At 69.2% G+C, this 57,242-nt stretch carries 54 protein-coding genes and 1 pseudogene (2 of these 55 only partly in view); 16 read left to right on the top strand and 39 right to left on the bottom strand.

The features are described 5' to 3' along the window. Positions 1–1,728: the 5' portion of a DNA primase gene (gene dnaG / locus ACXYX3_RS16405; protein ID WP_458608235.1), read on the bottom strand. Its footprint begins 231 nt before the window's first position; only the first 1,728 of its 1,959 coding nucleotides appear in the window; it begins with the start codon at positions 1,726–1,728; its stop codon lies off the left edge, out of view. Between the two features lie 4 nt (positions 1,729–1,732). Beyond that, positions 1,733–3,001 carry a deoxyguanosinetriphosphate triphosphohydrolase gene (locus ACXYX3_RS16410; RefSeq protein ID WP_458608236.1) on the bottom strand — a complete coding sequence of 423 codons (1,269 nt, stop codon included), beginning with the start codon at positions 2,999–3,001 and terminating at the stop codon, positions 1,733–1,735. A 42-nt stretch (positions 3,002–3,043) separates the two neighbouring features. Between ACXYX3_RS16410 and ACXYX3_RS16415 the strand changes: the two genes are divergently transcribed. Further along, positions 3,044–5,056, top strand: a complete 2,013-nt coding sequence (locus tag ACXYX3_RS16415; RefSeq protein WP_458608237.1) for a TPM domain-containing protein — start codon at positions 3,044–3,046, stop codon at positions 5,054–5,056. Between the two features lie 84 nt (positions 5,057–5,140). On the opposite strand, the gene ACXYX3_RS16420 is transcribed toward ACXYX3_RS16415, so the two are convergent. Then, positions 5,141–6,556: a glycine--tRNA ligase gene (locus tag ACXYX3_RS16420; RefSeq protein ID WP_458608238.1), complete on the bottom strand. Its 1,416-nt coding sequence runs from the start codon at positions 6,554–6,556 to the stop codon at positions 5,141–5,143. 108 nt (positions 6,557–6,664) lie between these two features. On the opposite strand from ACXYX3_RS16420, the gene ACXYX3_RS16425 reads away from it, so the two are divergent. Both ACXYX3_RS16425 and ACXYX3_RS16430 read left to right on the top strand, forming a co-directional pair. Next, positions 6,665–6,982, top strand: a complete 318-nt coding sequence (locus tag ACXYX3_RS16425) for an ArsR/SmtB family transcription factor (RefSeq protein WP_374238395.1) — start codon at positions 6,665–6,667, stop codon at positions 6,980–6,982. Continuing rightward, entirely contained in the window at positions 6,979–7,377 is a 399-nt protein-coding gene (locus tag ACXYX3_RS16430) for a Fur family transcriptional regulator (protein ID WP_458608239.1), read from the top strand. The genes ACXYX3_RS16425 and ACXYX3_RS16430 overlap by 4 nt, the downstream gene beginning before the upstream one ends. On the opposite strand, the gene ACXYX3_RS16435 is transcribed toward ACXYX3_RS16430, so the two are convergent. The 9 genes from ACXYX3_RS16435 to ACXYX3_RS16475 form a co-directional block, all read right to left on the bottom strand. Continuing rightward, the gene (locus tag ACXYX3_RS16435; protein WP_458608240.1) at positions 7,374–9,314 is read right to left on the bottom strand and encodes a hypothetical protein; all 1,941 of its coding nucleotides are present in this window, start codon (positions 9,312–9,314) and stop codon (positions 7,374–7,376) included. The two genes, ACXYX3_RS16430 and ACXYX3_RS16435, sit on opposite strands and share 4 nt — an antisense overlap. A 143-nt stretch (positions 9,315–9,457) precedes the next feature. Continuing rightward, on the bottom strand, positions 9,458–11,254 hold the full coding sequence (locus ACXYX3_RS16440; protein WP_458608241.1) for a carbohydrate-binding domain-containing protein: 1,797 nt from the start codon (positions 11,252–11,254) through the stop codon (positions 9,458–9,460). Positions 11,255–11,501: 247 nt separating this feature from the next. Further along, positions 11,502–12,734 (bottom strand): glycosyltransferase, encoded by a 1,233-nt coding sequence (locus ACXYX3_RS16445; RefSeq protein ID WP_458608242.1) that lies wholly within the window; start codon positions 12,732–12,734, stop codon positions 11,502–11,504. After that, on the bottom strand, positions 12,731–13,903 hold the full coding sequence (locus tag ACXYX3_RS16450; RefSeq protein WP_458608243.1) for a glycosyltransferase: 1,173 nt from the start codon (positions 13,901–13,903) through the stop codon (positions 12,731–12,733). Before ACXYX3_RS16450 ends, ACXYX3_RS16445 begins: the two co-directional genes overlap by 4 nt. Next, a complete protein-coding gene (locus ACXYX3_RS16455; protein WP_458608244.1) occupies positions 13,876–14,796 on the bottom strand; it encodes a hypothetical protein in 921 nt (306 codons plus the stop codon). Before ACXYX3_RS16455 ends, ACXYX3_RS16450 begins: the two co-directional genes overlap by 28 nt. A 9-nt stretch (positions 14,797–14,805) precedes the next feature. Beyond that, positions 14,806–15,987, bottom strand: a complete 1,182-nt coding sequence (locus tag ACXYX3_RS16460; protein ID WP_458608245.1) for a glycosyltransferase family 4 protein — start codon at positions 15,985–15,987, stop codon at positions 14,806–14,808. After that, entirely contained in the window at positions 15,984–17,978 is a 1,995-nt protein-coding gene (locus ACXYX3_RS16465; protein ID WP_458608246.1) for an O-antigen ligase family protein, read from the bottom strand. Before ACXYX3_RS16465 ends, ACXYX3_RS16460 begins: the two co-directional genes overlap by 4 nt. Then, positions 17,975–18,625 carry a YveK family protein gene (locus ACXYX3_RS16470; protein ID WP_458608247.1) on the bottom strand — a complete coding sequence of 217 codons (651 nt, stop codon included), beginning with the start codon at positions 18,623–18,625 and terminating at the stop codon, positions 17,975–17,977. The genes ACXYX3_RS16465 and ACXYX3_RS16470 overlap by 4 nt, the downstream gene beginning before the upstream one ends. Then, a complete protein-coding gene (locus ACXYX3_RS16475; RefSeq protein ID WP_458608248.1) occupies positions 18,622–20,094 on the bottom strand; it encodes a lipopolysaccharide biosynthesis protein in 1,473 nt (490 codons plus the stop codon). Before ACXYX3_RS16475 ends, ACXYX3_RS16470 begins: the two co-directional genes overlap by 4 nt. Positions 20,095–20,287: 193 nt before the next feature. On the opposite strand from ACXYX3_RS16475, the gene ACXYX3_RS16480 reads away from it, so the two are divergent. Then, positions 20,288–21,553, top strand: a complete 1,266-nt coding sequence (locus ACXYX3_RS16480; protein WP_458608249.1) for a glycosyltransferase — start codon at positions 20,288–20,290, stop codon at positions 21,551–21,553. On the opposite strand, the gene ACXYX3_RS16485 is transcribed toward ACXYX3_RS16480, so the two are convergent. Genes ACXYX3_RS16485 through recO form a run of 4 tightly spaced genes read right to left on the bottom strand, consistent with a single transcriptional unit; the run spans position 21,550 to position 23,821 of the window. After that, on the bottom strand, positions 21,550–21,771 hold the full coding sequence (locus ACXYX3_RS16485; RefSeq protein WP_458608250.1) for a hypothetical protein: 222 nt from the start codon (positions 21,769–21,771) through the stop codon (positions 21,550–21,552). The two genes, ACXYX3_RS16480 and ACXYX3_RS16485, sit on opposite strands and share 4 nt — an antisense overlap. Next, positions 21,746–22,156, bottom strand: a complete 411-nt coding sequence (locus tag ACXYX3_RS16490; RefSeq protein WP_241206244.1) for a hypothetical protein — start codon at positions 22,154–22,156, stop codon at positions 21,746–21,748. Before ACXYX3_RS16490 ends, ACXYX3_RS16485 begins: the two co-directional genes overlap by 26 nt. Further along, the gene (locus tag ACXYX3_RS16495) at positions 22,156–23,052 is read right to left on the bottom strand and encodes a decaprenyl diphosphate synthase (protein WP_458608251.1); all 897 of its coding nucleotides are present in this window, start codon (positions 23,050–23,052) and stop codon (positions 22,156–22,158) included. The genes ACXYX3_RS16490 and ACXYX3_RS16495 overlap by 1 nt, the downstream gene beginning before the upstream one ends. Beyond that, entirely contained in the window at positions 22,985–23,821 is an 837-nt protein-coding gene (recO, locus tag ACXYX3_RS16500; RefSeq protein ID WP_458608252.1) for a DNA repair protein RecO, read from the bottom strand. Before recO ends, ACXYX3_RS16495 begins: the two co-directional genes overlap by 68 nt. 63 nt (positions 23,822–23,884) lie before the next feature. Between recO and ACXYX3_RS16505 the strand changes: the two genes are divergently transcribed. Beyond that, on the top strand, positions 23,885–25,384 hold the full coding sequence (locus ACXYX3_RS16505; RefSeq protein WP_458608253.1) for an amidase: 1,500 nt from the start codon (positions 23,885–23,887) through the stop codon (positions 25,382–25,384). 11 nt (positions 25,385–25,395) lie between these two features. Further along, positions 25,396–25,881: a CAP domain-containing protein gene (locus ACXYX3_RS16510; protein ID WP_374238393.1), complete on the top strand. Its 486-nt coding sequence runs from the start codon at positions 25,396–25,398 to the stop codon at positions 25,879–25,881. A gap of 13 nt (positions 25,882–25,894) precedes the next feature. On the opposite strand, the gene ACXYX3_RS16515 is transcribed toward ACXYX3_RS16510, so the two are convergent. From ACXYX3_RS16515 to hrcA, 11 genes are read right to left on the bottom strand one after another with little or no spacing between them, the layout of a single operon-like run. Next, positions 25,895–26,533, bottom strand: coding sequence for a YoaK family protein (locus ACXYX3_RS16515; RefSeq protein ID WP_255730688.1), 639 nt, complete (start codon positions 26,531–26,533; stop codon positions 25,895–25,897). A 23-nt stretch (positions 26,534–26,556) separates the two neighbouring features. Next, a complete protein-coding gene (locus tag ACXYX3_RS16520) occupies positions 26,557–28,152 on the bottom strand; it encodes a gamma-glutamyltransferase family protein (protein ID WP_458608254.1) in 1,596 nt (531 codons plus the stop codon). A gap of 50 nt (positions 28,153–28,202) precedes the next feature. Continuing rightward, entirely contained in the window at positions 28,203–28,892 is a 690-nt protein-coding gene (locus tag ACXYX3_RS16525) for a TetR/AcrR family transcriptional regulator (RefSeq protein WP_241206238.1), read from the bottom strand. A 36-nt stretch (positions 28,893–28,928) separates the two neighbouring features. Further along, positions 28,929–29,840 carry a GTPase Era gene (gene era, locus ACXYX3_RS16530; protein ID WP_241206237.1) on the bottom strand — a complete coding sequence of 304 codons (912 nt, stop codon included), beginning with the start codon at positions 29,838–29,840 and terminating at the stop codon, positions 28,929–28,931. Further along, on the bottom strand, positions 29,837–30,157 hold the full coding sequence (locus ACXYX3_RS16535) for a cytidine deaminase (protein ID WP_241206236.1): 321 nt from the start codon (positions 30,155–30,157) through the stop codon (positions 29,837–29,839). The genes era and ACXYX3_RS16535 overlap by 4 nt, the downstream gene beginning before the upstream one ends. Continuing rightward, positions 30,147–31,451: a hemolysin family protein gene (locus tag ACXYX3_RS16540; protein WP_458608255.1), complete on the bottom strand. Its 1,305-nt coding sequence runs from the start codon at positions 31,449–31,451 to the stop codon at positions 30,147–30,149. The genes ACXYX3_RS16535 and ACXYX3_RS16540 overlap by 11 nt, the downstream gene beginning before the upstream one ends. Then, complete coding sequence (ybeY, locus tag ACXYX3_RS16545; protein WP_241206234.1) at positions 31,448–32,002, bottom strand: rRNA maturation RNase YbeY; 555 nt, start codon at positions 32,000–32,002, stop codon at positions 31,448–31,450. The genes ACXYX3_RS16540 and ybeY overlap by 4 nt, the downstream gene beginning before the upstream one ends. Before the next feature lie 8 nt (positions 32,003–32,010). Beyond that, entirely contained in the window at positions 32,011–33,048 is a 1,038-nt protein-coding gene (locus ACXYX3_RS16550) for a PhoH family protein (RefSeq protein ID WP_241206233.1), read from the bottom strand. A gap of 51 nt (positions 33,049–33,099) precedes the next feature. Continuing rightward, positions 33,100–33,837 (bottom strand): 16S rRNA (uracil(1498)-N(3))-methyltransferase, encoded by a 738-nt coding sequence (locus ACXYX3_RS16555; RefSeq protein ID WP_458608256.1) that lies wholly within the window; start codon positions 33,835–33,837, stop codon positions 33,100–33,102. 6 nt (positions 33,838–33,843) lie between these two features. Beyond that, complete coding sequence (gene dnaJ, locus ACXYX3_RS16560; RefSeq protein WP_458608257.1) at positions 33,844–34,989, bottom strand: molecular chaperone DnaJ; 1,146 nt, start codon at positions 34,987–34,989, stop codon at positions 33,844–33,846. A 52-nt stretch (positions 34,990–35,041) separates the two neighbouring features. Next, the gene (gene hrcA / locus ACXYX3_RS16565; protein WP_241206230.1) at positions 35,042–36,073 is read right to left on the bottom strand and encodes a heat-inducible transcriptional repressor HrcA; all 1,032 of its coding nucleotides are present in this window, start codon (positions 36,071–36,073) and stop codon (positions 35,042–35,044) included. Between the two features lie 155 nt (positions 36,074–36,228). On the opposite strand from hrcA, the gene ACXYX3_RS16570 reads away from it, so the two are divergent. Further along, positions 36,229–36,543 (top strand): type II toxin-antitoxin system VapB family antitoxin, encoded by a 315-nt coding sequence (locus tag ACXYX3_RS16570; RefSeq protein WP_111509409.1) that lies wholly within the window; start codon positions 36,229–36,231, stop codon positions 36,541–36,543. Positions 36,544–36,547: 4 nt separating this feature from the next. On the opposite strand, the gene ACXYX3_RS16575 is transcribed toward ACXYX3_RS16570, so the two are convergent. Then, entirely contained in the window at positions 36,548–37,417 is an 870-nt protein-coding gene (locus ACXYX3_RS16575) for a 1-acyl-sn-glycerol-3-phosphate acyltransferase (RefSeq protein WP_458608258.1), read from the bottom strand. A gap of 94 nt (positions 37,418–37,511) precedes the next feature. Between ACXYX3_RS16575 and ACXYX3_RS16580 the strand changes: the two genes are divergently transcribed. Next, positions 37,512–38,372, top strand: a complete 861-nt coding sequence (locus ACXYX3_RS16580; RefSeq protein WP_458608259.1) for an LLM class F420-dependent oxidoreductase — start codon at positions 37,512–37,514, stop codon at positions 38,370–38,372. 13 nt (positions 38,373–38,385) lie between these two features. On the opposite strand, the gene hemW is transcribed toward ACXYX3_RS16580, so the two are convergent. Next, positions 38,386–39,576, bottom strand: coding sequence for a radical SAM family heme chaperone HemW (hemW, locus tag ACXYX3_RS16585; protein ID WP_458608260.1), 1,191 nt, complete (start codon positions 39,574–39,576; stop codon positions 38,386–38,388). A 308-nt stretch (positions 39,577–39,884) separates the two neighbouring features. Here hemW and ACXYX3_RS16590 point away from each other — a divergent pair, with 308 nt between their 5' ends. From ACXYX3_RS16590 to ACXYX3_RS16620, 7 genes and pseudogenes are all read left to right on the top strand, one after another. Beyond that, entirely contained in the window at positions 39,885–41,561 is a 1,677-nt protein-coding gene (locus ACXYX3_RS16590) for a nitrite/sulfite reductase (protein ID WP_458608261.1), read from the top strand. Positions 41,562–41,579: 18 nt separating this feature from the next. Next, on the top strand, positions 41,580–42,275 hold the full coding sequence (locus tag ACXYX3_RS16595; RefSeq protein ID WP_458612116.1) for a phosphoadenylyl-sulfate reductase: 696 nt from the start codon (positions 41,580–41,582) through the stop codon (positions 42,273–42,275). Further along, on the top strand, positions 42,254–42,991 hold the full coding sequence (locus tag ACXYX3_RS16600) for a sirohydrochlorin chelatase (RefSeq protein WP_458608262.1): 738 nt from the start codon (positions 42,254–42,256) through the stop codon (positions 42,989–42,991). Before ACXYX3_RS16595 ends, ACXYX3_RS16600 begins: the two co-directional genes overlap by 22 nt. 92 nt (positions 42,992–43,083) lie before the next feature. After that, positions 43,084–44,465 (top strand): annotated as a pseudogene (locus tag ACXYX3_RS16605) (hemolysin family protein). Continuing rightward, entirely contained in the window at positions 44,458–45,462 is a 1,005-nt protein-coding gene (locus tag ACXYX3_RS16610; RefSeq protein WP_458608263.1) for a hemolysin family protein, read from the top strand. Before ACXYX3_RS16605 ends, ACXYX3_RS16610 begins: the two are co-directional and overlap by 8 nt. 92 nt (positions 45,463–45,554) lie before the next feature. Continuing rightward, the gene (locus tag ACXYX3_RS16615) at positions 45,555–46,943 is read left to right on the top strand and encodes an MBL fold metallo-hydrolase (protein WP_458608264.1); all 1,389 of its coding nucleotides are present in this window, start codon (positions 45,555–45,557) and stop codon (positions 46,941–46,943) included. A gap of 92 nt (positions 46,944–47,035) precedes the next feature. Next, positions 47,036–47,311 (top strand): metal-sensitive transcriptional regulator, encoded by a 276-nt coding sequence (locus ACXYX3_RS16620; RefSeq protein WP_241206221.1) that lies wholly within the window; start codon positions 47,036–47,038, stop codon positions 47,309–47,311. Here ACXYX3_RS16620 and ACXYX3_RS16625 read toward each other — a convergent pair whose 3' ends face one another. The 6 genes from ACXYX3_RS16625 to ACXYX3_RS16650 all read right to left on the bottom strand — a co-directional run bounded on the left by ACXYX3_RS16625 (position 47,312) and on the right by ACXYX3_RS16650 (position 51,644). Continuing rightward, positions 47,312–48,364, bottom strand: coding sequence for a sulfate/molybdate ABC transporter ATP-binding protein (locus ACXYX3_RS16625; RefSeq protein ID WP_241206220.1), 1,053 nt, complete (start codon positions 48,362–48,364; stop codon positions 47,312–47,314). Positions 48,365–48,395: 31 nt separating this feature from the next. After that, positions 48,396–49,208 (bottom strand): sulfate ABC transporter permease subunit CysW, encoded by an 813-nt coding sequence (gene cysW / locus ACXYX3_RS16630; protein ID WP_458608265.1) that lies wholly within the window; start codon positions 49,206–49,208, stop codon positions 48,396–48,398. Continuing rightward, complete coding sequence (gene cysT, locus ACXYX3_RS16635) at positions 49,205–50,053, bottom strand: sulfate ABC transporter permease subunit CysT (protein ID WP_458608266.1); 849 nt, start codon at positions 50,051–50,053, stop codon at positions 49,205–49,207. The genes cysW and cysT overlap by 4 nt, the downstream gene beginning before the upstream one ends. Beyond that, a complete protein-coding gene (locus ACXYX3_RS16640; protein WP_458608267.1) occupies positions 50,050–51,075 on the bottom strand; it encodes a sulfate ABC transporter substrate-binding protein in 1,026 nt (341 codons plus the stop codon). Before ACXYX3_RS16640 ends, cysT begins: the two co-directional genes overlap by 4 nt. A gap of 128 nt (positions 51,076–51,203) precedes the next feature. Next, positions 51,204–51,296 (bottom strand): Ms4533A family Cys-rich leader peptide, encoded by a 93-nt coding sequence (locus ACXYX3_RS16645; protein WP_374238392.1) that lies wholly within the window; start codon positions 51,294–51,296, stop codon positions 51,204–51,206. Between the two features lie 120 nt (positions 51,297–51,416). After that, a complete protein-coding gene (locus tag ACXYX3_RS16650; RefSeq protein WP_458608268.1) occupies positions 51,417–51,644 on the bottom strand; it encodes a hypothetical protein in 228 nt (75 codons plus the stop codon). A gap of 77 nt (positions 51,645–51,721) precedes the next feature. On the opposite strand from ACXYX3_RS16650, the gene ACXYX3_RS16655 reads away from it, so the two are divergent. Beyond that, entirely contained in the window at positions 51,722–53,728 is a 2,007-nt protein-coding gene (locus ACXYX3_RS16655; RefSeq protein WP_241206214.1) for a glycoside hydrolase family 15 protein, read from the top strand. Between the two features lie 19 nt (positions 53,729–53,747). On the opposite strand, the gene ACXYX3_RS16660 is transcribed toward ACXYX3_RS16655, so the two are convergent. The 4 genes from ACXYX3_RS16660 to lepA all read right to left on the bottom strand — a co-directional run. Beyond that, the gene (locus ACXYX3_RS16660; protein ID WP_458608269.1) at positions 53,748–54,455 is read right to left on the bottom strand and encodes a sensor domain-containing protein; all 708 of its coding nucleotides are present in this window, start codon (positions 54,453–54,455) and stop codon (positions 53,748–53,750) included. A gap of 18 nt (positions 54,456–54,473) precedes the next feature. Beyond that, positions 54,474–55,199 carry a sensor domain-containing protein gene (locus ACXYX3_RS16665; protein WP_458608270.1) on the bottom strand — a complete coding sequence of 242 codons (726 nt, stop codon included), beginning with the start codon at positions 55,197–55,199 and terminating at the stop codon, positions 54,474–54,476. Positions 55,200–55,322: 123 nt separating this feature from the next. After that, entirely contained in the window at positions 55,323–55,961 is a 639-nt protein-coding gene (locus tag ACXYX3_RS16670; protein ID WP_458608271.1) for a sensor domain-containing protein, read from the bottom strand. Between the two features lie 9 nt (positions 55,962–55,970). Then, positions 55,971–57,242 carry the 3' portion of a translation elongation factor 4 gene (lepA, locus tag ACXYX3_RS16675; protein ID WP_458612117.1) on the bottom strand. Its footprint extends 615 nt past the window's final position, so only the last 1,272 of its 1,887 coding nucleotides appear in the window; its start codon lies beyond the right edge, outside the window; it ends in the stop codon at positions 55,971–55,973.

Here is a 57,242-nt window from a genome sequence, read left to right on the forward strand (position 1 = left end):
CTCCACGCTGAGCTCATTGACCAGGCTCGCGGTGGCCGGGCTGGCGGCGTGTTCGCGGACCGCCTCGATCCATTGCGCGCCGGTCAGCCCACCGGCGGTGCCGCCCGCTGCCTCGATCGCGGCCCGCACCGCCGCGTACCCGGGGTGGGTGAAGCTCTCCGCGGCCAGCGAGTCGAACACCGGTCCGGCCAGCGCCGGATACTGCAAACCGCTCTTCAGCGCCTCGCGCTGCGGCCACAGCGTGGGGTCGGCGGGGTTGGGCCGGACGGCGCCGTCGGCCGGACGCGGCCGGCTCGCCGGTGCCTGATCGGCCCGTGTCTCGGTTTTGGCCGCCCCGCGGCGGCGTGACCGGTCGGGCATTCCCCGCTTGGCGGCTTCCTCCCGCACCCGGGTGAGGACCTGCGCTTCGTCACGCCAGCCCGTCCAGCCCGCCAGCCGTCGCGCGTACTCGTCCCGCAGTGCGTAGTCCCGGATCCGGGCGACCAATGGCACGCATCGACGCAACGCGTCGACCTGCGCCTGCGGATCGTTGTCGAGCACGTCGCCTGCCGGGATCAGGCTGCGGATCGCGAACTCGTACATCGGGATCCGCCGCGCGACCAGGTCACGCAGCGCGGTGTCACCGGATTTCAGCCGCAGATCGCAGGGGTCCATCCCATCGGAAGCCACTGCGACGAACGACTTTCCGGAGACCTGCTGGTCCCCGTCGAACGCCTTCAGCGCGGCAGCCTGCCCCGCCGCGTCGCCGTCGAACACGAAGATCAGCTCGCCGCGGTACCAGTTGTCGTCCATCATCAGCCGGCGCAACAGCCCCAGGTGGCCGTCGCCGAAGGCCGTGCCGCACGACGCGACCGCGGTGGTCTCTCCGGCCAGGTGCATGGCCATCACGTCGGTGTAACCCTCGACCACCACGGCGCGGTGGGATTTCGCGATGTCCCGCTTGGCGAGATCGAGCCCGAACAGCACCGCCGACTTCTTGTAGAGAACGGTCTCGGGGGTGTTGACGTACTTGGCTTCCATCGGGTCGTCGTCGAAGATCCTGCGCGCTCCGAAGCCGATCACCTCGCCACCGCTGGCGCGGATGGGCCAGAGCAGCCGGCGGTGGAACCGGTCCATCGGGCCGCGGCGCCCTTCGCGCGACAGGCCGGCGGCCTCGAGTTCTTTGAACTCGAAGCCCTTACGCAGCAGATGCTTGGTCAGCGTGTCCCACCCCGACGGGGCGAACCCGCACCCGAACCGAGCGGCAGCCTCGGCGTCGAAATTGCGGTCGATCAGGTACTGCCGGGCCGGCGCGGCTTCCGGGCTCTGCAGCGCCTCGGCGTAGAACTCCTGCGCGGCCGCGTTGGCGGCCAGCAGCCTGCTGCGGCTACCCCGGTCGCGCTGCACGTTGGTGGTCGACGCGCCGGTGTAGGTGACGGTGTAGCCGACCTTGTCCGCGAGCAGCTCGACGGCCTCGACGAAGCTGACGTGCTCGATCTTCTGCAGGAACGCATAGACGTCACCGCCCTCGCCGCAGCCGAAGCAGTGGAAATGGCCGTGGTTGGGGCGCACGTGGAACGACGGGGATTTCTCGTCGTGGAAGGGGCACAGCCCCTTGAGGGAGTCCGCGCCCGCGCGGCGCAGCTGGACGTAATCGCCGACGACGTCGTCGATGCTGACCCGCTCCCGGATGGCGGCGATGTCGCGATCGGGGATCCTGCCCCGTCCCCGCGTCCCGTCGCCCGCCACGCGGTCAGTCTAGAGGGCGCGGGGTGCGGGCTTCGTGCACTCGTTCCAACCGTCCCTCGGTGTAGGAGGCGATCTGGTCGACCACCACCCGCAGCCGCGCACCGTCGTCGTCGGCGGCGTCGAACTCGGCGGCGAACTGCGGGTCCAGGCTGCCGGGAGCCTGCCCCCACAGCGCCAGCGCGACCTCCTGGATCAGGATGCGCTGATCGGATTGGATCTGCAGATGACGGTGGTCGGACATGATGAACTGCAGGGCAAGAGTCTTCAGCAGCACCACCTCGGCGCGCACGAGGACGGGCACCTCGAGGTCTGCGGAGAAGCGCCGCAGCGGGCCAGGACCCGCGGCCGCCGTAGTGGCCGTGACGGCGGCATTCGCGAACCGGCCGACCAGCTCACTGGTCAAGGTCTTGAGCGCCACCGACGCGCCCAGCGTGCCGTCGAACTTGCCGACCGCCGCCACCACCGGGACCCGGGAGAGACGCTCGGCCGCGGCCATCAAGTCGTCCGGGGTCAGCGTCGGGAAGGACCCCGCCCCGATGTGCGCCAGCGCGGCGGCGGCAGCGGGGTCGGCCAACACCCGCAGGTCGATGCGGCCGCTCATCACGCCGTCCTCGACGTCGTGCACCGAATACGCGACATCGTCGGCCCAGTCCATCACCTGAGCCTCCAGGCAGGGCCGTTCGAACGGTGCGCCCTCGCGCACCCAGTCGGCGGCGGCCATGTCGTCTGCGTAGAAGCCGAACTTGCGGCGCTCCCCGACCCGGGGCCACGGATACTTGGTGACTGCGTCGAGGGCGGCGCGCGTCAGGTTCAAACCCGCGCTACGCCCCTGTGCATCAAGGACTTTGGGCTCCAGCCGGGTCAGGATGCGGAAGTTCTGCGCGTTGCCCTCGAAGCCGCCGAACGTCTTGGTGATCTCGTCGAGGGCGCGCTCGCCGTTGTGCCCGTAGGGCGGATGGCCGATGTCGTGGGCCAATCCGGCCAGGTCGACCAGGTCGGGGTCACAGCCCAGTTCGATCGCCATACCGCGGCCGATCTGTGCGACCTCCAGGGAATGTGTCAGCCGGGTGCGCGGCGTCTCACCCTCGCGGGGACCGACCACCTGGGTCTTGTCGGCCAGCCGGCGCAGCGCAGCACAGTGCAGGACGCGGGCACGGTCTCGGGCGAAGTCCGAGCGATGCTCGGCGTCGGTCCCGGGCAGCGCGGCGCTCTTCGCGTGCTCGGCCACCCGCCGTTCCCGGTCCGCGGCGTCGTAGCTGTCTGTTCGGTTCACCGGGGCACAGTCTGCCAGCCTCGCGAGCACTAGATTGAGGGCATGCGCATTGCTCGATCGCTCGGCCTGCTCGCCGTCCTGTGGATCGCAGCCGGTCTGCTGGCGCCGGCGGCGACCGCCACCGCACCGCTGCGCCTGCCGACGTATCTGACCGATCAGGCCGGCGCCCTCGATCCGGCGGGCACCGCGCAAGTGCAGAACGCGATCGACAAGCTCTACGACGAACGACGAATCCGGCTCTGGGTCGTCTATGTCGACACCTTCTCGGGCCAGGACGGGCAGAGCTGGGCACAGGCCACGTCCCGGCGCAGCGATCTGGACCTGAGCGGTGAGGACGCCATTCTCGCGGTCGCCACCGTCGATCGCGCGTACGCGCTGCTCGCACCGACCGAGGCGATCGGCAGCGTGGACATCGACACGGTGCGCCGCGACGACGTGGAACCGCTTCTGCGTGACGGGGACTGGGCCGGCGCCGCGGTGGCCGCGGCGAACGGGCTCGCCGCCACGAGCACGTCCAGTGGCAGCTGGCTGGGCCTGGTGATCGCGCTGGGGGTGATCGTGCTGGCGCTCGTGGGGTTGGTGCTCTGGCAGCGCAGGCGACGGGCGAAGCGCCGCGACGCCGAGATCGCGGCGGCGCAGCGCGTCGATCCGGCCGACCCGGCCGCGCTCGCCGGTGTGTCGCTGGAGGCGCTCGACGACCTGTCGCGCCGCATCGTGGTCGAGGTCGACAACGCGGTGCGGACCAGCGAGAGCGAATTGACCCTCGCCGTCGAGGAATTCGGCGAGCAGGACACCGCCGCGTTCACAGCCGCGGTGACGGCAGCCAAGACCACCCTGGCGCAGGCGCTCAACGTACGCCACATCCTGGACGACGCGATCCCCGAGACGCCCCAGCAGCGTCGCGATCTGCTGACGCGCGTCGTCGTCGCCGCTGCCAGAGCCGACCGGGAACTCGAGGCGCAGCGCGAGGCCTTCGCCCGGCTGCGCGACCTGGTGATCAACGCGCCCACCCGGCTCGATGCGCTCACTCAGCAGGTGGTCGACCTGACCGCGCGCATCGATCCGGCGAACCAGACGCTGACCCGCCTCAAAACGCAATTCGCCGAGACCGCACTGGTTTCGGTGGCCGACAACATCGACGAGGCACGCCAGCGGCTGACGTTCGCCGAACAGAACATCGACACCGCGCGCGCGCTGGTGGCCCGGCCCGCGGACCGGCAGGGCGGGCTCGTCGACGCGATCCACGCCGCTGAGGCCGCGCTGGGCCAGGCCCGGACTCTGCTCGACGCGGTGGACAGTGCGGACACCGACATCAACCGGGCGGTGGCGGGGCTGCCCGCGGCGATCGCCGACGCGCAGAACGGCATCACGGCCGCGGGAACCCAGCTGGCGCAGGGCAATATCGCCGTGGCAACGCAGCTGTCCGCGGCCCGCGACGCGGCGGTCTCGGCGGTGGCACACGCCCAGAGCGAGGGGGCCGGTGATCCGCTGGGTACATTCACCCGGCTGACGCAGGCCGACGCCGAACTCGACCGGTTGCTCGCCGATGTGGCCGAGGAACGGGAGACCACGGCACGGCTGACTCGGACCTACGATCAGGCGCTGTTCACCGCGCAGTCGCGGGTGCGGGGGGTGTCGGACTACATCGACACCCGACGCGGAGTCGTCGGCCCTGAAGCCCGCACGCGGTTGTCGGAGGCGGTGCGTCAACTACAGGCGGCGCAGGACAAGCGTCCGAGCAATCTGACCGAGGCGATCGCGCACGCCAACGGCGCGGGGATGCTGGCCGCGCAGGCACAGCAGTTGGCCAACAACGACGTGCTGGCCGCGCAGCGGCATTTCAACGGGCCCTATGGCGGCGGGGGCGGCGGCCAGATGGGTGCCGTGATCGGCGGCATCATCCTGGGCAACGTGCTCTCCGGTGCGATGCGCGGCGGCTTCGGCGGCGGTTTCGGCGGGGGTGGTTTCGGCGGAGGTTTCGGCGGGGGTGGTTTCGGCGGTGGCGGTTTCGGCGGTGGCGGGGGCGGCATAAGCGGCGGCGGCGGCCGCTTCTAGAGTCACCCCCCTGCGTGAGAAGACGCGAACTCGCGCGTGTCGCGCGGCATGTCGCGCGATTTCACGTCTGCTCGCCGGAGGAACTCAGCAGCCTTTGAGGCGGACGGCCAGGTAGTCCGACACCTCGGCGAGCGCCACGCGCTCCTGCGTCATCGCGTCGCGCTCGCGGATCGTCACGGCGTGGTCGTCGAGTGAATCGAAGTCGACGGTCACGCAGTACGGGGTGCCGATCTCGTCCTGACGCCGGTAGCGGCGACCGATGGCACCGGCATCGTCGAACTCGACGTTCCACGAACGGCGCAACTCGGCGGCCAGATCGCGCGCCTTCGGCGAGAGGTCCGCGTGCCTCGACAGCGGCAGCACCGCGACCTTGACCGGCGCCAGCCGCGGGTCGAGCCGCAGCACCGTGCGCTTGTCGACCCCGCCCTTGGCGTTGGGAGCCTCGTCCTCGGTGTAGGCGTCGACGAGGAACGCCATCAGCGAACGAGTCAGGCCGGCTGCCGGCTCGATGACGTACGGCGTGTACCGGGTGTCACTGGCCTGATCATAGAACGTCAAGTCAGCCCCGGAATGCTGTGCGTGCGTGGACAAGTCGAAGTCGGTGCGATTCGCCACGCCCTCCAGCTCGCCCCACGGGTTGCCCGAGAACCCGAACTTGTACTCGATGTCGGTGGTGCCGGCGCTGTAGTGCGACAGCTTCTCGAGCGGGTGCTCGTACAGGCGCAGATTCTCCCTCCGGATACCGAGGTCGATGTACCACTGCAGACGGGTCTCGATCCAATACTTGTGCCACTCGGGCGCGGTCGACGGCTCGACGAAGAACTCCATCTCCATCTGCTCGAATTCGCGGGTCCGGAAGATGAAGTTGCCCGGGGTGATCTCGTTACGAAAGCTCTTGCCGATCTGGCCGATACCGAACGGCGGCTTCTTGCGAGCGGTCGTGACGACGTTGGCGAAATTGACGAAGATGCCCTGCGCGGTCTCCGGGCGCAGATAATGCAGACCCTCCTCGGACTCGATCGGGCCGAGGTAGGTCTTGAGCATCATGTTGAAGTCGCGCGGCTCGGTCCACTGTCCCTTGGTCCCGCAATCGGGGCAGACGATCTCGCTCATCGGCACGTCGTCGGGCGAGCCGCCCTTCTTCGCCGCGTACGCCTCCTGGAGATGGTCCTGCCGGTGCCGCTTGTGGCAGTTCATGCATTCGACCAGCGGGTCGTTGAACACCTCGACGTGGCCGGACGCCACCCACACCTGGCGGGGCAGGATGATCGCGGAGTCCAGCCCCACGACATCGTCACGGCCCGTGACGACCGACTTCCACCACTGCCGTTTGATGTTCTCCTTCAGCTCGACGCCGAGCGGACCGTAGTCCCACGCCGACTTGGTTCCGCCATAGATCTCACCGGACTGGAAGACCAGACCGCGCCGCTTGGCCAGGTTTGCAACAGTGTCGATGATCGAAGTCGGAGCCACGGGTTCACAGCGTAGCGAGGCCGGCATCCCTGGCTGCGCGACGGATCCCGATTGACATGCGCAGCCGCGCATGTATCGTGAGGGCTAATGAAAACGGTTTCCAGTATCGGTGACGAGCAGCATGAGCACAACGCCATGCCGCCCTGCGATCTGCCGTCCCGGCCAGTCCTCGACACCGCCGGGGATCTGCTGCGGGCGTTGGCCGCGCCGGTGCGCATCGCGATCGTGTTGCAGCTGCGCGAACATCCGCGTTGCGTGCACGAGCTGGTCGACGCGCTCGACGTGCCGCAGCCCCTGGTGAGCCAGCACCTGCGCATCCTCAAGGCGGCCGGCGTCGTCGCCGGCGAGCGATCCGGCCGGGAAGTGCTCTACCGCCTGGTCGACGATCATCTCGCCGAGATCGTCGTCGCCGCCGTCACACACGCGGCCGAGGACCCGGGGCCGGCACAGTGACCGGAGCCGTCCGCTCCACCCGACAGCGCGCGGCGCTGGCGGCACTGCTGGAGAACCTCGACGACTTCCGGTCGGCCCAGGAGCTGCACGACGAGCTGCGCAAGCGGGGTGAGGGCGTCGGCCTCACCACGGTCTATCGCACGCTGCAGCAGATGGCCGCCGCCGGCGCGGTCGACATGCTCCGCACCGACACCGGCGAATCGGTCTACCGATTGTGCTCGCGGCACCACCACCATCATCTGGTGTGCCGGCAGTGCGGCTCCACCGTGGAGATCTCCGGCGGCGAGGTCGAGACGTGGGCGGCCGACATCGCGCGCACGCACGGCTTCTCCGACGTCACCCACACGATCGAGATCTTCGGAGTGTGCGACCGCTGCCGGGTGGCCGGCAGCTAGCCGCTGCGCCGCCGGACCCCGATCCGGTACGCCGCCACCGCGATCACCAGCACCGCGACCGCGCCGCCCGCCAACCACCAGATCGGCGGACGTTGAGTCTGCGCGGCCGGATCGGTCTCCGGCCCGGTCGACACCGGACCGAACACGCTCAGCGACGCGCGATCGGGCACCAATTGAGGGTCGCGCCCCTCGAAAGACACCACGACGTTGCCGCGCAGAACCGACCAGCCCCGCGGGTTGTCCTGCAGCCAGCGCAGCAGGTCGTCGAGTCGTTCGGGCGCACCGTTGGACGTCGCGACCAGCAGCGTCCGCTGCCCGTCGAGGACCGTCTGCAATGACCCGAATCGCGCCGCGGGGTCGAGGGTGAGCGTGACCTGTTGTTCGTCACCTCGATCGTCGCCGTCCACTCCGGTGAGAGTGAGCTGGCGATCCTTGCTGGACAACGGCAACGCTATCGACGAGTCGGTCCAGCCGTCGGGCTCGACCAGGATCGCCGACTGCTTACTGTCGATGGCCTGCTGCAACGGCATCACCTCGGTGCGCAGCGGAACCGCGCTGAGGCGCTGCAGACCGAGCACGATCTTGGCAGCCCGATCGGTGTCGGCGAAGTCGCCGGGATCGATACCGACCTTCAGCTCGGGCATCAACGCCTGTGGCAGCGAACCGAACCCGCTCGGTATCGGAGGTCGGGCGGGTGTGCTCTGAACGACCGTCCTGCCGTCGACCGTCAGGTCGATCGCCCGGAATTCCCGGCAGCCCCCGGTGTTTCCGCTGGTGTCGATGCCGATCACGACGTTCGTGTAGCGCGCGATCAGCCGGTCGGGAACGTCGACCCAGTGGTCGATCCCACCGTCGCCGGCCGCAGACCAGGAATCGATGATCTCGCCTTCAACCGACGCCGTCATCCGCGCGCCGATGTCGGCGGGCACCGGGGTGTGCGAACCGAGAACGTGGATGCGATACCCCTGCGTCGGACGGCCGAAGCGGGTCTGGTCCAACGCGATACTCACCTGCGGTGCCACCCCGATGTTGCTCAGATCCGGAGAACCCAGCTGTGTCAGCGTCGTGGAGTCGCCCACCACCGGCGTGTCCTGGCCGAGCTCGCCGGCCACCACGGTGCCTGCCTCCGCCAGGGGCAGGGACGGATCGGTCAGCAAGCGGGCCTGTGCGCTCAGCGCCGTCGGCGCACCCGAGATGAGGAGTTGCCGAGTATCACTGCCGACGAGCGAAAGTCCGTCCGGGCCGCCCTCGTCGATCAGGATGCGACGCTCGAACGGCTGTTCCGGGCCGTCGATGCTCCTCGCCCCGTCGGCCAACGGGACGAAAACAATCTGCGGTGATTGCGAGCGGTACTTCGCCTGTAGATCGGCCGCGACTCGGATCGCCGCATCGGACTCCGATTGTGTTGGTGCCGCTGGTATTCCGATCGTCAGGAGGCGCAACACGGGAGGAAGGAAGTCGGCCACGACAGTGGGAGTGATTTCGGTGCCCTCGAACGCGACCGAGCTGTTGATCAGACCGATCGGGTTTTCCTGATCGAGGCAGTAGCCGGCCGGCGCGAGCGCGGTCAGCTTGAGGGTGATCGTCATCGAATCGTCGACCACCGCGGCGCCGGCGAGTGGGACGACGACGGGCGCCAGATCATCGATGGGTACGCCGACCTTGCTGATCACCTGATCGTTCTGGGTCGCGGTCAGCGTGCCCGAGATGATCGAGAAGGGAAGGTTCACAACGGTGTTGAGCGCGGTCGGGCGCAACCCGCGCGGCACCGGAAAGGTGAGCGTGGTCGAACTCGTGTCGCCGTAGAACGACAGGGTCGATTGGTCACCGACATCGGCGAGAGCGACCGTCGTGGTCGCCACCGCGCCATCGGCCGGCTGCGCGAGCACCGGCGGTGCCAGCCCTACCGTCATCGCCGATGTCGCGAGTACGGCCACGATCCGCGAGGCGATCCGGACGCGCGCTCCTGGAGTGCTCAGCAGTCCCCCTCGGCCGTAGTCAACGTCGCTCGACGCGTGTGTCAACTTACAAGATCGGCTCCCCTTTCCGTAGGAAGTCCGAACGCGCGGTCACGCCGGTGTCATACCGCGACGGTGGTCGGCGCCAGTACCCGCAAGGAGCTCCACGGAATGTTGTCCATGCCGTAGTAATCCCAGGCGAATCCGGCGTCGACGTAGGCCGAGCCCGGCGAGCCGGCGGTGGCGTCGTCGAGGAGTTCGAACGCGAACGCCATGCGCGCCGCGCCCTGGTCGACGACGTAGGCGCCGTAGGTCTGCAGGGTCTTGGCGATCACCTTCTCGCCCGCGGTGATCCCCGGGATGGCGTCGACGTCGATGCTGGGATCGAGCTGGATGCGATATCCCTCGGGGATGGGCAGCGCCACACCGGCGATGTTCTGGCCGTCGGATTTGACTGCCGGAGAGACGAATGGGGATCCTGCGATATCGGTGGAGAACACGAGCGCGTGATTGATGCCGGTGTTGGCCGCGACGGCTGCGCTGAACTCCGCGCCGGTGACCACTCCGGCGTAGCGGGCGATGCCCGCCGCGGTGGCCGATCCGGAGGTGTCGACACCGTTGCCGGTGAGGCTCGTCATGCCGCCCCAGGATCCCGACCACGTGTTGGTGGTGCTGTTGTACTTCGCCTGCCAGATGCCGTAGGCCTTCCCGGTCGCCGGGTCGAGGATCGCGAGGTGCCCGTCGGACCCGGGAGGGATCTTCGTGCCTGTCGGGATCGGCACCGTGTTGGTGCCGAACGGATCGCTGCCCCAGGGCTGGGTGAACGAGACGTCGTAGCGGGGAGTGGTCGAGGTGACCTGCGACGCGGTGATGAGCTTGATCGCGTACTGGTAGAGGTTCGCGATCCGGGACTTCCCCGGGGCCGCCAGATAGCTCACCCACGTCGCGCTGTTGCTGTCGATGGTCGCGTTGGCGGGGATCGGTTTCCACAACCAGTCGGCGGCGCCGAAGAACGGCGCACCACTGGTGGACGGGGGCGTCGGGGTGGTGCCGGTGGCCGCGACCACGCGGACGCTGTCGACGCGCAGGTTGCGATCGCCGGACTTCTTACCACTCAGATCGTTGATGTAGGCGATGGTCAGTGTGTAGGTACCGGGCCCTGCGTCGAGCGGGACGGTGTAGTTCGTCCACGAGGTCGCGGATACGGCGACCGTGGTGATCTCGGTGCCGTTGACGGTCACCTTCATCGTCGGCGCGCCTTGATATTGATCGCCTTTGGCGCGGATCACCACGCTCGACGACTGGGGCAGCGTGACGGTCTTGGAGATCGATGAGTTCTTGTTCAGCACCACCGCCCGGCCGCCCGAGGCGGTGGAGTCGGAGTACACGGCTCCGTTCTTCGCCGACGACAAAGTCATGGCCTCGGCCTCGACGAGCACGTCCTGGCCCGACGTCGTCGCTGCGACGGTCGGCGACGTCTCCGCGGACCCACCGACCTTGGCCGGCCGCCGCGCAGATGTCGACGTCGAGGCCGCGAGCAGGACCGCGCCCGACAGCGGTGCGTCCGGTTCGGCCGGTGTCTTGTCGCGTGCCGCGGTCAGCAGGGTGCGCAGCGGACGGGTGAGGTCGATGTGGCGGCGATCGGGCCGCTCGGGCTGGTCGGACTCGGCAGACCGTGCCGATCGCCGCGCTGAGGACCCGGCGGCCGAGGTGTCTCGACGCGGGGTCCGCGCCGGACGCGCAGAGGCTCCTGCCGATGCCTGGGTTGCGCGCTGCAGTGAATGTGGCGAAGTCGAGTCGCCCTGGTCGGCGTGGGCGACAACCGGAACGCAAGCGATCGCGGCGCCGATACCGAGTGCCACAGCCAGTGCTCCGACTCGGCCGACGTGGGCGATGCGCCCTGCGGCAGGTGGTGGCATCTGACGTCGCTGGACAGTTCTAGCAAACTCGTGATCCCCGTCGGCATTTTTGCCGGCGCAGACCTGCGGCGACGACTCGTGAGGATGACCCGCTGACGGCCAGAGATTCGCTGACATTGCCACTCTCCCAACTGTTTTCAAGATCACCGGGCTGCCGCGAACGGCGCGTCAGCACGATGATCACATCTTCTACAGGGGACGATCAAGAGGCAATTTGACGCAGGCGAAACACGCTCAACTTGTTTGCTCAGCGCGGGGCGATCGCGACATTCTCGTCGAGCACCCCGGTCAGCGCGGCAACGGTCGACTGCAGGTCGAACTCGCCGGTCACCAGCGCGCGGCCCGCCTCGGTGAACGCGATCGCCCCCGGCCCACTCTCGATCATCGCCGTCAGCGTCGCGTTGAGGTCACCGACATCCCCGGGTGCGGCCAGCATGCCGGTGGCACCGTCGACGACGATCTCGGGGATGCCGGAGAGTGCGGTGGAGATGGTCGGCACCCCACTGGCCAGCGCCTCCATCAACGCGACGGGCAGCCCCTCCATCTGACCGTCGTCGGCCACGATGCTCGGCAGCACGAACAGGTCGGCGGCGGCCAACGCCGCCCTCACCTGGTCCTCGCTGCAACCACCCAGAAAGCGCACCCGCCTCTGCAGACCCAGGCTCTCCGCGAGGGCCTCGAGTTCAGCTCTCAACACGCCGTCGCCGATCAGATCCAGTGTCATCCGCTCGACAGCGCCGCCGCCCCGCGCCATCGCCTGCAGCAGCACAGCGTGACCCTTGTACTGCTGCAGTGAGGCGACTGTCAGCGCCCTCACCGGGCCGTCAGCGGGGATCCCGCGCGCCCGGAACGGATAGGCGGCCGTATCGATACCCGCATGGATCACGTGGATCGGGGTTTCCCCGGCGTTGTGCTGTTGCAGCAGGTCCCGGTTGAATCGCGAGATGGTGACCACGTAGCGCGCGTCGGCGATCTTGCGGTCCAGCATCGACGTGTCGACGTAGAGATCGTGGGCGTGCACGGTGAACCCGTACGTCGCGCCGACGAGCCGGTGACACACCCATGCGGCCAGCGCGGGATAGGTTGCGTAATGGGCGTGAACGTGAACTACGCGCCTCTGCGCGGCCAGGTCCCTCGCGTGCGCGCATGCGAGGAGAACCGTCGTCAGCGCACGCAGCAGCAGCGGGGGGCGAGCGGAATAGCCCACGATCACCGTTGCGACCACCGAGGCCACGCGCAGCGGACGGGTGGCCACCGCCCAGCCCAGACCGATCAGCGCGGCGCGGGTCGATGGTCGCACCAGCTGCTGCACCCAGCGTCGAGCGATGTCGTGCACCGCGCTGTCGGGTGCCGGGAACAGCGATCTGATCTGCAGCTCATAGCGATTCGTGCGGGCGATGGCATCGAGCTCGCGCACGATGAACGTCTCCGAGGTGACCGGGAAGCGCGACACCACGTAAGCGACGAGTGGGCGACTCACCGGCCCTCACCCATGGCCTGCAGATACGTCGCACGCAGCCGATCGACCCATGCGTCCGCCGAGAACTCGCGACGGGCCCGCTCGCCTGCGGCAGCGCCCGTACGACGGCGCAGCTCGGGATCGTCGAGCAACCGGCCGACAGCCGCGGCGAGCGCCTCCGGCGAGCCCGGCTCGAACAACACCCCGGTCTCCCCGTCGATCACGATGTCGGGGATACCGCCGACCCGGGTCGCCGCGACGGGTCGCTCGGTGGCTCCCGCCTCGATCAGTACGGTCGGGAGGTTCTCGTGCGTCGACGGCAACAGCACCACATCAGCCGCCCGGTAGATCTCCGGCATGTCCGTGCGTACGCCGGCGAACACGACCGCGTCCTCGAGCCCCAATTCGGCCACGAGCCGGCGCAACTCGGGTTCCTGCTCGCCGCCGCCCGCCAATGCCAGCACCGCCCGCGGATGCCGCTGCCGGACGGCGGGCCACGCCGCGATCGCCACCGGGATGGCCTTCAGTTCGCGGAACGCCGCGGGCAGAACCACCAGAGGGACGTCGCCGCGATTGCCTGTGAGCTCCGCCCGGATCCGGGGATCGGCCTGTCCCGGCGCGTAATTGGAGACATCGATGCCGTTGTGCATGACCTCCCAGTTGCCGGGCATCCGGCCGGGGCGGTACACCTCGGCGAAGGACCGGCGCGATGCCTCGGAGACGAAGAGCGCGCGGCGCGAGCGGGTCGCGGCCTCCACCGCCAGGCGCATCCGCCCGGCTTCGCGCCCCTCGACCGGGTAGGCCACGTGGTGGAAGGTGCACACCGCGGGCCGGCGGGCGATCGCCGCGGCGGGCACGGCCAGGGTCATCGCCATCTCGAGGTGCGCGTGCACGATGTCATAACCGCCCTGCCGGATCGTCCGCACCAGCCGGGGCAGCGCCACGGGATCGAGCAGACGGCGGATGCCCAACGATCGCGTCGTTATGCCGGCGTCGGCGAGAATCGCCATGGTCTTCTCGGAATTCCATTCCGCCGGTGACACACTCGCGACGTCCATGTGGAGGTCGGTGTTGCGAGAAGCCACGATCATCGGCGCCAGCAGGGTCTCGGCACCTCCCATCCGGAACGCGTCGATCAGGACGAGCGCCTTGATTCCCCGCCTCAGGACAGCACCCTCAGTCTGTTCCACGGAACCCCCTCCATCGCGTCGTAGTCCCAGCGGAACCCGGCGTCGGCGTATGTCGTCCCCACCGTGCCGGCCGACGCCTCGCGGTCCAGTTCGAAGCTGACGCTCAGCGGCGTGTCGGCGACATCCATCAGATAGCCACCGTAACGCTGCATCGCCTTCGCGACGGCCAATTCGCCGGGCCGCAACCCCAGCGCATCCACATTTACCGACGGATCGAGTTGCAGCCGTGCGCCTTCGGGGATGCAGTCCGGACGGGTGGAGGAGCCGTCGCTCTTGAGCGCCGGCGCCCGGAACGTCGGGCAGGCGTTGTCCGATTGCAGCGCCAGTGCGTGTGGGATCTCGCCGTCGGCGATCTCGGCCAGCCGGACCACCCCGCCCAGGCGTGACGCACCGGAACCGGTCGCAGCCCCGCCCCACCCGGACCCGTGCAGACTGTTCACCGCCCCGAACTCTGCCGACCACGCCTCGCCCTCGGTGCGGGCCCGCCAGAGCTCGAAGATCACGCCGCTGTTCTGCGAGATGCTGACCAGTACCCCATCGGAGCCCGAGTTGGGCTGTGCCCCATCGGGAATGGGAACCGGCCACCCAGCGAACGGACAGAGGCCGTAATCGGTGCGGGTGCAGGGCACGGTGTGGGTCGGGGTGTCGGCGCCTGCCTGGTAGATCGGAATGCCGAACTCGACGAGATTGGCGTGCAGCGCCGGTTCACGCTGCACTGCGGCGATCATCGCGGCGCTACCCGGGTCGGGTCGTGCCTGCGGGCCGACGGGTTGTCGCCACGGGCTGGTGTCGGCGAACGGCTGCGGAGGCCGGTCGCTCGAGGCGCACGACGGCACGCCGCCCACCGTGACGAGGATCAACGCGGTGACGAGCCGGTGAAAGGATCGAGCCATCGGGTACCGTCAGCGTCCGCCGGCCGCATCGGCCACCGCGTCGGCGACCCGGCCCGCGGCCACCGCCCATGCCTCGGCCACGCTGTCCGCACCCGCCTGGCCCAGTTGTGCTGCCAGCGCGGGATCCTCGAGCAGCTCGACCATCGCGGATGCGAGCGCCTCGGCGTCGTGCGGCGGGCACAACAGTCCGGTCACGCCGTGGGCGATGACATCGGGGAGATCGCCGATCTCGCTGGCGACGACGGGCCTGCCGAATGTGAACGCCAGATGCGCGACACCACTCTGGGTCGCCCGGATGTACGGAGTCACCACCACGCGGGCACTGTCGAACAACCCGGCCACGTCGTCGATCGGTACGTAACCGGGTCGGGCGTCGACGTTCCCGAGCGCCCGGGCTCGTGCGAGCACGGTCTCGACATCGATGTCGGCCCCGGCGGCTCCGGCGAGCACCAGCCGAGCGTCGGGACGTCGCAGGCGGACCAGGGCGAAGGCGTCGAGAAGCACTTCGATGCCCTTGTATTTCGACCAGACGCCGAAGAACAACGCAATCGGCTCGGTCTCGGCGACCGGACGCACGACGGCCGTCCCCCGCACGCCCGGTTCGTTGCCGTGGGGGATGACGAGCACGGGGCAGTGCGGCTGCCAGTACGACAGGGCGAGCTCACGAGTGCGTGGACCGAGCACGAACGCGACATCGATGCGCTGCCATGCGGCGCGGAACGCCCGGGTGAGCACGGTGCCCGATTTCGGCGTGCTGGTGTCCTTGGCGTCAGAGCGCGGCACCGGCTCGTGGGCGATCAACCCGAGCACGCTGCTGCGCAGCACAGCCGCCAGCATCACCACGAAGAGTGGTTCGAACGCGAATCGCCACTGCGACCACAGCACCGCGCGGGGTCGGGCGACGATCAGGCGCACGCTCAGCACGATCCAGGCGAAGATCAACTGCGCCGCGCGAAAAGCCCTGCGCGCGAGGAGGAACAGCCGTGAATGCACGCCGGTGTCACCCGGATGCCACGTCGGCAACACGGAGCGCACGACGAACGCCGGCTGCGTGGATCGCAGCTCCGGTCGCGGTCCGGTCCACAGCTCGACGCGCTCACCGCGCGCCGCCAGCGCGCTGCCCAGTTCGAACGCGAATTGGAACAGTCCGCCCGACGGGGACATCTCCACGAGCACAATCGGTTTGCTCACGCCCACGATGCCGCCTTCTCGATCGGTCGGTCAGAGGACACGGGACCCCGGCGCGACGACAGCCGAGCGGCGACCGCGAGTGCGGCGAGCAACCCGAGGCCGAGCGAGGCCGCGGTGGCAGGCAGGGAGCGCTCACGGGTTGGCGTGACGCGCATGCTGCCCACCGGCTGCAGCGCGTACTGCTGGTAGCCGATGGCATCCCGCAGTCGCGTCTCGGCTGCCGTCGCAGCGACCTGGATCTCGTCGCGCGCCTGATCGGTGGTGTCGGCGGTGGTGGTGAACGCGAGCACCCCGCGGACCGGGTCGGCCACGACGTCGACCGGTGAGGCCGGGTCGTCGACGACAGTGGCGATCGTGGGCAGCATCTCCGCGCGCGACCGGACGTCCAACGCATAGGAGTACCAGCCGTCGACCGGCCCGACCGGAACCAAGGTGATCGGCTGCATCGCGGTCACCGCAGTAGAGCTGGTGAACGACAACGAGACCCAGCATGTCGCGGCGCCCACCAATGCTGCGGCACCCCAGGTGGCGACACCGCGGGTGAAGCGGCGCACGGCGTCGGCGGCGACGGGCCAGGCGGGCGCGATGCCGCCGACGAGCGCCAGCACCACGCCGAAGCTGCGGAAGTAGGCCATGTGCAGGCCGATGCTCGCGACGGACCAGGCGACCAGCGCGGCACACACCGCGGCAGCCAGCACACGGTCGCGGCTGCGCGGATCGGCGACGATGCGCAACACCGCGATGCCGATGAACCCGGCCATGACCACCCCCCAGCCGAGCAGACCCGTCCAGCCCGACTCGGCCGCCAGCTCGGCATACAGGTTGTGCGGCGCGGCGGCCGGCTCGCGGACGGCGAGCGGGACCCGGCCGGCGAAGTTGATCACCTGCCCACTGAACGTGCCCGGCCCGAATCCGAACAGCGGCCGTTCGTCGAACATCATCCACGCTTCCTGCTGGGCGGCCAGGCGGCCCAGTACGGACGGGTCGATGGAGCTCTGCACCTCGGCCTTGGTCAGATCGTCGAGGGCGACGAGCAGCCGATCACCGACGCCGGGCACCGCGAACGCGACCGCGCCCAGGGGGATCAACACCAGTGCCCAGCGCCGCACCGACCGCTCGACAGCCACGAACCAGACGGCGATCGCGACACCGGCGGCGAGGAACGTGCCGCGCGACTGGGTCAGGTACACCCCGCCCAGCAGGAGCACCAGCGCCAGCACCCAGCCCGCGAACACCGCCCGGCGCTCGTGGCGCAGCGCGCGCGTCATCAGCGCGGCGGCCATCGGCAGCCCCATCACCAGATGCCTGCCCCAGAAGTTGGAATCCGGCAGCGGTCCGCCGTAGCGCAGCGTGGTGATGCCTTCGCCGGACGCCGTTGTCACCGTGGACAATCCACCGAAGTCGGCGGTGCCACCGGTGGCGACCTGGCTGATGATCGTCAGCGTGCACAGCGCGGCGAGCGTGACCACGATGGCGGCGGCCACGGGCCACGGCCGCGCCGTGAGCTGCACCAGCAGCAGCACGATCATCACGAAGACACAGTCCACGGTCTGCCGGTAGAGGGTGGCGGCCGATGCAGTGGGGTCGACCGAGCCGAGAAGTGCGATCCCCTGTGTCGCCAGATACGTGGCCAGAAGCGCCCCGCACACCAGCGTCCACCCGTTGATCCGACTGCGGCACAGAGGGTCTCGCAGCGCAAATCCCACCGAGAGCAGTCCGAGCAGCAGCGAGACCTGGAAGACGGGAAGCCCGCTACGGGGAGCGAGCAGACCGGAGAGATTGGTGAACTCGACGATCGCCATGATGCACAGCGCCACCACGGGCCGCCGCGCGGCGACGACCAGGGCCACCGCGCCGATCGGCGCCGCCGCCACGATGAGCGGGCTGCGCGAGCCGAGCAGGGTGGCTGCCCCGACGAGGGCGACACCTGCAGCCACCGCCAGCAGCGCGATCTCGCCGGGTTCGCGTCGTATCCGGACGCGCACGGTCATGAGCGGGCGGGCACGCTGTCGGTCGCATCGTCGAAGGCGGGACGGCCGGCTGCAGCGCCCTCGTGATGCCGCCCCGGCTGCTGCTCGCCCCGACGCCGCCGCTGCAGAAGCCAGCCGACGCCGGCGCCGAGCAGCGCGCCACCGAAGGCTCCCACCGCGGCCACCTGCGTGCGGCCCGCCGCGGGCTCGGGATAGGCGCTGTTCTGCTGCGGCCACAACACTTTGACGTCGAACGGGGTGGCCAACGACGCGGCCTCGGGGGTGGCCGCGGTCAGGACACTGCCCAGCGCGGTCTCGGCGGCTTGCGCGGAGGGACCCGTCACCGTCACGGTTAAGATGGTCGTGTCGGGCAGTGCGGCCGCGGTCATCGACAGCTCGCCACGCGGGACCTTCGCGGCGTCGGCCGCCGGCGACAGCCACCGCGGATCGTCGTACACCAGTGCCGCCGTGCGCGTCACCTGCCCCCGGGTCAGCACCTCCCAGAAGCTGGACGCCTCGGCGGTGGTCAATCCTGGGGCCGGCAACAGCGCGACGTTGGCGCTGGCCGAGTAGCGACTCGCACCCGGGACGGCGAGCACCGCGACCAGCGCCCCCAGAACCGCGCCGATCAACGCCAGCACCGCGACAACGAGTCGACGTTTCGTCATGGCCCCTCTTTCACCGTCGTGCCCGGTGCTCCGGCAGAGCGTGAAAGCCGTCGCTGGACTGTTCCGTACGCCGCCTTGACCAGCTGCGGTGCCGTGAATCGTAGTAGCAGAACGTATGACGTCACGCCCGCAACGACGAGAATCGCGAGTTGCAGCGGTGCGGCGAGAGACTCGGTGCCGCGCAGCAGACCCCACAGCAGCACCGCCATCGGCGCCGCGGCCGCCGCCGGGCGCACCAGCGCATCACCGATCGCCCGCCACCGCACACCGGTCAGCGCGCACAGCACCGACATGCGCACCACGAAATGCACGACCTCGACGGCGAGCAACGCGACGGCGACCATCGTCGCGTCGTGACCGGCCGCCCACCAGATCGGTCCGACCAGCACGGCGAGCTTGCCCGCGCTCATCATGGTCAGCAGACCCGGCCGGCCGATCGCCTTGAACACATCTCCGGCATGGAAAGAGGCCGAGTACACCACGGTGTAGACCGCGAGCACCGACAGGATCGCCACCGAGTCCGCATAGTCGGGTCCGTAGAGGGTGGCGACCAGCGGCCGCGCACTCACCGCGAGCCCGACACCGATCGGGAGCGTGAGCGCGAAGACCGCGGTCAACGCCTGCAGGTAGTGCCGGGTCAGCGTGTCACGGTCGTGCTGCAATCCCGACAACGCGCTGAACAGCACCTCGCTGACCACCACGCACAGGCTCAGCACGAGCAGTTCCGGGATGCGGTAGGCCAGCGTGTACAGCCCGAGTGCCGTGGGGCCCAACCGTTCGCCGATGGCGAGATAGTCGACGTTGTAGATGGCGTAGGCGAGCAGCGTGACCGCGGTGACGGGCAAGCCGAACCGGACCAGCTCCCGCGCGACGGCGGAGTCCCAGGAGAATCCGACGCCGCTGCGGGCGACCCGCCAGTAGAGCAGGGTCATGACGACCGCCGCGGCGAGCTGACCGTAGGCGAGGCTCCACACGCCGAGCCCGGCCACCGCGAGCCCGATGGTCAGGCAGGTCTTGATCGCCGCGCCGGCGAACTCCGGCATCAGCCGGGCGGAGAAGTTCATCGAGCGCCGGAGCCATGCGGCCGGGATGGTGCTCAGCGCCGAGATGGCGAGGCCGATGGCGAGCACCCGGATGAGCCCGGTGAGCTCCGGTTGGCCGAGCGCGTCAGCGGCAGGCCCGGCGGTGACCGCCAGCAACCCGCTGGCGACCACGCCGAACACCACCGACAGCGTCAGTCCGGTGGGCGCCAGCACCGCCCAGTCGCGCCGGTTCTGCACCAGAGCCGAAGCGACCCCGAGGTCTTTGACGTAGTCGAAGAGATTCACGACCAGGATCGCCAGCGCGAAGACACCGAACTCGGTCGGGCCCAGGATGCGAGCCACGACGATCGTCATCAGCAGAGTGGAGCTCTTGCTGAGCGCGAAGATCAGATAGTTCCAGAGGGTCTGCCGGCCGGTTGCAGGCATGGCGTTCGACGTGTGGCCATCGGGCTGCTCACCCGTCGATTCGGTAGCCGTGGCAAACCCCCTGATCACGCCGCCGTACCCGTCACCTGATCCGCGCGGTGTTTGCGGTGCGCCGATCATCCAGCAGGAGAGATTACCGGCTTCGTGCCCCCCAACGGCCACTCCGGACAACATTCCGTGTGAAGATGCTCCCGTGTCGGTCGCGCTGATCAGTGCTGTGGACCCCTACCCAACAGACGCCGGCAAGAAGGTCGTGCTGGCCGGGTTCTGCGATTACTTCGCCGAACGCCACGGCGCAGAACAGGTTCACTACATCAAAGTGGGCGCCCCGCCCGGGGACGGCTTCGCTGTCACCGTGCATTCGGTGCCCGGGCCGGGCGGACGTGACGTGCTGCGTGCGGTCGGTAGCCGCACGGCCCTCGGCCGCGCCAGCCTGCAGGAGTCCTTCCTTTACTCCGCGAAGACCGCGGCGGCCATCCGCACACTGCTGGCCGATCTGCAACCGGCACTGCAGGTGTTCGACACCGTGCGCATGGCCCAGTACGCCTCCGATGACGTCGCCGCGCGCCAGATCTGTTACCTCGACGACCTGTTCTCCGAGCGCTACGACCGGATGTTGTCCGCCGCTCAGCGCTATCCCGACGTCGAGATCAGCCCGCTGGGCAACTTCGCCGAACACGTGCCGGCCCGGTTGCGACCCCTGGCGACGCGGCGCGCCAGTCAGACCGCGCTGTTGCGTCTGGAACGCAGCCTGGTGCGCCGCAGCGAGGACAGGACCGCCCGCCGATTCCGGCGGTGTTTGCTGGTCAACGCCGACGAAGCTCGGTCGTTGCAGCAGCGCACCGGCGTCGCCGCGAGCCGTATCAGGTCCGTACCGCCGCTGGTACGCACCGCCTCGGTGACGACGAGGACCTACGCGGGCGCGCCTGCGTTCGTGTTCCTCGGCCTGTTGTCGCTTCCCCACAACGAAGACGGCGTGTATTCGTTCCTGACCACGGTCTGGCCGCTCGTGCTGGCCCGCTTCCCCGACGCTCGTCTGAGGGTGATCGGCCGGGATGTGTCCGAGCGATTGCTGACCCTGGCTCGGCGCTACCCGGACAGCGTCAGCGTCGACGGTTACGTGCCCGATCTCGGCGATGCCCTCGACAGCGCTACAGCGCTGGTCAACCCGCTTCGGTTCGGGTCGGGGATCAAACTCAAGGTCTTCGAAGCGCTCAGCCGCGCGCTACCGGTCGTCTCCACCACGATCGGCGCCGAAGGGATCGCCAGTGGCCCGGGTACGGGAATCGTCGTCGCCGACGAGCCACGAGCGATGGCCGACGCCCTGTGCGCACTGGTGCCGGTCGACGAGAACCGGCGGTGCTCCCGCGAGGCGCGGGAGCACTTCGCGACGACGTACTCGCGCGAGGCCGTGTTCCGCGCTTACGACGAGGTGTTCTATCCGGCGGCCGGCAGCTAATCCCTCCTGCGCCAACCGAGGACCGCGACGCCGATCCCGACGATCGCGATGATCGGGCCGAGCACCGACCACGTGGTGGTGTTGCTCATCGGGCTGCCACCGACCACGCCGACACCCTGCAGGGTGAACAGCGCCCCGAACAGCGCGACCACGATGCCGACGAAAATCAGGACGATGCGCACACAGGCGACACTAGGCCACGAGCGCGCGCCGGACATCGGCGCCGGTGGCCAACACCATCAGGATCAGCGTGCGCAGCGCGTCGTCGGTCAACCCGGCCGCCGGGAAGTTGTAGCGCAGGAGCACGTCCCCGGTTTTGCGTGCGCCTCCGCCGCCTTTGGCGCCGATCTTCTCGACCAGCGACACGGTCCCGAGCAGCGTGTCCTGGGCGTGCTTGGCCACCTCGGCACGCACCGCGGCGGTCAGCGGCAGGTCCCAGGCCAGCACCTGCGTCAACGACACCAGCTCGAGATCCTCGGCGATCGTCACCACCCGAAGCGACGCGAACGTCTGCTCGTGCGGCACCGTGATCGCCCCGTCGTCCTCGTGCTGCACCGCCACGACCTCGGCCAACACCAGCGGGAGCCGCTCGCCGAGTTCCATCAGGCCCGTCCGAAGCGGCGGTTGCGCGAGACGTACTCCTCACACGCCGCCCACAGATCGCGGCGGTCGTAGTCGGGCCACAGCTTGTCCTGGAACACGTATTCGGCGTAGGCGGCCTGCCACAGCAGGAAGTTGCTGGCCCGCTGCTCCCCCGAGGTCCGGATGAACAGGTCGACGTCGGGGATGTCGGCTCGGTGCAGATGCTTGGCGAAGCCGGCCTCGGTGATGCGGCTCGGGGTGATCTTGCCGTCGACGGCCTCCTGGGCTAGTTGCCGGGCGGCTTCGACGATCTCGGTGCGCCCGCCGTAGTTGACGCAGTAGTTGATCGTGATGACGTCGTTGTCGACGGTCATCTCCTCGGCGATGTCGAACTCCTTGATGACGCTGCGCCACATCCGGGGCCGCGAACCGACCCAGCGCATCCGCACACCCATGTCGTTGAGGTTCTCCCGGCGCCGCCGCACCACCTCGCGGTTGAAACCCATCAGGAACCGCACCTCTTCGGTGCTGCGCTTCCAGTTCTCGGTGGAGAACGCGTAGACCGTCAGGTGTTTGATGCCCAGCTCGATCGCCCCGCAGGTGATGTCGATGAGCACCGCCTCGCCCATCTTGTGCCCCTCGGTGCGTCCCAGCCCACGCTGGGTGGCCCACCGGCCGTTTCCGTCCATCACGACCGCGACGTGCTGGGGTACCTGGTCGGCCGGGATCTGCGGGGCGGCTTCCTTGGACGTGTGCTGCGGAGGCCGGGCGAACATCCCGTTGGTGCGAGGCGGCAACTCCGGGAAGACCACCGGCCAGGTGGACTTGTCCGGGAACGTCGGATAGTCCTCAGGCGCCGGGGGCAGCTGTGGGTAGCTGTTCTTGCCCTTCCGCCTCCCGGTCCGTTCCGTTGCCATGCGCCACATCCTGCCTGATGGTCTGCCCGGTCTTCCGCTCCACCCGCTCCACGAGGGGCAACGTCCGCAACTGGCGCTCCAGATGCCACTGCAGGTGCGCGGCCACCAATCCGCTGGCCTGGCTGCGGTGCGCCGCGACGGAGGTCTGCGCGTGCTCCCAGTCGCCCTCGTAGAGCGCGGCCATCAGATCCAGCACACCCTGGGGCGGGGTGACCGAGCCCGACGGCCGGCAGTGCACGCACACGCTGCCGCCGGCGGCGACGTGGAAGGCCCGGTGCGGGCCCGGCGTGGCGCACCGGGCGCATTCGGTCAGCGCGGGCGCCCACCCGGCGACCCCCATCGCGCGCAGGAGATAGGCGTCGAGCACGAGTTCCCGTGGTCGGGCACCGTCGGCCACCGCGCGCAGCGCGGCGACGGTGAGCCGGTGCAGAGCGGGCACCGGCGCGTGCTCCTCCCCGGCGATCCGCTCCGCGGTCTCGAGCATCGCGCAGGCGCATGTGTAGCGGCCGTAGTCGCTGACGATGTCGGAGGCGAACGCGTCGATCGCCTGGACCTGGGTGACGATGTCGAGGTTGCGGCCGGGGTAGAGCTGAACGTCGATGTGCGCGAACGGTTCCAGCCGCGCCCCGAACTTGCTGCGGGTGCGCCGCACCCCTTTGGCCACCGCGCGGACCAACCCGTGATCGCGGGTGAGCAGGGTGACGATGCGATCGGCTTCCCCGAGCTTGTGCTGACGGAGCACCACCGCTCGGTCCCGATACAGACGCATCCGTCCAGTCTTCCATTGATCGGGATGGATATCGGGTTCGCAGCGCCGATACTCTTGTCGGTGATGGTCGTCTCTCCCGCCTCCGGTACTCGGTTCCCCACTCTCGGCAACCAGCTCTTCGCCCTTGCCAGCGGCAGCGTGACCTCGGTCGAGCTGGTACGACGCTCCCTCGATGCGATCGAGGCGAGCCAACCGACGCTGAACGCCTTCCGGCTGGTGCTGCGCGAGTCCGCGCTCGCCGAGGCCGCCGCCGCTGACCGCAAACGCGCTGCGGGACAAGATCATTCGACCCTCCCCCTGCTCGGCATCCCGATCGCGGTCAAGGACGACGTGGACGTCGCGGGCGTGCCGACCCGATTCGGCGCCGACGGCGACGTGCCCGAGGCCACCGCCGACGCGGAGGTGGTCCGCCGGTTGCGGGCGGCCGGCGCGGTGATCGTCGGCAAGACGAACACCTGCGAACTGGGTCAGTGGCCGTTCACCAGCGGCCCGGCGTTCGGGCACACGCGCAATCCGTGGTCGCGCGAGCACACGCCGGGCGGTTCCTCCGGCGGCAGCGCGGCGGCCGTCGCGGCCGGGCTGGTCGCCGCCGCGATCGGCTCGGACGGGGCGGGCAGTGTGCGCATCCCCGCGGCCTGGACCCACCTGGTCGGCATCAAACCCCAGCGCGGACGGATCTCCACGTCACCGCTGGCCGAGGCGTTCAACGGCATCACCGTCAACGGCGTGCTGGCCCGCACGGTCGGCGACGCCGCGCTGGTGCTGGACGCGGCGTCGGGCAACGCCCCCGGCGACCTGCACACCCCGCCGCCGGTGACGGTGTCCGACCACGTGTCGCGGGCCCCCGGACCGCTGCGCGTCGCGCTGTCGACCAAGTTCCCGTACTCGGTTTTCCGGGCCACCCTGCACCCCGAGATCCGCGCGGCGATGGAGTCGGTCGCGCACCAACTCGAAGACCTCGGCCACACGATCATCGCCGCAGACCCCGATTACCACCTGCGCATGTCATGGAACTTCCTGGCGCGCTCCACCGCGGGCATTCCGCAGTGGATGGATCGGCTGGGGCCGGGCCCGCGCTGGGATCCGCGCACGCGCGCCAACGCGCTGACCGGCCGGGTGCTCAGCGAGCACATCCTGCGCAAGGCCCGAGCCCACGAGGCGGTCACCCGGCAGCGGGTCGGCTGGATCTTCAACCTCGCCGACGTGGTGCTCGCCCCGACCACCGCGCTTCCACCGCCGCGGGTCGACGCGTTCGACGGCCTGAGCGGGCTGGCCACCGACCGGGCGATGATCCGTGCCTGTCCCGCCACCTGGCCGTGGAACCTGTTGGGCTGGCCGTCGATCAACGTGCCTGCGGGGTTCACCTCAGACGGGCTGCCGATCGGCGTGCAGCTGATGGGTCCGGCGAACAGCGAACCGTTGCTGGTGTCACTGGCCGCCGCGCTGGAGGCGATCAACGGGTGGGCCACGGCTCAACCCGACAACTGGTGGGACACCCGGCTGGCGGCCGAGCCGTCGACGAATCTTCCCGCACCGGCTTCGGTGACCGTCGGGGTCGCGTAATCTCACCGGCTGTGACCGCCACCAGGATCGCCTGTGCGCTGCCGACGGCGCTGCTCCTGGGCGCCGTGGGCACCGCGCTGCCGGCTGCGCACGCCGACAACAAGCGCCTCAACGAGAGCGTCGTGGTCAACGTGTACACGATCCAGAAGCAACACGGCTGCGGCACCGACATCGCGATCAACCCGCAGCTGCGGCTGGCCGCCCAGTGGCATGCCAACGACGTCCTCAACAACCGTGCGCTCGACGGCGACATCGGCTCCGACGGCTCGACCGCACAGGACCGGGCCAACCGGGCGGGCTTCGTCGGGACGGTCGCCGAGACCGTTGCGATCAACCCGGCGCTGGCGATCAGCGGGATCGAGATCCTCAACCAGTGGTACTACCGCCCCGACTACATGGCGATCATGAGCAACTGCGCCAACACGCAGATCGGTGTGTGGTCGGAGAACAGCCTCGACCGCACCGTGGTGGTCGCGGTCTACGGCCAACCGGGCTGAGCGCTCGACGCGCTCACGCGGGCAGTCGATTCCAGTATCGGTGCCCCGTCATCGCGCAGACGAGCACCACTGCCGCCGCCGCGTAGACCGGCACCCCGACCCCCAGCTTGGTCAGCAGCGCTCCCGCCAGCGCGCCGGCGAAGATCAGCACCACCGCCCACAGCCGCCGGTGGGCCATCCACCCCAGGCCGCCCGCGAGCAGCGTCTCCCCGGCGAACGAGGTGATGGTCGACGTGACGACGACGGTGGTCATGTCCGGCACGGCGAGGAATCGCGCGATCGCGGCCTGCATGCCCATCACGACAGCAAGCGTTGTGGCGCAGGCGATTCCGCCCGCCGATCGACCGGTCGGAGCGACGACTGTCAACACCGTCGCCACCGCGGCGAGGACCACGGCGTTGGTCCACAGCGTCAGGGTGACGACGCGGTTCCAGCCGGCGGTCCGGCCCCGGGTGAGCAGGCCGGCCACCGCCGCGCCGACGGTGAAGCCACCCAGCGCGATCAGCGGGCCTGCCACCGGCAGACCCTCCTCCGAGGCGATGCCCATGCCCAGGATCACCACGTTGCCGGTCATGTTCCCGGTGAACACCCGGTCCAGGCTCAGGTAGCCCACCGCGTCGAGCGCGCCCGTCACGGCGGTCAGGGTCAGCATCAGGCCGACCCGCAGCTGACCGATCACGGGCGGGCCGGAAGACGCACGTGGTGCACGACGGCCGCCGAACCGTCCGCGCGGGGGTCAGTCGCCGCCACCAGCGAGCCGTCTGCCTGCGCGGCAACGACATTCGCCTGACCGCACGACTCACTGTGGCCGGGAAGCTCGACCACGTGGAGGCCCGAGCGCGCCAGCGCCGCGCGGGCCGGGCCATCGACGCCGTCCTCGACCGAGATCGTGTCGGCACCGGCGAGACGGGTCTGGCGACCGACGATCGCACGGGGGGCCGCCACCGCGTCGGCCGGGGCCGCTCCGTCGAGCATCCGCAGCAGGATCTCGGTGAGGATCTGCGGTTGGCCCTGCCCGCCCATCGTGGCCAGCACGTGCCGGAGCCTACCGTCCTCGGTGGTCAGCGCGGGCATCAACGTGTGGCGCGGCCGCTTACGCGGAGCCAGCACGTTCGGCGACGCGGGCGTGAGGTCGAAACTGGTTCCGCGGTTGTGGAACAGGATGCCTGTCTGCGGATCGATCAGGCCCGAGCCGAAGGCGTGATAGACGCTCTGGATCAACGACACGGCGAAGCCCTGCCCGTCGGCGGTGGCCACCCCCACGGTGTCGCCGGCGGGCGCCGGACCCGTCATGTCCCGGGTATGCGCGAGCGTCGCACGCGCACCCACGTCACCGTCGACGAGTGCGGCGACGTCCACATCGGCGTGTCGCGGGTCGGCCAGGTGGGCGGTCCGCAGCTGGTTCGCGTGACCGAAGATCTGCATCAGTGTCGGCAGGTCGTCGCCCAGCGGTTGCCCGACACCGAGCGCGTCGAGAGCCCGCAAGGCCCGCAGCATCACGAAGCCATGCGTGTTGGGTGGGCTGGTGTACACGGTGAGGCCGCGGAAGTGCACCGACAGCGGCTCGGTGACCTCGGCGGCGAACTCGGCGAAATCCGCGGCCTGCAGCACCGAGCCGCGCGAGCGCAGGTAAGCGACCGTGCGCTGCCCCAGCGTGCCGGTGTAGAACTCGTCGGGCCCGCCGAACCGCAGGGCGGTGAACGTGTCGGCCAACGCCCGCTGGCGGAAGATCTCGCCCTCTCTCAACGTCCGGCCGCCCGGGCGGAACACGATGTCGAAGTCGACGATGCCCGCCAGATCGGCGTTCTCGGCATCGTCGAGGTGAGCAGCGACCGACGAGGCCACGGGCACCCCGCTGCGGGCGATGCGTTCGGCAGGTTCGAGTAATCTGCTCCAGCGCAGACGGCTGCCGAAGCGCCACAACGCTTCCCATCCGCGCACCCCACCAGGCACCGTCACCGTGTCGACCCCGCGGTCCGGCAACGTGTCCCCGTGCACGGCGCGCATCGCGACCGGGTCGGCCGCGGCGCCGGCCCACCCCGAGGCATTGACACAGGTGACGGCGCCGTCGGGGCTGCGCACCAACGCGACGAGATCGCCACCGAGAGCGACGTTGTGCGGGTAGACGACGGTGAGGACCGCAGCGGCCGCGATCGCCGCGTCGACGGCGGTTCCACCGTGGCGGTAGACCTCGGCGGCGGCGTCGGTGGCCAGCCGGTGCGGCGTGGCGACGGCACCGGTCGACGATGTGTGACCGCTGGGCGTGGGCACGCAGCACTCCTCCCTGTCGCATCTCGGGGTGCCGGGTCGACCCGCCCGTGCTACCTATCGGAGGATAGGGCGCGTGTGGCGGCCGATGTCTTCAGACGGCGCCGGGTCACGGCACGGATGTCGGCCAGGCGGTCCTGGTCGGTCAACAGCGAGCGCACCACGAAGTCGGCAGCCTGGATCGGGCGCTGCCGGCGCACCGGGCCCGCCGGACCCCCCTGTTCCCGCAACGTCTCGAACAGCACACCGTTGGCGGCACGCACCACGAACGACGGCTCGAAGGCCGCGAACTCCCCCGCACGCCTACCGCCGGTGACCACGCGCTCGATCTGCCGGTGGAAGATCTCGATGCCGTGCCGCTCTGCCGCGAACTCGTCGAGCGCCAGCACCGCGTCCTGATACAGACCCCGTGCGTCGAACGGCTGCGCGAGGATCTCCCTGACGTCGCAGGCGATGGCCAGGTGGAGCTTCTCGGCCCAGCTCGACGTCTCCGCAAGCCGCCGGTCCATCCGCGCGATGGACGGGCCGAGATCGAGTTCGACCAGCGTGCGGAAGATCTCGTGCTTCGCCCCGAAATGGTGGAACAACGACGGCTGCCGGATCTGCACGGCCTCGGCGATGTCACGGGTCGACGTGCCGAAATATCCGCGCTGGGCGAACAACACAGACGCCGCCAGCAGAATGCGCCCCCGCGTTGACGACCAGTCCACCGCCGGCGGCTGCCACCCCTGCCCGTACGTCACCGAACCACTCTGACACAACCCGAGTGGACGACCCGGTCAGAACCCCAGCCGCCCCAGCTGTTTCGGATCCCGCTGCCAGTTCTTGGCGATCTTGACCCGCAGATCGAGGTACACCTTGGTGCCGAGCAGTTTCTCGATCTGCGTGCGCGCCGCCGTGCCGACCTCGCGCAACCGGGCGCCGCCCTTGCCGATCACGATGCCCTTCTGGGAATCCCGCTCGACGTAGAGGATCGCGTGCACCGCGATCAGCGGCGGCTGATCGTCACGACTCTCCCGTTCCTCGACCTCATCGATGACGACAGCCAGCGAATGCGGCAATTCATCACGCACCCCTTCGAGCGCCGCCTCGCGGATCAGCTCGGCCATCAGCACCTCTTCGGGCTCATCGGTGAGCTCCCCGTCGGGGTAGAAGGCCGGGCCCGGCGGCAGATGCGAGACGATCACATCGGTCAGCACGTCGAGTTGCTCGGCTTTGGTGGCCGAGACGGGCACGATGTCGGCGTCGGGCCCGACGAGCTCACTGACCGCCACGAGCTGTTGCGCCACAGCGTCTTTGCCGACCTTGTCGATCTTCGTGACGATCGCGATCAACGTTGTCTTGGGCGCCACCGCGCGGATCTGCTCGTAGATGAACCGGTCACCGGGACCGATCTTCTCGTCAGCCGGGATGCAGAGGCCGATGACGTCGACCTCGGAGTAGGTGTCCTTGACCAGATCGTTGAGCCGCTGCCCCAGCAGGGTGCGGGGCCGGTGCAGTCCCGGGGTGTCGACGAGCACGATCTGGAAGCTGTCCCGGTGCACGATCCCGCGGATCGTGTGCCGGGTCGTCTGCGGCCGGTTGGACGTGATGGCCACCTTGGCGCCGACCAGCGCATTGGTCAGTGTCGACTTGCCGGTGTTCGGCCTGCCGACGAAACATGCGAAGCCTGATCGGAATTCGTCGGTCACTGCGGGTTTCCGGCCCGATCGGTGACGATGATCGCGGCGTCGGCGCTCAGTTCACGCACCGCGGCCACTCCCGGATCGTCGGCGTCACCTCCGGTCAGCACCGCGGCCTCCAGACCGGTCGCACCGCTGGACACCGCGGCCGCGACAGCTGCCTGAAGCGCCGTCAACTCCAATGATGCCAACCCCACGGGCGCGCCGGCGTAGGTGCGGCCGTCGGCATCGCGCACCGCGGCGCCGGTGGTGGCCTCGGCACGTGCCATCGCACCGCGGGCGAGCACCACGAGCTTGGCGTCCTCGGCATCGAGCTCACTCACCATCGCTGTCCTCCGTGTCCTCGGGTTCGGGGTCGACGGGACGGACGAGCACGGTGCCGACCCGCACCCGTCCCCGCGGGTCCGGGCCGCCTTCGGCACGCAACAGCAGGCCGTCCCAGGTGATCTCGGCGCCGGGCAGCGGAACCCGGCCCAGCTCCAGAGCCAGCAACCCACCGACCGTGTCGACGTCGAGGTCCTCGGACAACTCGAGATCGTAGAGCTCGCCGAGGTCCTCGATGGGCAGTCGCGCCGATACCCGGTACTGCCGCTCGCCGAGGTCCTCGACGGGCGCGACCTCGTCGACGTCGTACTCGTCGGCGATCTCGCCGACGATCTCCTCCAGCACGTCCTCGATCGTGACCAGGCCGGCGATGGCGCCGTACTCGTCGACCAGCAGCACCATGTGCACACGGTCGAGCTGCATCTCGCGCAGCAGCGCATCAAGGGGCTTGGAATCGGGCACGAACGCCGGTTTGCGCATCACCTCGGCCACCGAGGTGTCCCGGCCGCCGTTGCGCGACGAGTACGTCCGTTGCACAAGGTCTTTGAGGTAGACCACGCCGACGATGTCGTCGACGTTCTCGCCGATCACCGGGATTCGGGAATGCCCGCTGCGTACCGCCAACGACGTCGCTTGACCGGCCGTTTTGTCCGACTCGATCCACACCATCTCGGTACGCGGCACCATCACCTCGCGCGCCGGGGTGTCCCCGAGTTCGAACACCGACTGGATCATCCGGCGTTCGTCGTCGGCCACCACACCCCGCTGCTGGGCGAGGTCGACCACCTCACGCAACTCGATCTCCGAGGAGAACGGTCCGTTGCGGAAGCCGCGGCCCGGTGTCAGCGCGTTACCCAGCAGGACCAGCAGCCGGCTCACCGGGGTGAGTACCACCGAGATGGCCTGCAGCGGCAGCGCCGAGACCAATGCGATCGTGTACGCGTTCTGCCTGCCGACGGTGCGCGGACCCACGCCGATGGCGACGAAGCTGATCACCGTCATGATCGCCGCAGCGGTCATCAGGCCGCCGCTGACGCCCAAGAAGTCGTCGAGGTAGGCGGCCAACAGCACCGTCGCACTCACCTCACACGCAATGCGGAGCAGCACAACGAGATTGATGTACCGCGGCCGGTCGGCCATCAGCTGCAGCAATCGCACCGAACCGGGTCGTTCGTCGCGAACCAACTCCTCGACCCGCGCCATCGACACGGTGCTGACCGCGGCGTCGATCGCGGCGAACAGGCCCGCGGCGGCAATCAGCAGAATCGCCCCGACGAACTGGCCCAGCCCGGTCACGGAGTGTCGCCGAGGTGGGATTCGTTGAAGTATCGCGACTCGTCGAGCAACCGGCGGTCCTTCTCACTCTGCCGGTCTTGGTGGTAGGCCTCCACCTGCTCGGCCACCCACTCCTCGAGCAGCTGACGCTGCAGCGCGAACATCTCTTTCTCCTCGTCCGGTTCGGCGTGGTCGTAACCCAAGAGATGCAGCACTCCGTGGACGGTGAGCAGCGCCAACTCCTGACCGAGGGTGTGGCCCGCATCGGCTGCCTGGGTCGCGGCGAACTCCGGGCACAACACGATGTCGCCGAGCATCTCGGGGCCCGGCTCGGGGGCGTCGGGGCGCCCACCCGGCTCGAGCTCGTCCATCGGGAAACTCATCACGTCGGTGGGGCCGGGCAGATCCATCCAGCGCATGTGCAGATCGGCCATGGCCGCCGAATCCAGCAGCACCATGGACAGTTCCGCAGCCGGGTTGACGTCCATCTTTCGGATCACAAAGCGCGCGACGCTCACGAGTTCGGTTTCGGAGACGTCGATGCCCGACTCGTTGGACACCTCGATGGTCATGGGTGTCGTTACCGCCTCGGCCTGCCGGTGCCCGAGCGGCGCTGGGCCCGGTTCATCAGGGTCGGCTCCTCGAATTTCGCGTAGGCGTCCACGATCTCGGACACCAGCCGGTGGCGCACCACGTCGGCGCTGGTGAGTTCGGCGAAGTGGATGTCGTCGATGCCGTCGAGGATCCGCATGGCCGCGTTCAGCCCCGACGGCGCCCCGCCGGGCAGGTCCACCTGTGTGATGTCGCCCGTGACAACGATTTTGGAGTTGAACCCCAACCGGGTCAGGAACATCTTCATCTGCTCGGCGGTGGTGTTCTGCGCCTCGTCGAGGATGATGAACGCATCGGAGATCGTGCGGCCACGCATGTAGGCCAGCGGCGCGACCTCGATGACGCCGGCGCTCATCAGCTTGGGGATCAGCTCGGGGTCCATCATGTCGTGCAGCGCGTCGTAAAGCGGGCGCAGGTAGGGATCGATCTTCTCGCTCAGCGTGCCGGGCAGGAAGCCGAGGCGTTCGCCCGCCTCGACCGCCGGCCGGGTCAAGATGATGCGGCTGACCTGTTTGGACTGCAGCGCGCTGACGGCCTTGGCCATCGCCAGATAGGTCTTGCCGGTGCCCGCCGGCCCGATGCCGAAGACGATCGTGTGGGTGTCGATCGCGTCGACGTAGCGCTTCTGGTTCAGCGTCTTGGGGCGGATCGTCTTGCCGCGGCGGCTCAGGATGTCCAGCGTCAGCACGTCGGCCGGCGACTCGTCGCCTGCCCCGGTCAGCATCGCGACGCTGTGCCGCACCGCGTCGGGAGTGAGCCGCTGACCGCTGCCGAGGATCTCGAGGAGCTCGGAGACCACCCGTTCGGCCAGCGCCACGTCGGCCGGTTCACCGGAGACGGTCAGCGCGTTGCCGCGGGCGTGGATGTCGGCGGTGAGCAGGGATTCCAGCGCCCGGAGGTTCTCGTCGGAGCGGCCGAGCAGGCCCACCACGAGGTCGGGCGGAACGGTGATGCTGCTGCGGACGTGCGAACTGTCCGAGCCTGCGTTCGTCTCGCGGGGGGTCACGTGGAGTTGTCTGCCTGCTTCCTGTGCCGGTGAATGCTGACCAGTTTAGCGTCAGGCCCCGCGCGGGGTCAGCACACCGAGCGCGCCCAGCGCAACAGCCGCGGCCGTCGACGTGCGCAGCACCGTGGGGCCGAGTCGCACCGCGACTGCGCCCGCCCCGGTCAGCGTGTCCAGCTCGGCGTCGGAGATGCCCCCTTCGGGACCCACCACGAGCGTCACCGCGGCGGCATCTGCCAGCGGCACGTCGCTCAGCGGGCGATCGGCTGATTCGTGCAACACCAGGACCGGTCCGGGGGCTGCGCGGACGAGATCCGCCAGTTCGGCGCTGGACACCGGGGCGTGCACGGCGGGAATGTGGGGCCGCCGTGACTGGCGGGCCGCCGAGCGCACCACCGCGGCCCACCGGCGCAACCCCTTGTCGACCTTCGCCGCACCCTCCCAGCGGGCGACGCAGCGCGCGGCCTGCCACGGCACGAACGCGTCGGCGCCTGCCTCGGTGGCCAGTTCGACGGCGAGCTCGGCGCGCTCCGACTTGGGCAGCGCCTGCACCACGGTCACCGTCGGCGTCGGCGGCGCGACCACCCGGCGGTCCCTCACCCGCGCGGTCAGCCGGCCTTTGCCCACGTCTTCGACGACGCACTGCGCGACCGTGCCCGCACCGTCGGCGAGGTCGAGTTCCTCACCGACGCGGGTGCGGCGCACCGTGGCCGCGTGGTGGCCCTCGTCGCCGTCGACGAAGGCGACCTCATCGACACCGGGCACCGCGTCGACGTAGAACAGGCTCCGCACTGCGGGTCAGCGGCCGGTGAACGTCTCGCGCAACCGGGAGAACAGGCCGCCGCCGTTGTTCGTGGCGGTGGTCGCCGTGGTGCGCACCTGGGCGGTGTCGCGACTGCGCTCCTTGAACGTGCGCAGCAGTTCGATGTCGTCGTGGTCCAGCCGCGACGGCACCACCACGTCGATGTGGGCGTGCAGATCACCGCGCACCCCGGACCGCAGATGCGGCATGCCGTGGCCCCGCAGGGTCGTCACCGAACCCGGCTGCGTGCCCGCACCGATCGTGATCTCGGTCGGCCCGTCGAGGATCGCGTTCACCGACACCGCGGTGCCCAGGGCCGCGTCGACCATCGGCACCGAGATCGTGCAGTGCAGGTCGTCGCCGTCGCGGACGAACACGTCGTGCGGCTTCTCGTGCACCTCGACGTACAGGTCGCCGGCCGGCCCGCCACCGGGGCCGACCTCGCCCTGGGCGGCCAGCCGCACCCGCATGCCCTCGCCGACCCCGGCGGGGATCTTGACGCTGATCTCGCGCCGGGCCCGCACCCGGCCATCGCCGGCGCACCGGTTGCACGGGTCGGGGATCACCTCACCGACGCCGCCGCACACCGGGCACGGTCGTGACGTCATCACCTGACCGAGCAGCGAGCGCTGCACGGTCTGCACCTCGCCCCGGCCGTGACAGGTGTCGCAGGTGACGGGGGTGGAATTGCCGTGGGTGCCCTTGCCGTGGCAGAGGTCGCACAGCACCGCGGTGTCGACCGTGACCTGCTTGGTCACCCCGGTGGCGCACTCCTCGAGGTCCAGGCGCATCCGGAGCAGCGAATCCGACCCGGGCCGGACGCGGCCGATCGGGCCGCGGGACGCATTGCCGCCGCCGAAGAACGCCTCGAAAACGTCCCCGAGCCCGCCGAAGCCGCCGAAGCCGGCTCCCGCGCCACCCGCGGACTCCAGCGGATCCCCGCCCAAGTCGACGATGCGCCGCTTCTCCGGATCACTGAGCACCTCGTAGGCGGCGCTGACCTCTTTGAAGCGCGCCTGCGCCTCTTCGTCGGGGTTGACGTCGGGGTGCAGCTCTCGGGCCAGCTTGCGATAGGCGCGCTTGATCTCCGTATCGCTGGCGCCTTTGCCCACTCCGAGCAAGCCGTAATAGTCGCGTGCCACGCTCAACCTCTCCCACCCGTCGATCCGTGCTGCATACCCAGCGCAGCACAGATCAGCGGCTACCTAAGACTTCGCCAATATAGAGAGCAACTGCGGCGACGTTGGCGATGGTTCCCGGATAGTCCATCCGTGTGGGACCCAACACACCCATGCCGCCGAACACCTTGCCCGAACTACCGTAGGTGGTACTGACCACCGAGGTGCCCGCCATCTGTTCCGCCTCGGTCTCGTGCCCGATCCGCACGGTCACCTTCCCGGCCTCCTGCTGCTTGGCCAGCAGCCGCAACACCACGACCTGCTCCTCGAGCGCTTCGAGGACCGAGCGCAGCGAGCCGCCGAAATCGGCGGTGTTGCGCGTCAGGTTCGCCGTGCCGCCGAGCAACAACCGCTCCTCGGTGTGCTCGACGAGCGTCTCGACCAGCACGGTCGCCGCGCGGCCGACGGCATTGGCCAGCCCGCCCTGGCCGGTGATGTGCGACGCGAGATCCGACACCGCGACCGAGGCCGCGGCCAGCGGCTTGCCCTCCAGCGCCTGCCCCAGGAGATCGCGTAGCTGGGACAGTTGTGCGTCGTCGATACCGTCGCCGAGCTCGACGATGCGTTGGTCGACGCGCCCGGAGTCGGTGATCACCACCAACAGCAGCCGGGCCGGGGTCAGCGCCACCACCTCCAGGCGGCGCACCGTCGACGTCGACAGCGTCGGGTACTGCACGATCGCGACCTGACGGGTCAGCTGGGCCAGCAATCGCACCGCCCGCCGCAGCACGTCGTCGAGGTCGACGCCCGACTCGAGGAAGGACATGATCGCGCGTCGCTCCGCTCCCGACATCGGCTTCACGTCGTCGAGGCGGTCGACGAATTCGCGGTAGCCCTTCTCGGTGGGAACCCGGCCCGAGCTGGTGTGTGGCTGGGTGATGTATCCCTCGGCTTCCAGCACCGCCATGTCGTTGCGCACGGTCGCGCTGGACACCCCGAGGTTGTGTCGCTCGACCAGGGTCTTGGAGCCGATGGGCTCCTTCGTCGCGACGAAGTCGGCGACGATCGCGCGGAGAACTTCGAATCGGCGCTCATCAGCGCTGCCCATTGCTCACCCCACTTCAGTTCACACGTGACCGACCGGTCCATTTTACGGTCATCAACAGCAGTGATCGTCAGGTGAGCGGTCCGGCGCCGCTGTCGGCGTCGGGTTAACCTTGCGGGGCTGAGCACAAGCGATGGCAGGCAAGCAAAGGCGTGTCGATGATCTTCAAGGGTGTCCGTGACGGCAGGCCGTATCCGGACCACGGTCTGTCCCACCGGCAGTGGGCTCAGATCCCGCCCCGCCAGATCCGCCTCGACGAACTCGTGATGACCACGACGGTGCTGGCGCTGGACCGGCTGCTGTCGGAGGACTCGACCTTCTACGGCGATCTGTTCCCCCACGCGGTGCGCTGGCGCGGCAACGTCTACCTCGAAGACGGGCTGCACCGTGCGGTGCGGGCGGCGCTGCGCAATCGCACCGTGCTGCACGCCCGGGTCTTCGACATGGACATGCCGGCGCCGCAGCCGGGCTGACGGCTCACCCGAGCAGCGGCTTCCTGTCCCGGGTCAGGTCGGTCATCGCGTCCTGCATCGCGGACTCCACCCGGGCCGCGAACTGCTCTGCGGTCTCGTCGTCCCCGGCGGTCATCGGTGCGAGCACGCGGGTCACCAGCTTGCTGGGCAGCGGCAGGTACGGGAGCATGCCCACCGCGCCGACGTTGAGCCCCCACGGCACCGAGACGCTCACCGGCAATGCCTTCACGCGCAGGATCTTGTCCAGGCGCAGCGCCCGGGCCAGCCGCTCACCACTGGACAGCACGAGCAGCGACTCCCCCGCGCCGGCGGTGACCAGCGGGACGATCGGCACGTGCTGCTCCATGGCCAGCCGCGCGAAGCCGCTGCGGCCGTCGAACTTCACCAGGTTGCGCTCGTCGAATGTCTTCGCCGCGTCCTTGTCGCCCCCGGGGAAGACCAGTACGTGGTGTCCGGCATCGAAGGCCTCCACCGCGCTGTCCCGGCTGGCCGGGCGGGCCCCGAGAGGCTCGAAGAGCCGGCCGACGCCCAGCGTCCACGCCATCTGATGGGTCAGGATCGTCAGCGGTCGATCGAGATGCATCTCGTCGAGAGCGGCCCGCACGGCGAACACGTTGAGGTCGACGACGCCGCCGAAGCCGTGGTTGGCGACGAACAGCACGGGTTGGTCGGGCGCCTCGATCGAGGAGTCGATGTCGAGCCGGTGGTACCGCCGGACGAACTCACCGCCGACGGCGGCGACCGCCGCCATGGCGCGCGCGATCGCGTCGTCGACGACGGGCTCGCCGCCCAGACTCTCGGCCACCCCGTCGAGTGCCGACAAGATCCCGTCGGCGAAGCTCTCCAGCCGGCCCCGCTCCGCATCGGCCACCATTCATCCCTCCGACGAGCCCACCCCACGTTCGCGGTCATCGAAGCACACCGCCCGCGCTGGCGGACCCGAGGACGCGCACGGTATGACTGGAGCCATGAAATTGACAGGTGTCGGGTTGTGGAGTTCGCAGTTGCGGTACGGCAATGCCGGGGAGGCGGCCGACGCGGCTGCCGAGCTCGACGAGCTCGGTTTCCCGGCGCTGTGGATCCCCGACGTGGGCGGACCGGTCCTCGACGCGGTCGACAATCTGCTGGGCGCGACCTCGAAGACCGTCATCGCCACCGGCATCCTGAACCTGTGGATGCACGAGCCGGCCGAAGTCGCCTCACGCTATGCCACGCTGACCGAGACCCACGGCGAGCGCTTCCTGCTGGGTATCGGCTGCAGCCACGCCCCGCTGATCGACTCCCAGGAGCCGGGGCGCTACCGCAAACCGCTCGCCGCGACCAAGGCGTTCCTCGACGGTATCGACGCATCGCCCACCCCGGTGCCGACCGGTAACCGCGTGCTCGCGGCACTGGGCCCGAAGATGCTGGAGCTGTCGGCGACTCGGGCCGCCGGCGCGCATCCGTACCTGAGCACGCCCGATCACACCCGCACGGCGCGGGAGCTGCTGGGTGACACACCGATGCTGCTGCCCGAGCAGAGCGTGCTGCTCGTCGACAGCCGCGACGAGGCACGCGCGATCGGCACCGACTGGCTGCGCAACTACCTGGGGTTGCCGAACTACGCGAACAACATCCGCCGCAGCGGCTTCACCGAAGAGGACATCAGCACGGTCAGCGACCGGCTGTTCGACGCCCTGATCGCATGGGGCGACGAGGAGACCGTGCTGCGGCGGGTCACCGAGCACCTCGATGCCGGCGCCGACCACGTCTGCGTGCAGGTGCTGACCGCTGATCCCCGGGAGTTCCCCCGCGAGCAGTGGCGTCGGCTGGCGGCCGCGCTGGCCTGACCAGCCGGACTGTTCAGCTCAGCAGCTCGCGCACCACGGCGTCGGCCAGCAGCCGGCCCCGGTCGGTGAGCACCACGGCGTCACCCTCGGTGCGTAGCAGGCCGTCGGCGATGATGCGCGCCGCACGGGCACGCTCGCCGTCACCCAGCAGTGCGGTCGGCAGCCCGGCACGCAGCCGGACGCGCAGCATCACGTCCTCGACATGCGAGGTGTCGCCGTCGATGGTCTCGAAATCGGCCACCGGCAGGCGACGGCCGGCCAGCACGGCCGCGTAGGCGCTGGGGTGCTTGACGTTCCACCAGCGGGTGCCGGCCACATAGCCGTGCGCTCCCGGCCCGGCGCCCCACCACTGCCCACCCGCCCAGTAGCCCAGGTTGTGTCGGCACTCGCCGCCGGGCCGTGCCCAGTTCGACACCTCGTACCAGCTCAGCCCGGCTGCTCCGAGGCGCTGGTCGAGGAGTTCGTAGCGACGGGCGAGCACGTCGTCGTCGGGCGCGGGCAGCTCGCGGCGGCGCACTTTGCGGGCCAGTGCGGTGCCGTCCTCGACGATCAGGGCGTAGGCGGACACGTGGTCGACGCCCGCGGCGATCGCCGCGTCGGCCGACCGCAGCAGGTCGTCGTCACTCTCCCCCGGCGTGCCGTAGATGAGGTCGATGTTGACGTGCTCGAAGCCCGCCCGGCGGGCCTCCTGCGCCGCCTCCAGGGGACGGCCCGGTGAGTGGACCCGGTCCAGCGTCGCGAGCACATGTGGTGCGGTGGACTGCATCCCCAGCGAGACACGGGTGTAACCGGCTGCCCGCAGCCCGTCGAAGAACGCGGGCGACGTCGATTCCGGGTTCGCCTCGGTCGTCACCTCCGCGTCGCGTGCGAGGACGAAATGCTCGCGGATCGCGTCGAGCACCTCGGCGAGGCCGGCGGCGCCCAGCAGTGACGGCGTGCCACCGCCGACGAAGATCGTCGCGACCGGCGGGGCGGTCCCGAGCCGCGCCGCGGCGAGCGCGAGTTCGGTCCGCAGTGCCGCCAGCCAGCCCGCCGGTGTTGCGCCGCCCAACTCGGCGGGCGTGTAGGTGTTGAAGTCGCAGTAGCCGCAGCGCGTCGCACAGAACGGCACGTGGATGTACAGCCCGAACGGTGCGCCCGGGGTGAGCGCGAGCTCCGGGAGCTGCGCGGGCATCGAGGACACCGGGCTGGGCAGGACGGGCATGCGACCAGTGTCCCAGGTGGTGTGCGGCAGAGTTCTGCTCGCGGTGAGCACAAATATGTGCCGGTTGGGACCGGTGGGCCAGGTCGTGGCACAATGGCCGGGTGACCGACGCAGGCATGCCCACCCGCGTGATGCTGGTGATCCGTCGGCACGTCGACTTCAAGCGTGTGTGCAGCAGCTGTTGTTGCGCTGTGTGACGACGTAGACCTGCCCACCTGCACTTTCAGCTGGCCGCCGGATCTGCGACGCCGGACAGCCCCCGGTGATCACGCGCAGTGACGAACGCCGGCTCCGATACAGGAGCCACGATGACATCAACGACACCCAAGGCAACACCCAAGCGTCCGCGCGGGGAAGGCCAGTGGGCGCTCGGCTATCGCGAGCCGCTCAACGCCAACGAACAGGCGAAGAAGGACGACAACCCGCTCAACGTGCGAGCGCGCATCGAGAACATCTACGCCAAGAACGGCTTCGAGTCGATCGACAAGGGTGACCTGCGCGGCCGCTTCCGCTGGTGGGGGCTCTACACCCAGCGCAAGCCCGGCTACGACGGCACGTGGACCGGTGACGAGAACACCGACATGCTCGAAGACGAGTACTTCATGCTGCGGGTCCGCAGCGACGGCGGCGCACTGACCGCGGCGGCGCTGCGGACGCTCGGCGGCATCTCGACCGAGTTCGCACGCGACACCGCCGACATCTCCGACCGCCAGAACGTGCAGTACCACTGGATCCGTGTCGAGGACATGCCGGAGATCTGGCGCCGGCTCGACGAGGTCGGCTTGCAGACCACCGAAGCGTGCGGCGACTGCCCGCGCGTCGTGCTCGGCTCGCCGCTGGCGGGTGAGTCGCTCGACGAGGTGATCGACGGCACCCCGGCGGTCGACGAGATCGTCAAGCGCTACATCGGCAAGCCCGAGTACTCGAACCTGCCGCGCAAGTTCAAGACCGCGATCTCCGGCCTGCAGGACGTCGTGCACGAGGTCAACGACGTCGCGTTCATCGGCGTCGAGCATCCCGAGCACGGACCCGGCTTCGACCTGTGGGTCGGCGGGGGTCTCTCGACCAACCCGATGCTGGGACAGCGGGTCGGCGCCTGGGTGCCGCTCGACGAGGTCCCCGATGTGTGGGAGGGCGTGGTCAGCGTCTTCCGCGACTACGGCTACCGGCGCCTGCGTTCGAAGGCCCGCCTCAAGTTCCTGATCAAGGACTGGGGTGTCGAGAAATTCCGGGAAGTTCTCGAGACGGAGTACTTGAAGCGCCCGTTGATCGACGGTCCCGCGCCTGAGCCGGTGACCCGCCCGATCGACCACGTCGGGGTGCAGAAGCTCCGCAACGGGCTCAACGCCGTGGGCGTCGCCCCGATCGCCGGGCGCGTGTCGGGCACGATCCTGACCAAGGTCGCCGACCTCGCCGAAGCGGCGGGCAGTGATCGAATCCGGTTCACGCCCTATCAGAAGCTGATCATCCTCGATGTGCCGGACGAGAAGCTGGACGAGCTGCGGACCGGTCTGGACGCACTCGGGCTGCCGTCGACGCCGTCGCACTGGCGGCGGAACCTGATGGCCTGCACGGGCATCGAGTTCTGCAAGCTGAGCTTCGCCGAGACCCGCAGCCGGTCACAGGTGCTGGTGCCGGAGCTGGAGAAGCGGCTCGAGGACATCAACAACCAGCTCGACGTGCCGATCACCATCAACATCAACGGCTGCCCGAACTCGTGCGCCCGCATCCAGGTCGCCGACATCGGGTTCAAGGGCCAGATGGTCGACGATGGTGACGGTCCCGAGGAGGGTTTCCAGGTTCACCTCGGGGGAAGTCTGGGTCTGGACAGTGGCTTCGGCCGCAAGCTGCGCCAGCACAAGGTGGTCGCCACGGAGCTCGGTGACTACATCGACCGGGTCGTTCGCAATTTCGTGAAACAACGAGAGCAGGGCGAGCGTTTCGCTACGTGGGCACTACGAGCAGACGATGCGGACTTGAGGTGATGTGACGTGACCGACGTGATGACCGAGACGGACTTGCAGCAGTTGGCCGAGCGCGGCGCGGCGGAGTTGGGGCCGCACGCATCTGCTGTCGACCTGCTGCGATGGACCGACGAGAACTTCGCGGGCAACTACATCGTGGCGTCGAACATGCAGGACGCGGTCCTGGTGGATCTGGCCGCCGCGGTGCGGCCGGGGGTCGACGTGTTGTTCCTCGACACCGGCTACCACTTCGTCGAGACGATCGGTACCCGCGACGCGGTCGAGGCGGTCTACGACGTGAACGTCGTCAACGTGCGGCCGGAGAAGACCGTCGCCGAACAGGACGCGCTGTTCGGCAAGAACCTGTTCGAGCGCAGCGCCAACGAGTGCTGCCGGATGCGCAAGGTCGAGCCGCTGTCCAAGGCGTTGGCCGGCTACTCCGCGTGGGTCACCGGTATCCGCCGGGTCGAGGCGCCGACGCGCGCCAACGCCCCGCTGATCAGCTGGGACAAGGCGTTCGGGCTGGTGAAGATCAACCCGTTGGCGGCGTGGACCGACGACGAGATGCAGCACTACATCGACACCCACGGCATCCTGGTGAACCCGCTGGTCGACGAGGGTTATCCGTCCATCGGCTGCGCACCGTGCACGGCCAAGCCGATCGCCGGCGCCGATCCCCGTAGCGGCCGGTGGGCGGGGCAGTCCAAGACGGAGTGCGGGCTGCACGCGTCGTGACTCCCTCGCCGGACTCGCTGGTGCTGACGGCGCACGGCAGTGCCGATCCTCGCTCGGCCGCGACAGTGCGTGCGATCGCGGAGTGCGTTCGCCGGGTGCGACCCGGGGTCGACGTCCGGGTGGCGTTCTGCGAGCAGACCGCCCCGAACCTCGTCGACGTGTTGCGTGAGGTGCCGCGCGGCCGCGCCGTCGTCGTTCCGCTGCTGCTCGCCGACGCCTACCATGCGCGCGTCGACATTCCGGCGATGATCGCCGAGTCCGGCTCGGGCGCCCGCCTGGGCGCCGTGCTGGGCGAGGACGAACGCCTGATCGCGGTGCTGCGGCAACGGCTCGAGCAGGCAGGGTTGTCGCGCCTGGATCCGGATGTCGGCGTGATCGTCACCGCGGTCGGCTCCTCACATCCCCAGGCCAATGTCCGTACCGCGGCAGTCGCGCGCGAGGTGGTGCTCACCACCCGGTGGGCGGCCACGACGGCGTTCGCCACCGGTCCGTCGCCGTCTCCGGCCGAGGCGGTCGCCCACCTTCGACAGCGCGGGGTGACGCGGCTGGTCTTCGCGCCCTGGTTCCTCGCGCCGGGCCGCATCACCGACCGGGTCGCGGCGTTCGCGCGGCGGGAAGGCATCCCGATGTCGGCCCCGCTGGGGGCCCACCGCCAGGTCGCGGAGACGGTGCTGGATCGCTTCGACGCGGCCCGCTCTGCCCACGCGGCGGCCTGACCAGCGAATATCCCGGACTTCGGTACGCTCGGTGCCACCTGACGGCTCACGAGCAAGGACTCGATGCACCCTCATAGACCCGAGGCGGTCACATGCTGACCGCCGTTGCTGCAATTCTGCTGGGCCTTGTCGTGGTTTTCGCGATCACCGTGGCGACGGGATACTTCGTCGCTCAGGAGTTCGCCTACATGGCGGTCGACCGGTCGCGCCTGAAGGCCCGCGCCGACGCCGGTGACCGCGCCGCCGAACGCGCGCTGACGGTGACCCGACGGACGTCGTTCATGCTCTCGGGCGCCCAGCTGGGCATCACCGTCACCGGACTGCTCGTCGGATACGCCGCCGAACCGCTGATCGGCAGGGGTCTGGAGACCCTGCTGGGCGGTTCGGGGCTTCCGATGGCGATCGCCGTCGCGATCGGCGGCGCGGCCGCGATCGGTGTCTCGACGGTGATCCAGATGCTGTTCGGCGAGCTGTTCCCCAAGAACCTCGCGCTCGCCCGGCCCGAGCAGCTCGCCCGCCGGCTGGCCTGGTCCACCACCGCATATCTGACGGTGTTCGGCTGGCTGATCTGGCTGTTCGATCAGTCGTCGAACCTGCTGTTGCGCGCGCTGCGCATCGAACCGGTGCACGATGTCGAGCACTCCGCCACCCCCCGCGACGTGGCGCACATCGTCGCGACATCGCGTGCGGCGGGCGAGATTCCGGCCGGGCTGTCCACACTGTTGGACCGGATCCTCGACTTCCCCACCTCCACGGCCCGGCACGCGATGGTCCCGCGGGCCCGCGTCGACACGGTGCTCGACACCGAGCCGGTGGCAGATGTGCTGTCCCGCATGGGGTCCGCCCACACCCGCTATCCGGCCGTCGCGGCCGGACACGACGACGTCGTCGGCGTCATCCACCTGCACGACCTCCTGTCGGCGGACCCACCCTCGGGCACCGCGGCGGATCACTGTCGACGGGCCGTGGTCGTACCCGAGACGCTGCCGTTGCCGAACGTCGTTCGCGTGCTTGCGGATTCACGGAGGAGATGGCGATCGTCATCGATGAGTTCGGCGGCTTCGCCGGGATCGTGACGATGGAGGATCTGGCCGAGGAACTGGTCGGCGACATCGACGACGAGCACGACGGGGCGGACCGCGAAGAGCCGGTCACCGAGCTCGCCGATGGCTGGGTGATGACCGGCGACCTCCCGGTGGACGAGGCCGAGCGCCTGCTGGGCGTGACACTGCCCACCGGCGACTACGAGACGGTCGCGGGCATGGTGATCGCACACGCCGACGGTTTGCCTGCTGTCGGCGATCGGGTGTCGGTGCCCCTGCCCGCCGAACCGTCCGATTTCCTGAGCACCCAACCACCCGGCGAACGGGCGCTCGTCGCCGAGATCCGCGCCGTCCAGCGGCGCGTCCCGGCGCACGTGCACCTGAGCGTGGCCGTCACTGACGCGAGACCACGGGCGGAGCACGATGTCTGATCTCTGGTCGATCTCTGCGATCACTGCGGCGCTGATCGCGTTGAGCGCCTTCTTCGTCGCCGTTGAGTTCTCGTTGATCGCCGCACGGCGCAGCCGACTCGTCGACGCGGCCGCCGACAGTCGCGGCGCCCGGGCTGCGCTGCGCAGTGCATCCGAGCTGTCGGTGGTGCTGGCAGGAGCGCAGCTCGGCATCACCGCCTGCACCCTGCTACTCGGAGCGATCACCAAACCGGCTGTGCACTATGCCCTTTCGCCGTGGCTGCAGACCGTCGGCGCGCCACCCTGGCTCGCCGAAGTCGGCGGGTTCGTGCTGGCTCTGGCGATCGTGACGTTCCTGCACCTGGTGATCGGCGAGATGGCGCCCAAGTCCTGGGCGATCGCCCATCCGGAGCGGTCAGCCGCTCTGCTCGCAGCACCGATGCGCGGCTTCATGTTCCTCACCCGTCCCCTGCTGCACGCGTTGAACCAGGCGGCGAACTGGTGCCTGCGCCGCGTCGGCGTCGCCCCGGTGGACGAACTGGCCGACAGCCAGGACCCCGAGACGCTGCGCCAGCTGGTGGAGCACTCCGCGACCACGGGCACCCTCGACGCCGACTACCACGCGAACCTGTCCAGCGCACTCGAGCTGGACGGCTTGCGGGTCGGCGAGCTGGCACGTCCGGCCGCGCCGACCGGCTGGGTCACCCCCGACGCCGATACCGGCCAGATCCGTTCCGCCGCACGAGAGTCCGGTCACCTGCGACTCCTGGTGGGCGACAGGGAAAGCGGCACCGTGCTCGGCGTCGTGCACGTCCGCGACGCCCTGGCCTCCACCGCGTGCGCTCGCGAGCTGATGCGTCCCGCGGTGACGCTGGCTGCGGACATGCCGATCTACGACGCCCTGCAGCTGATGCAGAGCACGCGCACGCACCTGGCGGTGGTGCCGACGGCGGGCGGGGTCGCGGTGCTGACCCTGACCGATGTCATGCACCGGCTGCTGGCCATCGACGCGGCGTAGCTCACACCGCCCACTCCTTGACCCTATACCCATAGGGGTATAGCTTCGTGGTAGCGGAATAGATACCCCACTGGGTATGAAGGAGACGAACGATGAAGTTCATCCAGTACTACCTCGACTGCCTGTCGCACGCCTCGTACCTGATCGGTGATGAGACGTCCGGCCGCGCCGCGGTCGTCGACCCACAGCGTGACGTGTCGGAATACCTCGCCGACGCACGCGAGCTGGGCATGCACATCGACCTGGTGATCGAGACCCACTTCCACGCCGACTTCCTGTCCGGCCATCTGGAGCTCGCCGATGCGACCGGGGCCACGATCGTGTACTCCTCGGTCGCCGCGCCCGAATTCGACGTCATGGGCGTCGAGGACGGGCAGCGCTACGCCCTCGATCCCGCCGGCGGAGCCACGTTGGAATTCCGGCACACCCCCGGGCACACGCCCGAGTCGATGAGCGTGGTCGTCTACGAACGCGCCGCTGACACGGTTCCCTACGGCGTGCTGACCGGCGACACCCTGTTCATCGGCGACGTCGGCCGGCCCGACCTGCTCGCGTCGGTCGGCTACTCCCGCGAGGAGCTCGCCACGATGCTGTACGACTCGTTGCACGACAAGCTGATGACCCTTCCCGACGCGACCCGCGTCTACCCCGCCCACGGCGCCGGGTCGGCGTGCGGCAAGAACCTCTCCACGGAGCTGTGGTCGACGATCGGCGAGCAGAAGCGGTGGAATTACGCGTTGACCGCCCCGGACCGGGAGACGTTCATCGCCCTGGTCACCGAGGGCCAGCCGCCCGCGCCCGGATACTTCGCCTATGACGCGACGTTGAACCGCAAGGACCGCGCGCTGCTCGACGAGGATCGGATGCCCCCCGCCCTGACCTACGACGAGATGGCCGACCGGCTGGCCGACGGCGCGGTCCTGGTCGACGGCCGCAGTCCGGTCGAGTTCGCCCAGGGCCATTTCCGCCAGGCGATCAACATCGGACTCGAGGGCCGCTACGCCGAATTCGCGGGTTCGGTCGTGACGCCGGACAACGACATCGTGCTGATCACCGAACCCGGTCACGAGCTCGAAGGGAAGAACAGGTTGGCCCGCATCGGGTTCGACCGTGTGATCGGCCATCTCGAGAACCCCGAACAGGCGATGCTCGCGCATCCAGACCAGGTGCAGATGGCATCGCGGTTGTCCGCCAAGGACTTCGGTCAGCGAGCGGCTTCCATCACCGATCTGCAGGTCGTCGACGTCCGCAATCCCGGCGAGGTGCAGGCAGGCAGCATCCCCGGCGCGGTCAACATCCCCGTCGGCCAATTGCCCGGCCGGCTCGCGGAATTGGATCCGGCAGCCCCCACCGTCGTCTACTGCGCCGGCGGCTACCGTTCGTCCGTGGCGGCAAGTGTACTGCGCCGCAAAGGGTTCGCCGACGTCAGCGACATCCTGGGCGGATTCGGCGCCTGGTCCGAGATCACCCAGAACGCCTGAGCCGAGCCGGGATTGTTCTGCCCGCCTCGCCTGTTATACCCCCACGGGTAGGATCGCGGACACCCTCGAACCTCGTGCGGAAAGGACCCGTCATGGTCGGTGACGAAGAAGCCATTGGCGCTGTCTTGAACAGACTCCGCCGAGCCCAAGGACAGCTCGCCGGTGTGATCTCGATGATCGAGCAGGGCCGGGAGTGCAAGGACGTGGTGACTCAGCTCGCCGCGGTGTCGCGAGCTCTCGACCGGGCCGGGTTCAAGATCGTCGCGACGGGTCTGCGGGAGTGCGTCACCGAAGGCAAGGCCTCCGACGGCGGCACCCGCGAGATGAGTGTCGACGAGCTGGAGAAGCTGTTCCTGGCCCTGGCCTGATCACCGGAGCTGCGCGGGCTCACCGTCGGTCACGTCGGCCGCGGTCCGCACGTCCTCGGGCAGCCGCGGCACCCTCGTGGCGCGCACGTAGACGGTGTCGCCGGGCCGCAGCGCCAACGCCTCGGCGTCGCCGCGGGTGATCTGCGCGGTGAACGGCGTGCGCGTGGCGGCGCTGGTGAGTTCCACCCGTACCTCGAAGCCGAGCATCACGATGCGGTCGATGGTCGCCTTGGTGACGCCGGCGGACTGCACCGAGTCATCGCCGTTGGCGATCGCCATGTCCGGGTTGCGGCCCACACGGATGTCGTGCGGGCGCACCAGCGCCCCGTTCAGCGTGGAGACCGCACCGAGGAAACCCATCACGAACGCATTGGCCGGCCGGTCGTAGACATCGGTGGGTGAGCCGACCTGCTCGATACGACCCTTGTTGAGCACGGCGATGCGGTCGGCGACGTCGAGCGCCTCCTGCTGATCGTGGGTCACCAGCACGGTGGTCACGTGCACCTCGTCGTGCAGGCGGCGCAGCCATGCGCGCAGATCCTCGCGCACCTTGGCGTCGAGCGCGCCGAAGGGTTCGTCGAGCAACAGCACGTGCGGATCGACGGCCAGCGCACGCGCCAGCGCCATCCGCTGACGCTGCCCCCCGGAGAGCTGATTGGGATAGCGGGTCTGGAACCCGGCGAGCCCCACCACCTCGAGCAGGTTGTCGACCTTGCTCGCGATCTCCGCCTTGGGCCGTTTGCGGATCTTGAGTCCGAAGGCGACGTTCTCCCGCACCGTCAGATGCTTGAACGCGGCGTAGTGCTGGAAGACGAACCCGATGCCGCGCTTCTGCGGCGGCACGTCGGTGACGTCACGGCCGTGGATCGTGATCGTGCCGGAGTCCGGTTCGTCGAGGCCGGCGATGGCGCGCAGCAGCGTCGACTTGCCCGATCCGCTGGGGCCGAGCAGTGCGGTCAGCGATCCGGCAGGCACGACGAAGTCGACGTTGTCGAGCGCGGCGAAATCGCCGTAGCGCTTGTTCGCACCGGAGACGGTGATCGCGTTGCTCATGAGGACATGGCTCCCAGATGGTGGACGGAACTCATTGTGCGGCCTTGGTTCGGCGGGCGTCGAGCAGCACCTGGGCGACCAGAACCAGGACGGCGACGCTCATCAACAGCGTGGCGATCGTGTAGGCACCGTACTCGGTACCGCGGTTGTAGCGGTCGGCGACCAGCAGCGTCAGGGTCTGCGACTGGCCCGGCAGGTTGGACGACACCATGATGACCGCACCGAACTCACCCAGGGTGCGCGCGACCGTCAGCACGATGCCGTACGTCAGACCCCAGCGGATCGACGGGAGCGTGATGCGCCAGAACGTCTGCCACCACGTGGCGCCCAACGTCGCTGACGCCTCCTCCTGATCGGTGCCGAGCTCGTGCAACACGGGCTCGACTTCCCGGATGACGAACGGGACCGTGACGAAGACGCTGGCCAACACGATGCCCGGGAAGCTGAAGATGATCTTGAGCCCGAAGTCGTTCTCGACGAAACCGAACAGCCCCGCCGATCCCCAGAGCAGGATCAGCGCGACACCGACGACCACCGGGGACACCGCGAACGGCAGATCGATGACGGCCTGCAGGACGCTCTTCCCGCGAAAACGATTGCGCGCCAACACCAACGCCGTCGGAACCCCGAACAGCACATTGAGTGTCACGACGATCGCGACCACCAGCAGGGACAGCTGTAGCGCCGAGATCGCCGCCGGGGTGCCGACGGAGGCGAAGAACGCCCCGAGCCCCGGCGAGAAGGTGCGCCACAGGATCAGCCCGACCGGCACCAGGACGAGGATGCCGACATAGGCGATGGCGACCCACCGCAGCAGGAGTTTGACGGCCGGGGACAGGATCATTCTGCGAGCTCGTCCCGCTTGGCGGCCCGGGCGCCGAGCGCCCGCAACACGAACAGCACGACGAACGAGACCGCCAGCAGCACGATCGAGATCGCCGCGGCACCGACCTTGTCGTCGTTCTCGATGAGCGTGCGGACCCACTGCGAGGACACTTCGGTCTCGCCGGGTATCGCGCCACCGATGAGCACCACGGACCCGAACTCGCCGATCGCCCGCGAGAACGCAAGGCCCGCACCGGACAGCAGCGAGGGCAGCAGCGCGGGCACGATCACCTTCGTGAAGATCAGGTAATTGTTGGCGCCCAGCGACGCGGCCGCCTCCTCCACCTCGCGGTCGAGTTCGAGCAGCACCGGCTGCACGGACCGCACCACGAACGGGAGCGTGACGAACAGCAGCGCTACCCCGATACCCCACTGCGTCTGCTGCAGGTGCAGTCCGACGGGGCTGTTGGGGCCGTAGAGCGCGAGCATGACCAGGCTGGCCACGATCGTGGGCAGCGCGAACGGCAGGTCGATCACCGCGTCGACCAGGCGCTTGCCCACGAAATCGTCGCGGGTGAGCACCCATGCGACGATCAGCCCGAACAGTGCGTTGATCAGCGTCACCCCCACCGAGGTCACGAGCGTCACCCGGAAAGACTCGATGGCCGCGTTCGAGGTGATGGCAAGCCAGAAGGCACGCCATCCCCCCGTCGCGGACTGCCAGACGATCGCCGCGAGCGGGAGCAGCACGATGACCGACAACCACAGTGTCGCGGCGCCGACGCGCAGCGACGTACTGCCGTGGCGGTTTCGCCCGCGCCGGGGCGCAGGCGGTGCTGGAGGCGCTGCGGCGATCGCGGTCATCCCGTGGCCTGCTTGTAGATCTTGGTGATCGAGCCGTTGTCCTTGTCGAACAGCGCCGGGTCGACGTCGGACCAGCCGCCCAGATCGGCGATCGTCCACAGCTTCTGCGGCGTCGGGAAATCGGAGGCGAACTGGGCTGCCACCGCCGGGTCGACCGGGCGGAAGCCGGCCTCGGCCCACAGCTTCTGCCCCTCCGGGGTGTACAGGAAGTTCTTCAGGGCGTTGGCCTGCTGCTGATGGGTGCTTGTCGTCGTGACCGCCACCGGGTTCTCGATCTTGAACGTCTGCGGCGGGTTGACGTGCTCGACGGGCTTACCCTGCCGCTCGACGTTGATCGCCTCGTTCTCATAGGAGATCAGGACGTCGCCGGAGCCCTGCAGGAACACGTCGGTGGCTTCGCGACCCGACCCCGGCCGTGTCTTGACGTGCTCGGTGACCAGCTTGTTGACGAAATCGAGTCCGGCTTGGGCTTTCTTGCCACCGTCGCTCTTGGCCGCATACGGCGCGAGCAGGTTCCACTTGGCCGAGCCAGAGCTCAGCGGGCTGGGCGTGACGACCTCCAGACCGGGCTGCAGCAGATCGTCCCAGTCCCGGATGTTCTTGGGATTGCCCTTGCGGACCACCAGCGACACGACCGAGCCGAACGGGATGCCCTTTGTGGCGCCGGCATTCCAGTCCTTGGCCACCTTGTCCGCCTTGACCAGGCGGGTGACGTCGGGCTCGACCGAGAAGTTCACGAGGTCGGCGGACTTGCCGTCGACCACCGCGCGGGACTGGTCGCCGGAGGCGCCGTAGGACGTCGTCACCGCCACGCCCTTGCCCTCCGGGGTGGCCGCGAACGCCGGGATGATCTTGGACCACCCGGGTTCCGGTACGGCATAGGCCACCAGAGTCAGGGTCGTGTCGGCATCCGACGCGCCGTCGCCGCCCGCGACATCGCTCGAGCCACCGCCGCATGCCGCGACGAGCGAGGTGGTCAGGGCCAGCGCGGCGACTGCGCGCCATCGGTTGGGGAGTTTCATGAGCGACCTTTCCGGGTTTCGACGAACGTGAGGCGGAGTCCGGTCACGCGGGAAGGTGGGAGGCAAACCGTGCACGATCGGCACGAAACATGGTTGCCGAACACCTGACCGCCGAACGGGGTGAGGAGTCAGCAACAACAACAAACGTCAGCCACGGCGGAGAAACCGACGGCGATGAGGGCCACGATGTGACCCCCGATGACGCCGCCCGCCGTCTGCATGGCGGGAAGAATAACACCAGCGTGTGTCAGTCGGTGATCAGCGGGTGAGCAGCCACATCAGGATCACCAGCACGATGAGCGCGATCAGCGCCAGCGTCACCCGCGACCGCGGCATTCCACTCACCGACCCTCCACCCGGCCTTCCTCGACGTCGCTCGTCGGTTCCTCCTGCGTGCGGCGCAGGTGGGCCCGCAGTCTGGTGCCGCCGTCGACGACGGCATCGAGCACGACCGCCGCCCCGTAGGCCAGCGCCAACACCACCGGCATCACCACCACGGTCTGCAGGACGAACGGCAACCCGGTCAGCCAGAGCTCCACTCCATCCCACCAGCCGAGGAATCCGCCCACCCGGCCAGACTAGGCGCACCGGTTCGGGTGGCGGCTTTGAGTAGACGACAGGCCGCCGCGCAGTCGATGATGGGCGAATGTCCCAGCCCAGCGAGGTCGTGTCAGGCGCCGTGAGCGCCAACGGAGAATCCTCGGCGTTCGCCCTGGCCACTGCCCCGTCGTACGCCAGCGCCGGTCCGCTGCGCAATCCGTTCCCGCCGATCGCCGACTACGCCTTCCTGTCGGACTGCGAGAACACCTGCCTGATCTCCTCGGCCGGGTCGGTGGAATGGCTGTGTGTGCCGCGCCCGGACTCACCCAGCGTGTTCGGCGCGATCCTCGACCGCGGCGCCGGCCACTTCCGGTTGGGTCCGTACGGTGTCTCGGTTCCGGCCGCGCGCCGCTACCTGCCGGGCAGCCTGATCCTGGAGACCACCTGGCAGACGCACACCGGCTGGCTGATCGTGCGCGACGCACTGGTGATGGGGCCCTGGCACGACCTCGAACGGCGTTCGCGAACCCACCGCCGCACCCCGATGGACTGGGACGCCGAGCACATCCTGTTGCGTACGGTGCGCTGTGTCAGCGGGACCGTCGAGCTGGTGATGAACTGCGAGCCGTCCTTCGACTACCACCGCACCAGCGCCAGCTGGGAGTACTCCGCGCAGGCCTACGGGGAGGCGATCGCCCGGGCGACGAAGAACCCCGACTCCCATCCGACGCTGCGGCTGACGACGAACCTGCGGATCGGGTTGGAGGGGCGCGAGGCGCGGGCCCGGACCCGACTCAAGGAGGGCGACAACGTCTTCGTCGCCCTCAGCTGGTCGGGCCACCCAGCGCCGCAGACCTTCGACGAGGCCGCCGACAAGATGTGGCAGACCAGCGAGTGTTGGCGGCAGTGGATCAACGTCGGCGACTTCCCCGACCACCCGTGGCGGTCCTATCTGCAGCGCAGCGCGCTCACGCTGAAGGGGCTGACCTACTCCCCCACCGGCGCACTGCTCGCTGCGCCCACCACCTCCCTGCCGGAAACGCCTCAGGGCGAACGCAATTGGGATTACCGCTATGCGTGGGTGCGCGACTCGACCTTCGCACTCTGGGGTCTCTACACGCTGGGCCTTGACCGCGAAGCCGACGACTTCTTCGCGTTCATCGCCGACGTGTCGGGCGCCAACAACGGGCAACGGCACCCGCTGCAAGTGATGTACGGGGTGGGCGGAGAGCGAAGCCTGGTCGAGGAGGAGCTCAACCACCTCTCCGGCTACGACAACGCGCGCCCGGTGCGCATCGGCAACGGCGCCTACGACCAGATGCAGCACGACATCTGGGGCACGATGCTCGATTCGGTGTACCTGCACACCAAATCGCGCGAGCAGATCCCCGAAACTCTGTGGCCTGTACTCAAGGAACAGGTCGAAGAGGCGATCAAGCACTGGCGCGAACCCGACCGCGGCATCTGGGAGGTCCGCGGCGAACCGCAGCACTTCACCTCCAGCAAGATCATGTGCTGGGTGGCCCTGGACCGCGGGTCGAAACTCGCTGAGCTGGAAGGCGAGAAGTCCTACGCCCAGCAGTGGCGGGCCATCGCCGAAGAGATCAAAGACGACATCCTCGCCCACGGCGTCGACTCCCGCGGTGTGCTGACCCAGCGCTATGGCGACGACGCGCTGGACGCCTCGCTGCTGCTGGCGGTGCTGACCCGGTTCCTGCCGCCCGACGATCCGCGGATCCGGGCCACCGTGCTGGCGATCGCCGAGGAGCTCACCGAGGACGGCCTGGTGTTGCGCTACCGAGTCGAGGAGACCGACGACGGACTGGCCGGCGAAGAGGGCACGTTCACGATCTGCTCGTTCTGGTTGGTCTCGGCGCTGGTGGAGATCGGTGAGATCCACCAGGCGCGGCACCTGTGCGAACGGCTGCTGTCGTTCGCCAGCCCGCTGCACCTCTACGCCGAGGAGATCGAGCCGCGCACCGGCCGCCACCTCGGCAACTTCCCGCAGGCGTTCACCCACCTGGCGCTCATCAACGCGGTGGTGCACGTGATCCGCGCCGAGGAGGAGGCTGACAGCTCGGGCGTGTTCCAGCCGGCCAACGGGCCTGTGTGACAGAGGTTTTCGGAAAGACTCACGAACCCGCTTCGGCGACCATCGCTGCCGCGAGCTCTGCCGCCTCGCCGTCGATGCGGTAGGCGCAGGCCCACGCCTCGACCGTGGCGTTGGACACGACCGACAGTGCGTGCTGACACTGCCAGCCCGCTGCGTTCTCCTGCTCGGCCGTCTGGGTGAGCAGAGGCGCGCCGCCGTCGGTCACGTCGACGCCGATGGCACCCAGCGCCCAGCTGTAGTCACCGTCGTTGGTGCCGATGGACCGGTTCGCGCAGCCCTCCCATGTCTGCGACGACGAGTCGAAGAACGACTGCGCCTGCTGCGCCGAGGGATACAGCACGGCGGTCAGTTCGACCCAGTGCTGGTTGTCGTCGTCCGGTTCGCGGGCCACGCGATCACGCACCGCCGTCCAGCCCGTGTCGGCGTAGACAGGTTCCTCTGCGGCATAGACCGCGCCGAGGCAGTCGATGTCGGACACGCTGCCGGAGTGGTCGGTCATCTCGTCGACGTCACCGGCGACCTGCATCCGGGTGCCGCCCATGATCGCGTTGATCTCACCGATGCTGAGCACGAGCCGGTCCAGCCCCGCGTCGTCGAGCAGGGGCACGTCGCCGCCTGCGCCTCCGGCACGGACCGCGGCACCCTCCACGGTGCTGACACACCCGGCGAGCACGGTCGAGGCGGCGAGCAGGAGGCCGCTCGCCCACCGCATCCGCGCAGATGTCACCGCGCCATTCTCGCACCGTCAGCGGTGCGCGGTGATCTTGTTCGCGATCAGTTCGGCCACGCCGACAGCGGGTTGCTCCTGGCCACCGGGACGTGGGTCGGTGACCTCGACCTCGACGATGCAGTCACCGGCCAGGGCGACCGCCCGCTGGGCCGTCGGCGATGCGGTACCCGCCGCCGTGTGCAGCACCCGAGCCGAGACGACCCGACTGTCGAACGACACGTCGGCGATGCGGCTGAGCTCACCGGCGCCGGCCTGCTCGCGAGCGACCGTGGCGCCGTTGCACCGTCGCCACCGTTGACTGGTTGCGGCGAAGTACATCTGCGCGGCCGCCGGGTCGCTCATCTGCACCACGCCGAAGAACGCGGTGACCGGCGGCCCGTCGAAGGTGCCGCCCGCCCAGGAGTTGGTCGCCACCGAACGCACGGGGCTGCCGTCGTAGGCGGCCTGCTGCAATCGGTATGCGGCACCGAGGCAGTCCGCCGGTGACGCCTCACCCGCGCCGACGCTGCGCAGCAGCATGTCCGGCCCGCCCTCGACGAGCCGGCCGGCGAAACCGGCGGGTGGGGTGCCCAGTTGCGCCGCCAGCTCCGGTGTCGTCGGGAGGAACTCTCCCAGCGGGACGGCCCGGATCGGTTGCGCCGCCTCGGCGATACGCACGACGGGTCGGTCGTCCACAGGAGCGGCTGCACAGCCGGCGAGGACGACGCACGCACCGGCGAGCGCCGCGAGTTTGGTGGCCACACCCTTCGATAGCACGCCCCGGTGGGCCGCGCACCCCGATCGAGCTCCGCTTCCCCCGCGACCGCGCGTGTCTGCGGGCAACACGCCGTGCGAACGCGGGAGTGTGCGCACGGTCGCCGGCTATCAGGACCTGTCGGCGTCGACGACGATCTTCGTGACGACCTCGAAGGCCTTGTTCATCACATCCGGTCCGCACACCATCGCTTCGATGACCTTCGTGGCCGCCACCCCCATCGCGTGCTGACACTCCTCCCCCACGCGATCCGAGCGCGTTGCGCGCTGGGAGGGGATTCCGTCGGCGACCTCCACCGGCTCGAGCCGCCAAGTGGCCGGCGCGCTGCCGCCGGACGTCACCGGATACCCGGCGCACACGTTCCACGACAGCTTGGAGGTGCCGAGGATGCCTTGCGCCTCCTCGGCCGAGCGGACGACCACGACACTCTGGTCCACCGAGGCGGCAGACGACTCCGACGACCGGGTCAGCACCGCGGTCGGGCCGGCGTGTTGGTAGACGTTGCGATCGGCGATGCCGACGGTGTGCACACATCCCGGCGGCCGGGCGCCCTTCGCGAGCTCGTCGGTGAACTCCTTGCCGTCCGGTTCACTGTGGAAACCGCTGGCGTGCAACAGTTCATCGAGCTGGACATCGTCGAGCAGCACCGATTCCAACCCGCCCGACGGGGCGGGTACGGCGGTGCCCCCGACGCCTCCGCCACACCCGGTCGCGAGAACCGCCAGCGTGACGACCAGCCGGCGTCGCATCCCGACGACCTACTTCTTCGCCTTGTCGGCGGAGGCCTCGGTGGACAGTGCCGCGACGAACGCCTCCTGCGGAACGTCGACCCGCCCGATGGTCTTCATCCGCTTCTTGCCTTCCTTCTGCTTCTCCAGCAGCTTGCGCTTGCGGGTGATGTCACCGCCGTAGCACTTGGAGAGCACGTCCTTGCGGATGGCCCGGATGTTCTCGCGCGCAATGATTTTCGAACCGATCGCGGCCTGTACCGGAACCTCGAACTGCTGCCGCGGGATCAGCTCTTTGAGCTTGGTGGTCATCTTGTTGCCGTACGCGCTCGCCCCGTCCTTGTGGACGATGGCCGAGAACGCGTCGACGGCTTCGCCCTGCAGCAGGATGTCGACCTTGACCAACGCCGCCTCCTGCTCGCCGGCCTCTTCGTAGTCCAGGCTCGCGTATCCGCGGGTGCGCGACTTCAGCGAGTCGAAGAAGTCGAAGATGATCTCGCCGAGCGGCATCGTGTACCGCAGCTCCACGCGCTCGGGCGACAGGTAGTCCATCCCGCCCAGCTCGCCGCGCCGCGACTGACAGAGCTCCATGATCGTGCCGATGAACTCGCTCGGGGCGATGATCGTGGTCTTCACGATCGGCTCGTGCACCTCGCGGACCTTGCCCTCGGGCCAGTCCGAGGGATTGGTGACGACCATCTCCGTGCCGTCGTCCTTGACCACGCGGTACACGACGTTGGGCGAGGTGGAAATCAGGTCGAGGTTGAATTCCCGCTCCAGCCGCTCTCGGGTGATCTCCATGTGCAGCAGCCCGAGGAAGCCGCACCGGAACCCGAAGCCGAGCGCCACCGACGTCTCCGGCTCGTAGGTCAGCGCCGCGTCGTTGAGCTGAAGCTTGTCGAGCGCCTCCCGAAGCACCGGGTAGTCCGATCCGTCGACCGGGTAGAGGCCCGAATAGACCATCGGCTTGGGCTCGCGGTAACCGGTCAGCGCCTCCTTGGCGCCGTGCCGGGCCGTCGTCACGGTGTCCCCGACCTTGGACTGACGGACGTCTTTCACACCGGTGATGAGGTAACCCACCTCGCCGACGCCCAGACCGTCGGAGGCCTTGGGTTCAGGCGAGACGATGCCGACCTCGAGCAGTTCGTGGGTGGCGCCCGTCGACATCATCGCGATGCGCTCGCGCGGGGTGATCTTGCCGTCGACGACACGTACGTAGGTCACGACGCCCCGATAGATGTCATAGACGGAGTCGAAGATCATCGCCCGGGCCGGCGCGTCGGCATCGCCGGTGGGGGCCGG

It is taken from the genome of Mycobacterium sp. Panama NTM2, from assembly GCF_054355555.1.

Excerpts from the sequence above, each read along its gene's own strand:
- recO (WP_458608252.1), bottom strand. The coding sequence starts at position 23,821 with ATGCGTCTGTATCGGGACCGAGCGGTGGTGCTCCGTCAGCACAAGCTC.
- hemW (WP_458608260.1), bottom strand. The coding sequence starts at position 39,576 with ATGCCCGTCCTGCCCAGCCCGGTGTCCTCGATGCCCGCGCAGCTCCCG.
- ACXYX3_RS16645 (WP_374238392.1), bottom strand. The coding sequence starts at position 51,296 with ATGCAGACGGCGGGCGGCGTCATCGGGGGTCACATCGTGGCCCTCATC.
- ACXYX3_RS16475 (WP_458608248.1), bottom strand. The coding sequence starts at position 20,094 with ATGCCTGCAACCGGCCGGCAGACCCTCTGGAACTATCTGATCTTCGCG.
- ybeY (WP_241206234.1), bottom strand. The coding sequence starts at position 32,002 with ATGACCATCGAGGTGTCCAACGAGTCGGGCATCGACGTCTCCGAAACC.
- ACXYX3_RS16655 (WP_241206214.1), top strand. The coding sequence starts at position 51,722 with ATGTCCCAGCCCAGCGAGGTCGTGTCAGGCGCCGTGAGCGCCAACGGA.
- ACXYX3_RS16595 (WP_458612116.1), top strand. The coding sequence starts at position 41,580 with ATGACCGAGACGGACTTGCAGCAGTTGGCCGAGCGCGGCGCGGCGGAG.
- cysT (WP_458608266.1), bottom strand. The coding sequence starts at position 50,053 with ATGACCGCGATCGCCGCAGCGCCTCCAGCACCGCCTGCGCCCCGGCGC.
- ACXYX3_RS16470 (WP_458608247.1), bottom strand. The coding sequence starts at position 18,625 with ATGACGAAACGTCGACTCGTTGTCGCGGTGCTGGCGTTGATCGGCGCG.
- ACXYX3_RS16535 (WP_241206236.1), bottom strand. The coding sequence starts at position 30,157 with ATGGTGAGTGAGCTCGATGCCGAGGACGCCAAGCTCGTGGTGCTCGCC.
- ACXYX3_RS16590 (WP_458608261.1), top strand. The coding sequence starts at position 39,885 with ATGACATCAACGACACCCAAGGCAACACCCAAGCGTCCGCGCGGGGAA.
- ACXYX3_RS16505 (WP_458608253.1), top strand. The coding sequence starts at position 23,885 with ATGGTCGTCTCTCCCGCCTCCGGTACTCGGTTCCCCACTCTCGGCAAC.
- ACXYX3_RS16440 (WP_458608241.1), bottom strand. The coding sequence starts at position 11,254 with ATGCCACCACCTGCCGCAGGGCGCATCGCCCACGTCGGCCGAGTCGGA.
- ACXYX3_RS16615 (WP_458608264.1), top strand. The coding sequence starts at position 45,555 with ATGAAGTTCATCCAGTACTACCTCGACTGCCTGTCGCACGCCTCGTAC.
- ACXYX3_RS16620 (WP_241206221.1), top strand. The coding sequence starts at position 47,036 with ATGGTCGGTGACGAAGAAGCCATTGGCGCTGTCTTGAACAGACTCCGC.
- ACXYX3_RS16465 (WP_458608246.1), bottom strand. The coding sequence starts at position 17,978 with ATGACCGTGCGCGTCCGGATACGACGCGAACCCGGCGAGATCGCGCTG.
- ACXYX3_RS16610 (WP_458608263.1), top strand. The coding sequence starts at position 44,458 with ATGTCTGATCTCTGGTCGATCTCTGCGATCACTGCGGCGCTGATCGCG.
- ACXYX3_RS16425 (WP_374238395.1), top strand. The coding sequence starts at position 6,665 with ATGCCGCCCTGCGATCTGCCGTCCCGGCCAGTCCTCGACACCGCCGGG.
- cysW (WP_458608265.1), bottom strand. The coding sequence starts at position 49,208 with ATGATCCTGTCCCCGGCCGTCAAACTCCTGCTGCGGTGGGTCGCCATC.
- ACXYX3_RS16625 (WP_241206220.1), bottom strand. The coding sequence starts at position 48,364 with ATGAGCAACGCGATCACCGTCTCCGGTGCGAACAAGCGCTACGGCGAT.
- ACXYX3_RS16415 (WP_458608237.1), top strand. The coding sequence starts at position 3,044 with ATGCGCATTGCTCGATCGCTCGGCCTGCTCGCCGTCCTGTGGATCGCA.
- ACXYX3_RS16495 (WP_458608251.1), bottom strand. The coding sequence starts at position 23,052 with ATGGCAACGGAACGGACCGGGAGGCGGAAGGGCAAGAACAGCTACCCA.
- ACXYX3_RS16420 (WP_458608238.1), bottom strand. The coding sequence starts at position 6,556 with ATGCCGGCCTCGCTACGCTGTGAACCCGTGGCTCCGACTTCGATCATC.
- ACXYX3_RS16580 (WP_458608259.1), top strand. The coding sequence starts at position 37,512 with ATGAAATTGACAGGTGTCGGGTTGTGGAGTTCGCAGTTGCGGTACGGC.
- ACXYX3_RS16670 (WP_458608271.1), bottom strand. The coding sequence starts at position 55,961 with ATGCGACGCCGGCTGGTCGTCACGCTGGCGGTTCTCGCGACCGGGTGT.
- ACXYX3_RS16575 (WP_458608258.1), bottom strand. The coding sequence starts at position 37,417 with ATGGTGGCCGATGCGGAGCGGGGCCGGCTGGAGAGCTTCGCCGACGGG.
- ACXYX3_RS16455 (WP_458608244.1), bottom strand. The coding sequence starts at position 14,796 with ATGGCTCGATCCTTTCACCGGCTCGTCACCGCGTTGATCCTCGTCACG.
- ACXYX3_RS16570 (WP_111509409.1), top strand. The coding sequence starts at position 36,229 with ATGATCTTCAAGGGTGTCCGTGACGGCAGGCCGTATCCGGACCACGGT.
- ACXYX3_RS16490 (WP_241206244.1), bottom strand. The coding sequence starts at position 22,156 with ATGGAACTCGGCGAGCGGCTCCCGCTGGTGTTGGCCGAGGTCGTGGCG.
- ACXYX3_RS16640 (WP_458608267.1), bottom strand. The coding sequence starts at position 51,075 with ATGAAACTCCCCAACCGATGGCGCGCAGTCGCCGCGCTGGCCCTGACC.
- ACXYX3_RS16485 (WP_458608250.1), bottom strand. The coding sequence starts at position 21,771 with ATGTCCGGCGCGCGCTCGTGGCCTAGTGTCGCCTGTGTGCGCATCGTC.
- ACXYX3_RS16515 (WP_255730688.1), bottom strand. The coding sequence starts at position 26,533 with ATGCTGACCCTGACCGCCGTGACGGGCGCGCTCGACGCGGTGGGCTAC.
- hrcA (WP_241206230.1), bottom strand. The coding sequence starts at position 36,073 with ATGGGCAGCGCTGATGAGCGCCGATTCGAAGTTCTCCGCGCGATCGTC.